At 41.2% G+C, this 43,282-nt stretch carries 35 protein-coding genes and 1 pseudogene; 15 read left to right on the top strand and 21 right to left on the bottom strand.

What is annotated here, in order from left to right; all coding sequences use genetic code 11:
• Positions 1 to 827: 827 nt before the first annotated feature.
• Entirely contained in the window at positions 828 to 2,759 is a 1,932-nt protein-coding gene (locus tag IQ259_RS18525) for a galactose oxidase early set domain-containing protein (RefSeq protein WP_193887422.1), read from the top strand.
• An 82-nt stretch (positions 2,760 to 2,841) separates the two neighbouring features.
• On the top strand, positions 2,842 to 4,281 hold the full coding sequence (locus tag IQ259_RS18530; protein WP_193887424.1) for a Dyp-type peroxidase: 1,440 nt from the start codon (positions 2,842 to 2,844) through the stop codon (positions 4,279 to 4,281).
• A gap of 166 nt (positions 4,282 to 4,447) precedes the next feature.
• On the opposite strand, the gene IQ259_RS18535 is transcribed toward IQ259_RS18530, so the two are convergent.
• From IQ259_RS18535 to IQ259_RS18575, 9 genes are all read right to left on the bottom strand, one after another.
• Positions 4,448 to 5,335, bottom strand: a complete 888-nt coding sequence (locus IQ259_RS18535; protein WP_193887426.1) for an NAD(P)-dependent oxidoreductase — start codon at positions 5,333 to 5,335, stop codon at positions 4,448 to 4,450.
• A gap of 30 nt (positions 5,336 to 5,365) precedes the next feature.
• Complete coding sequence (locus IQ259_RS18540) at positions 5,366 to 5,749, bottom strand: hypothetical protein (protein ID WP_193887428.1); 384 nt, start codon at positions 5,747 to 5,749, stop codon at positions 5,366 to 5,368.
• A gap of 25 nt (positions 5,750 to 5,774) precedes the next feature.
• On the bottom strand, positions 5,775 to 7,052 hold the full coding sequence (locus IQ259_RS18545) for an ABC transporter ATP-binding protein (RefSeq protein WP_193887475.1): 1,278 nt from the start codon (positions 7,050 to 7,052) through the stop codon (positions 5,775 to 5,777).
• 2 nt (positions 7,053 to 7,054) lie between these two features.
• Positions 7,055 to 7,867: an ABC transporter permease gene (locus IQ259_RS18550; RefSeq protein ID WP_193887430.1), complete on the bottom strand. Its 813-nt coding sequence runs from the start codon at positions 7,865 to 7,867 to the stop codon at positions 7,055 to 7,057.
• Positions 7,868 to 8,020: 153 nt separating this feature from the next.
• The gene (locus IQ259_RS18555) at positions 8,021 to 9,085 is read right to left on the bottom strand and encodes a glycosyltransferase family 2 protein (RefSeq protein ID WP_193887432.1); all 1,065 of its coding nucleotides are present in this window, start codon (positions 9,083 to 9,085) and stop codon (positions 8,021 to 8,023) included.
• A gap of 96 nt (positions 9,086 to 9,181) precedes the next feature.
• Positions 9,182 to 10,471, bottom strand: coding sequence for a glycosyltransferase (locus IQ259_RS18560; protein ID WP_193887476.1), 1,290 nt, complete (start codon positions 10,469 to 10,471; stop codon positions 9,182 to 9,184).
• A gap of 759 nt (positions 10,472 to 11,230) precedes the next feature.
• The gene (locus tag IQ259_RS18565; RefSeq protein ID WP_193887434.1) at positions 11,231 to 11,560 is read right to left on the bottom strand and encodes a ribulose bisphosphate carboxylase small subunit; all 330 of its coding nucleotides are present in this window, start codon (positions 11,558 to 11,560) and stop codon (positions 11,231 to 11,233) included.
• Between the two features lie 59 nt (positions 11,561 to 11,619).
• The gene (locus tag IQ259_RS18570) at positions 11,620 to 12,027 is read right to left on the bottom strand and encodes a chaperonin family protein RbcX (RefSeq protein ID WP_193887436.1); all 408 of its coding nucleotides are present in this window, start codon (positions 12,025 to 12,027) and stop codon (positions 11,620 to 11,622) included.
• Positions 12,028 to 12,199: 172 nt separating this feature from the next.
• Positions 12,200 to 13,630: a form I ribulose bisphosphate carboxylase large subunit gene (locus IQ259_RS18575; RefSeq protein ID WP_193887438.1), complete on the bottom strand. Its 1,431-nt coding sequence runs from the start codon at positions 13,628 to 13,630 to the stop codon at positions 12,200 to 12,202.
• A gap of 975 nt (positions 13,631 to 14,605) precedes the next feature.
• Between IQ259_RS18575 and IQ259_RS18580 the strand changes: the two genes are divergently transcribed.
• Positions 14,606 to 15,727: a two-component regulator propeller domain-containing protein gene (locus IQ259_RS18580; RefSeq protein ID WP_193887440.1), complete on the top strand. Its 1,122-nt coding sequence runs from the start codon at positions 14,606 to 14,608 to the stop codon at positions 15,725 to 15,727.
• An 82-nt stretch (positions 15,728 to 15,809) separates the two neighbouring features.
• On the top strand, positions 15,810 to 16,580 hold the full coding sequence (gene panB, locus IQ259_RS18585) for a 3-methyl-2-oxobutanoate hydroxymethyltransferase (protein ID WP_193887442.1): 771 nt from the start codon (positions 15,810 to 15,812) through the stop codon (positions 16,578 to 16,580).
• On the opposite strand, the gene lepB is transcribed toward panB, so the two are convergent.
• Both lepB and IQ259_RS18595 read right to left on the bottom strand, forming a co-directional pair.
• Positions 16,581 to 17,153, bottom strand: a complete 573-nt coding sequence (gene lepB / locus IQ259_RS18590) for a signal peptidase I (RefSeq protein WP_193887444.1) — start codon at positions 17,151 to 17,153, stop codon at positions 16,581 to 16,583. It abuts the gene before it with no gap.
• Positions 17,154 to 17,394: 241 nt separating this feature from the next.
• Positions 17,395 to 17,709 carry a hypothetical protein gene (locus tag IQ259_RS18595; RefSeq protein WP_193887446.1) on the bottom strand — a complete coding sequence of 105 codons (315 nt, stop codon included), beginning with the start codon at positions 17,707 to 17,709 and terminating at the stop codon, positions 17,395 to 17,397.
• Between the two features lie 1,072 nt (positions 17,710 to 18,781).
• On the opposite strand from IQ259_RS18595, the gene IQ259_RS18600 reads away from it, so the two are divergent.
• Positions 18,782 to 19,513: a tetratricopeptide repeat protein gene (locus IQ259_RS18600; RefSeq protein WP_193887447.1), complete on the top strand. Its 732-nt coding sequence runs from the start codon at positions 18,782 to 18,784 to the stop codon at positions 19,511 to 19,513.
• Positions 19,514 to 19,746: 233 nt separating this feature from the next.
• On the opposite strand, the gene IQ259_RS18605 is transcribed toward IQ259_RS18600, so the two are convergent.
• Both IQ259_RS18605 and hemW read right to left on the bottom strand, forming a co-directional pair.
• Entirely contained in the window at positions 19,747 to 21,336 is a 1,590-nt protein-coding gene (locus IQ259_RS18605) for a glycoside hydrolase family 57 protein (protein WP_193887449.1), read from the bottom strand.
• A gap of 245 nt (positions 21,337 to 21,581) precedes the next feature.
• Positions 21,582 to 22,763: a radical SAM family heme chaperone HemW gene (hemW, locus tag IQ259_RS18610; protein ID WP_193887451.1), complete on the bottom strand. Its 1,182-nt coding sequence runs from the start codon at positions 22,761 to 22,763 to the stop codon at positions 21,582 to 21,584.
• Between the two features lie 249 nt (positions 22,764 to 23,012).
• On the opposite strand from hemW, the gene IQ259_RS18615 reads away from it, so the two are divergent.
• Positions 23,013 to 24,089 (top strand): PIN/TRAM domain-containing protein, encoded by a 1,077-nt coding sequence (locus IQ259_RS18615; protein WP_193887478.1) that lies wholly within the window; start codon positions 23,013 to 23,015, stop codon positions 24,087 to 24,089.
• Positions 24,090 to 24,204: 115 nt separating this feature from the next.
• On the opposite strand, the gene IQ259_RS18620 is transcribed toward IQ259_RS18615, so the two are convergent.
• From IQ259_RS18620 to IQ259_RS18635, 5 genes are all read right to left on the bottom strand, one after another.
• Positions 24,205 to 25,872, bottom strand: a complete 1,668-nt coding sequence (locus IQ259_RS18620; protein ID WP_228014627.1) for a P-loop ATPase, Sll1717 family — start codon at positions 25,870 to 25,872, stop codon at positions 24,205 to 24,207.
• Between the two features lie 49 nt (positions 25,873 to 25,921).
• Positions 25,922 to 26,149: a hypothetical protein gene (locus IQ259_RS27245; RefSeq protein WP_228014628.1), complete on the bottom strand. Its 228-nt coding sequence runs from the start codon at positions 26,147 to 26,149 to the stop codon at positions 25,922 to 25,924.
• 245 nt (positions 26,150 to 26,394) lie between these two features.
• Entirely contained in the window at positions 26,395 to 28,032 is a 1,638-nt protein-coding gene (groL, locus tag IQ259_RS18625) for a chaperonin GroEL (RefSeq protein WP_193887453.1), read from the bottom strand.
• Positions 28,033 to 28,092: 60 nt separating this feature from the next.
• Complete coding sequence (gene groES / locus IQ259_RS18630) at positions 28,093 to 28,404, bottom strand: co-chaperone GroES (RefSeq protein ID WP_193887455.1); 312 nt, start codon at positions 28,402 to 28,404, stop codon at positions 28,093 to 28,095.
• Positions 28,405 to 28,874: 470 nt separating this feature from the next.
• Positions 28,875 to 29,108: a hypothetical protein gene (locus IQ259_RS18635; RefSeq protein ID WP_193887457.1), complete on the bottom strand. Its 234-nt coding sequence runs from the start codon at positions 29,106 to 29,108 to the stop codon at positions 28,875 to 28,877.
• A gap of 462 nt (positions 29,109 to 29,570) precedes the next feature.
• Between IQ259_RS18635 and IQ259_RS18640 the strand changes: the two genes are divergently transcribed.
• Positions 29,571 to 30,248: a response regulator transcription factor gene (locus IQ259_RS18640; RefSeq protein WP_193887480.1), complete on the top strand. Its 678-nt coding sequence runs from the start codon at positions 29,571 to 29,573 to the stop codon at positions 30,246 to 30,248.
• A 523-nt stretch (positions 30,249 to 30,771) separates the two neighbouring features.
• Here IQ259_RS18640 and IQ259_RS18645 read toward each other — a convergent pair.
• Positions 30,772 to 31,425 (bottom strand): DUF3386 domain-containing protein, encoded by a 654-nt coding sequence (locus IQ259_RS18645; protein ID WP_193887459.1) that lies wholly within the window; start codon positions 31,423 to 31,425, stop codon positions 30,772 to 30,774.
• Positions 31,426 to 31,538: 113 nt separating this feature from the next.
• Here IQ259_RS18645 and IQ259_RS18650 point away from each other — a divergent pair, with 113 nt between their 5' ends.
• Both IQ259_RS18650 and IQ259_RS18655 read left to right on the top strand, forming a co-directional pair.
• Entirely contained in the window at positions 31,539 to 32,204 is a 666-nt protein-coding gene (locus tag IQ259_RS18650; RefSeq protein WP_193887461.1) for a LuxR C-terminal-related transcriptional regulator, read from the top strand.
• Between the two features lie 76 nt (positions 32,205 to 32,280).
• The gene (locus IQ259_RS18655; protein WP_193887463.1) at positions 32,281 to 32,904 is read left to right on the top strand and encodes a hypothetical protein; all 624 of its coding nucleotides are present in this window, start codon (positions 32,281 to 32,283) and stop codon (positions 32,902 to 32,904) included.
• Between the two features lie 204 nt (positions 32,905 to 33,108).
• Here IQ259_RS18655 and IQ259_RS18660 read toward each other — a convergent pair whose 3' ends face one another.
• Positions 33,109 to 34,851 (bottom strand): iron uptake porin, encoded by a 1,743-nt coding sequence (locus IQ259_RS18660; protein WP_193887465.1) that lies wholly within the window; start codon positions 34,849 to 34,851, stop codon positions 33,109 to 33,111.
• 662 nt (positions 34,852 to 35,513) lie between these two features.
• Between IQ259_RS18660 and IQ259_RS18665 the strand changes: the two genes are divergently transcribed.
• The 3 genes from IQ259_RS18665 (at position 35,514) to grpE (ending at position 39,382) form a co-directional block, all read left to right on the top strand.
• Entirely contained in the window at positions 35,514 to 38,045 is a 2,532-nt protein-coding gene (locus IQ259_RS18665) for a tetratricopeptide repeat protein (RefSeq protein ID WP_228014629.1), read from the top strand.
• Between the two features lie 171 nt (positions 38,046 to 38,216).
• Entirely contained in the window at positions 38,217 to 38,513 is a 297-nt protein-coding gene (locus IQ259_RS18670; protein ID WP_193887467.1) for a J domain-containing protein, read from the top strand.
• A gap of 101 nt (positions 38,514 to 38,614) precedes the next feature.
• Positions 38,615 to 39,382, top strand: a complete 768-nt coding sequence (gene grpE, locus IQ259_RS18675; protein ID WP_193887469.1) for a nucleotide exchange factor GrpE — start codon at positions 38,615 to 38,617, stop codon at positions 39,380 to 39,382.
• 11 nt (positions 39,383 to 39,393) lie between these two features.
• Here grpE and IQ259_RS18680 read toward each other — a convergent pair.
• Positions 39,394 to 39,555: pseudogene (locus tag IQ259_RS18680) on the bottom strand (Uma2 family endonuclease); the annotation flags it as partial.
• A gap of 339 nt (positions 39,556 to 39,894) precedes the next feature.
• Between IQ259_RS18680 and IQ259_RS18685 the strand changes: the two are divergent.
• From IQ259_RS18685 to IQ259_RS18695, 3 genes are all read left to right on the top strand, one after another.
• Positions 39,895 to 41,655, top strand: a complete 1,761-nt coding sequence (locus IQ259_RS18685; protein ID WP_193887471.1) for an Hsp70 family protein — start codon at positions 39,895 to 39,897, stop codon at positions 41,653 to 41,655.
• Between the two features lie 3 nt (positions 41,656 to 41,658).
• Positions 41,659 to 42,069 carry a hypothetical protein gene (locus IQ259_RS18690; RefSeq protein WP_228014630.1) on the top strand — a complete coding sequence of 137 codons (411 nt, stop codon included), beginning with the start codon at positions 41,659 to 41,661 and terminating at the stop codon, positions 42,067 to 42,069.
• A 101-nt stretch (positions 42,070 to 42,170) separates the two neighbouring features.
• On the top strand, positions 42,171 to 43,142 hold the full coding sequence (locus IQ259_RS18695) for a GTP-binding protein (RefSeq protein WP_193887473.1): 972 nt from the start codon (positions 42,171 to 42,173) through the stop codon (positions 43,140 to 43,142).
• Positions 43,143 to 43,282 lie beyond the last annotated feature (140 nt).

Raw genomic sequence — 43,282 nt, forward strand, 5'->3', positions numbered from 1 at the left:
GGGCAGGGGGAAAGGTACAAACCTTGCCCCTTGTGGGCAAAAGCCCCCTTGCTCCTTTTCTCCCTTGGTTGAAGCCCCACCCCTTGTGGGTGGTTTTTCTCCCCTGCTCCCTGCTCCCCTGCTTTTTTCACTGATCGCTGTGCCAAATTAATGTCATTGAGGGTGTAAAGCTTGCACTCTCCAGGCTTAATTTTTCATGTATATGGCATCACCTTCGCAAGCACACCTTCTATGTTTGTAATCATACAACAGTCATCAGCTAGGGCAAAAATTAGAAAATGAACACTCGATTCAACTGAGTCCCAGCAGAATTAAAACCAAAAAGTATTGAAAGATAGAGAATTGGTGTAATTTTCCGTTAATTTTTGTAATTTTTATTCTACTTAGCTTTTCAGTAAATTGCTAATAAGGTATTTTTTGATCATCAAGCAGATATCTAGTTTTGCAGCGTATTATTGCTGTAACAGAATAGCTTGTTCAAGACAGAAAATCTCATGACATTCATTGCCTTGGTTTGTCACCATCGGAAAACTGTGAAGCTTTGCTTTCTAACAGTAACTAAAGTTTTCCCCACTCTGACAGAAGTATCTGAAAGAGAGCGCATTCCTAATGGATGTAAAGAGACCATTCTGTTTTCTTAAAAGATAGATAAATTTATGTAAACTTCCTCTGCGATTGTGGCGATCGCGTGGGTTGCAAGCATTGCATTGTGGATCAAAGCCTAGACACGGCTTTCCAAGAAATATCAAGAGGTGATTCGATGAACATTTCGTAATCTACACCTGTTCTACAACAATGTTTCTTTATTTTTTACAGAGAATAAATCCGTGAAGAAAAGACTAGCAATTCTAGTAGTTCTGCTGTGTTTGGTAGGATTACTCATCAATCCAGGGTTAGCCATAGCTCAAACAGATCCAAATTCAGCGAAAATAAGAGGTCAATGGGAAACAATTCCCTTCCGTATAAATGGGATACAAGCTGTTCATACAGCACTTTTGCCTAATGGCAAGGTACTAATTGTCAATGGCAGCAGTAATCGTAACACTTTAACTACAGATAACAAATTTGTCGATGGAGTCGACGGCAGAAATCCAAAAGTAATCGATAATTCAGCCATCTTTAATCCTGAAGATGGTACATTTAAGCACATTTCTTCACCTCTATCTGTGCAAAATGGGCAAAGCAACGATCCTTTTTGTTCGGGACATATACATCTAGAAAATGGGAATATTCTCTTTATTAGTGGCTCTAATCGCTACTATCCAGGTGAATTATTTGAAGGCTCAAAACAGACCAACGTGTTCGACTGGACAAACGAAACTTGGTTACAAGTTACTCCTCAACTTAAAGAAGGACGTTGGTATCCTAGCCCTATAACTCTAGCTGATGGGAAAATTGTCATTTTCTCAGGTCTAAAATATGGCAAACCTGGTCAGATTACGCCAACAATTGAAATCTACGACCCCGTAGATAACAAATTTCATTACCTTGATCTAACCTATGTAAAAAACAGTCCTTTCAATACCAAGGTTTCCGTCGATACTTACGACACTATCGATGTTTATCCCCGTGTCTTTCCCACTATTGATGGCAAGTTATTAATAACAGGTGATGGTGCCGGTAAATTCCCTCTTGAAGTTCACAAGAGCATCAAGAGCTATTTGATGTCTGTGAACAAAGATAGTGCAGGAAAATTTACCGTTAGTTTTGAACCAGGCCCTGATAGAAAAGCGCTATCAAAGGTTTACGGAACTGGGCTATTAGATCCCAATAACGAAGGAGACGTTTTGCTCATCGGGGGTATATTAGGCACTAATGACATTAACGCTGGTAGACCTTATCTAGGGAAGACTAAAGAGGATCTAGAGAAAGAGGGAATCTCAATTGCTTCCAGCTTAGAACGTTGGGTTGCTCCACAACATACTGATCAACCGAATGGTGAATGGAAAATTGTTGAGAACTTTCTTGATAAGCCTCGTGCAATGAATTTGGCCGTCATTCTGCCTACTAAAGAAATCTTGACCATTAATGGTGGTCAATTTGCAGAATACAACCCGGTCTATGAGCCATTACTGATGACTGCTAATATTATGTCTCCGGGTGGCTATAAAACCACTCCTATGAATCCTGCCAAGTTCCCCAGGTTGTATCATAATGGCGCTCTTTTGTTACCAGATGCTCGTGTTTTAAGCATTGGTGGTAATCCTAGTCGTGCCGCTAGATTAGAAGATGGAACAGTTCGTGTTGATGTGCTACCAGATCCCAAAGAGTATTACAAAATACCAACACTGAGAGACAACGCAGGGAATGTTCAAGAATTCTCTGTAGAAGAGTATTACAAAGATCCTCAACATTACTTTGCAGAAGGTGACACATTACCCTTCGTCCCTGCTGAAATTTGGCAAGCAGAAATATTTAGTCCACCTTATTTGTTCAAGGATGGCCCTCGTCCAGTAATCACAACAACAGAACCCCTAACACTCAAATACGATACATCCAGCACAATTTCCGTCAAGGATGGTACTGCTGGCGGGTCTGTGGTTCTAATCAAGTTAGGTACTGTGACTCATGCTTTTGATTATGGGCAAAGACTGGCAGATTTAGAGATTACACAAGACCTCTCTGGCACTAACTCTTCGATCAGCTTTAAAGCACCGAAAAACGCCAACCTCTACCCACCTGGGTACTACATGCTGTTTTATGTCAATAACGATGGCTTTCCTTCCAAGGCCAAAATAGTGAACCTAAAACAAGCGTAAGCGATCGCTTTTCATCTCTACTGTTGCTGTTATTTCATACGGCAACAGTACTATCCAAACCTAAAAAAAGAAGCTCAATATAATGGCACCACTTACAGAAGAAGAATTGCAAGAAATCCCAGCAGAAGGAATTGACCCTACAAATCCTGGTAAATATGCGACTCTACTGAGCGATTTACAGGGTAATATCCTTAAAGGGCATGGACGAGATCATGCTGTGCATCTATTTTTGCAATTTAAACCCGATCAAACTGATGCACTCAAGCAATGGATTAAAAATTTTGCTCATCATGTGACATCTGCTCAAAAGCAGTCAAACGAGGCTCAACTTTACAGAACAAACAAACTAAAAGGCATTACTACAGAAAGCGATCCATTTGTCAATTTCTTGTTAACGTGTAGAGGTTATGAAGCTTTAGGATTTGAACCATATCAAATACCTGGCAATGAACCTTTTCGCTTTGGCATGAAAAATAATAGTGTCAAAAATTTGTTACGCGATCCCGCCATTGAAGAGTGGGAGCCTGGGTTCCAACACGAAATTCATGCCTTATTACTAATAGCCAATGATAGTTTGGTGGACTTACTACAAACAGTTAACCAAATTACGCGAGAACTTTATCTGTTAGCACAAGTTGTTCATCGAGAAGATGGTTTTGTCCTGAGAAATGAATCCCAAGAAGCTATTGAACACTTTGGCTTTGTTGATGGGGTCAGCCAACCATTGTTTTTGAAGCAAGATGTGAGAAAAGCCGACCTGCGTGATAGCTTTATAAATTGGGATCCGCGAGCGCCTCTGAGTCTCATTTTAGCTCAAGATCCCAACGGTAAATTAGAGGATAGCTACGGCAGTTATTTAGTTTATCGCAAACTCGAACAAGATGTTCCAGCCTTTCTGGGTGCTGAGAAATTTCTGGCAGAAAAGCTAAATATAGATAGGGAATTAGCTGGTGCTTTGATTATGGGTCGCTTTCGGGATGGCACACCAGTGACACTCTCGGATATACCTGCAACAATCACCAATGACTTTAATTATGACTTAGATCAGACGGCAACCAAGTGTCCGTTCCACGCTCACATCCGTAAATCTAACCCTAGAGGAGATACAGGACATGTGCTATCTTCTGGTGTGACTGAAGAACAGGCTCTAGAGACAGAAAGAAATCATCGTATTGCTCGGCGTGGCATCAATTTTGGAGCTTGCGACCATACTAAAGCCGAAAGCACAGGTTCGGGTTTGTTGTTCTTATGTTTTCAAGCTGATATTACCAATCAGTTCAATTTTATACAAGCATCTTGGTCTAATATCAATAACTTTGTTCAGGTCAATGTCGGCCCCGATCCGCTGATTGGTCAAACTGTAGCAGGTGCGGAAAGAAAGCAAAAATGGCCGCTACAATGGGGGGAACCAGAAACAACCGATCAATTTAACTTTCAACTTTGGGTACACCTGAAGGGTGGTGAATACTTCTTTGCTCCTAGCATTAGTTTTCTTAGGGAAATGAGTCCAAATCAAGAGTAATACCATTCAGGATTGGGGAATTTGAATTGTTAAAAAGTTGTTGATCAACACCTTTAGCGCCCCATATCCCGTAATCACGAGTCAAAACCCTTATTTTTACCTAGCGGCAATTTATGAATTGCCGCTACAAGTTAGCGATCACTTCATAGTAGTATTGTGATTGGAGTTATGATTTAACAATCGCTCCCGCTTCTAACTCTAAAGCTTTGATAAATGCAGTGGCATTTTCTTCACCCCATCCTTGATTCACTGCCGTCTTAATTGTTTCTCGCACCATTGCAGCCGCAGGCATTGGTGAGTTCAAATCTTGGGCTAATCGAGCAATCAAATTTACATCTTTGAGCAGATGTTTTAACGCAAAACTCGTTGTGAAGTCTCTATTTACCAATGTTTGTCCTACACCATCAAAAACGGGAGAGCGAAAATCTACCACATGCAGCACATCAAGAACATCTTTCGGATTGAGTCCGGCTTTAGTTGCCAAAACCATCGCTTCTCCTAAAGCTTCAATCTGCGTTGCAACTATAGAGTTGCCAATGAGTTTCATACAAGCTCCTTTACCAGTGTCACCCAAGTAATGTGCTGTGGCGGTGAATGTCTGCAAAATGGGTTTAACTCGCTCAAATACATCTTGCTTGCCACCTACAACAATCCACAATCCTCCACATATCGCTTCATTTTTACTACCAAATACAGGAGCATCGAGAAATTCAACATTTTTTTGGGCATAAGCTGCGGCTTCTTGATGGGATGTGTCAGGATGAACCGTACTAGTATTAATCGCAATTTTCCCTGATTGTACGTTGGATAAAATGCCATCTTGACCAAAGACAACATCTTCAACCGCCTGTTCATTCGATAGGCAGTAAATAATCACATCAGCACTTTGAACAGCTTGTGCTGGCGTTTGTGCTTGTGTTGCACCTTGTTCAACTAAAGGCTTACAGGATTCAGGGCTGCGATTCCAAACCGTGACAGGATAGCCTGCTTTAAGCAAGTTGCTTGCCATGCCACTACCCATGATACCAAGTCCTAAATACGCAATGCGTTCCATGATTTTTTCCTGGATGTTTGTAATTATTTTTTATGGTTGTGCGATCGCTTTAGTAGCATATTTCAGCAATTTGTTTTTGTAATGTCTCATAACATGCCTCAATATTTCTCTCGGAGCTAGTTGCATCGCCCACAACAATGTAGATAAGGCGGCGCTCTTTTGACCTAGTTCAGATGATCTGACAGCATGTTCATACAAGAATTGAGCAAAAGTTTGTGGATGTTGGAGAAGAAGTGATTTATGCTTCTGAATGAGGCGGTCAAAATTCACCTGACGCAGCAAGGTATCTCTTGAAATTCTTGGCTTATGAAACAAGCGTTTCACGATGGTAAAGAAAGATGTGGGTAACGCATAGGGTAATAAATGAGGGCGGTTATAAGTAGGAATAATGATACTGAGTAAAGGGTTGCTCATCTTCAAACGAAAGCAAAATCGAGTTTTAGTTATTGATGACCTTCCAACTTCGGGGTTGATAAAATAAACACCGACTTGTATTTCTGCTTGATCTCACAGTAAATCGAAAAGATTCGATTTTATCAAAAGAGCGCACACCTTGTTTCAGGTATATATTGGCGCTATAAACCCCAGGAACTAAGCCACAATTGGGCATCTGCATTTGAATTTCTACTTTTCCGGGAAAAACTTCCAAGAATTCATTGTCACTGGCTGATGTGATAGTCAACATCCGAGATTCACCTTCGCTCAAGGTTGAAAGTAAAAATCCCAAATTAACATTTTCAATGTGTTTATGAGCTTTGCATTCAACAGCTAAATAAGCAGGTTCACCAGTGGTCAAATTTGGCAGTAAATTTCCTTGTGCATCTTTAAAACATATAGAAAGAATATCTAAACCTAAACTTTCACTTTCTGGTTTTTCTGGTAAGGTCATTAAACCTTCAGCTTTTGCCGTTCCACTCAAGCAAAGGTCTTCTTCATATTTACGGATTACTGTTTCAGTTTCTCCAGCTAAAATCAATTTACCTTTTGATAAATAAAGAGAAGATTCACAGACATTTAATATATTATATTGATTATGAGAAACCAGCACAAACGCTGTACCTTTTTCTCGCAGAGATGCTAGGCGATTGTGGCACTTCATTTTAAATTTGATATCTCCAACAGCCAACACTTCATCAATCAACAAAATATCTGGTTCTATATGTACTGCACAAGCAAATCCCAGTCTAGCGGCCATACCAGAACTATAAGTTTGTACAGGTGAATCAATAGCATCTCCAATTCCTGCAAAATCTATGACATCGGCAAATTTTTCCTCTATTTCTTGAGTTGATAAACCCAAAATTGACATATTGGCGTAGATGTTTTCTCGCCCTGTTAAGATCGGATTAAAACCTGCTCCCAATGCAATTAATGGAGCAAGTCTACCCTTTACTTTTACACTGCCAGTATCAGGTTTAATCAATCCACTAATAATTCGTAGTAGCGTACTTTTTCCTGCACCATTTGAACCTACTAAACCTAACGCTTCTCCTCGCCGCAATTGAAAGTTGACATCTTGCAATGCCCAAAATTCTTTGGAACGCAGAGTATCACTTCTTCTATTTCCGCCTACTAATTCTGTGGCGATATCCTGAACACCATATAATAAAGACTTCTTTAAGTCTCTACAGAATTTTTTAGAAACGTTGTTTACTGAAATAACGACTTCAGTATCTTCAGCGTGAACAGCAATTTTTTGATCTATTAAATTAGTCATCATTAAGAACTGACTCTCTCAACCACAAAAGGCATAGCAAGGCGGAATACAACCCAGGTTAATACTAATCCTACTAAAGTAATTGTACTAACTACCCAAAAACCGTAAGGTTCTGATACTACTCCTGTTGTAGCTAACTCTCGTGTTGTTACTAATAAAGGAGTGACAGGATTCATCTGGACTAAAAAACCAAAAGCTCCAACTTTGGGAACTGGAAAAACTACGGGAGTTAGAAATAACCAAAACCCTGTAATGAGAGTTAATCCTTTAGATACATCTTGATACAGTACTCCTAAAGGAGCTAATAAAACACCGATGAATGTTCCGAGCAAAACTAAATGAATTAATGGCACTGGAGTTAAGATTACTGTCCAACCTACAGGAATGCGAAACCAAATAAATAATGCCACTATTAAAATTAGTTTAACGGCAAAATTAAAAAATACTTCGCCCATTTTGGCTAAAATAAGTGCCTCTCGTGGAAAATTCACTTTAGCCAACATTGGTTTTGCCGTTGTCACTGCTTGCACTGGAGCGTTTAAAGCTTCGACAAATGTTTGCCACAATGCGGTGCTAAACATGACATAGGCGGGATAGGGTATATCTGTAACACCAACATTAATGACTTTAGCGTTACTCGCAAGGGTAAAACTAGTAGCCATGATGATTGGCGGTAAAAAAGCCCAAGCTATTCCTAAAAATGATTGTCTATATTGAGCGCTAATATCCCTTACCATCAGTCGCCAAGCAAGTTCGCGAGAGGCTAGTAAGTCTCGCCACATTTGCTTGAACAAATCTACCGGATGCCTGAGCATACTTTCAGGTGTGTAAATTTTAACCTCAGACGACTGAGATTTTAAACTTTTATTTCGTTTCAAAAATTTCCCACCCTTTGCAGCAAAATTTATCAATATAAATTTAGGTAGGATTTAGATTTCTCAGCCTACCCTGATGAACTCAAAATTGACTCAACTTTGAGATGATGTCGTTAGTACAGGTTTTACAGGCTGTGCCTGGGCCGGATTTTGTTTACCTTGTAGATGTTTACGGGCATAGGAATTAGTTAGGTAATTGTTCAGCACATGATCTAACTTCATTACGAAGTTCTCTAGGCGGTGAATTCTTCTTCCAAAAATACTTTTAATTAAAGGTGAGATGATTGTGTAGTGCCGTCTTCTTCCTAAACTGTTGTATTTCTTTTGAAAGTACTCGTCTTCAGTCAAGTTCCACTTTTCACTTAAACGTCTGAGGCTCGCCATCTCCCATCCATTGCTCCAACGCAGCATATAAAAATGTAGGTCTGACCATTCAACAGGTGGGCCTGGTACATAAGTTACGATAGATTCTGGTTCGATGTAGATGGAACCTCCAGCCTCGCTAACAAGCATACACAAATCAACGTGTTCTTTTGTGTTGAGTAGTGCTTCATCCAACAGACCTAATTGCTCAAATATATCTGTGCGGACAATCATACAGTGGAACTCTGCAAGTCCGGTTTTTTGTCTTTGGAGTTGGGGACGGATATCAGCTAGCTGCCGTCCTTGCTGATAAATTTTTTCTATGATGCGGCGTTTGGTAGTTTCGCCTTTAGTTTCGACTTTTACCCCAGATTCGCCACCTGCACAATGTATTTCTGTGTGCAGTGGCTGGTGCTGACAAATTAAGGGACTAACTATGGTAGCGCCTGTTTGTTCAGCACAATCAACTAAAGCTCTTAGCCAACCAGGAGTGACTTCTACATCGTTATCAATAAAGACAACATATTTAGTATTGACTTGACGCAATCCCAAATTTCTGGCGTGGTTTGGGCAGAGGTAGTGATTTGTACGAATTAGTTCAAATCCTTTTTCCTGTGCTTGCTCTTGTAGGTAGCGCTGGATGTGAGATGGCGAATTACCATCTACATAAATTAGCTGAAAAGGATATTCTGTATACTGGTAAATGCTTTCTAGGGAGTTACGAGTATGGCTAAATCGCTCTCTAGGAGCAACAATAATTGTTACTCGTGGTTCTACGGTTACTGGCGAATTCATGATCTAAATCCTCTGCTAATATCAAACAATTTTAAGTAGTTGCCAAGAATATTTATTGAAGTAACGATTTCGGATGTGTTAGCACTTTACACTTTGTTAACTAACATATTTAGGACTAACTGAATTATTAGAAAATTCTGAAAGTGGTTGTGAATTATTCATCAGTACTTGCTGATAAATTGCCACTAATTCATCATTAAGCATATTCATATCGTAGTGCTGTTCTACATGAACACGACCGGCTCTACCCATTTGTTCCCAAATTTCTGGATGTTCAATGAAATAGCTTAACTTTTCGGTTATGGCATCAGCATCTCGTTCTGCAACTAGAAATCCAGAAATTCCATCTTCTATCAATTCAGGAATACCGCCGTGACGAGTCCCAATTACTGGTAAACCCATTGCCATTGCTTCTTTTAATGTGTTAACAGGAGCATCCTGGTTGCCATCCACAGCAGTTATACTCGGAGCAATAAAAATATGAGTTTGGTTGAGGATTTCAATAATTTCTGGCTGATTTTTCCAACCTAGAAGCTTTACTTTGTCAGCAATATCTAAGTTTTCAATTAACTGCTGTAAGTGTTCTTTTAAAATTCCGTCACCAATGATGTTATATTCGATATTTGCATGTTTTTTTGCTAATTTAGCAATAGCACGAATACCATATTCTATACCTTTTTTTTCTACGAGGCGACCCGTTGTAGCAATCCGAATTTTGCCGTCTGGAGACAATTGCCTTGCTTTAAAAGGAAACTTGTTACAATCTATACCTGAACCGTGTACAACAATTTTATTTTCATCGCAACCTAGTTTAATTGCTCGTTGCCTGAAAAAATTGCAGTTCGTAAGAAAAAAATCTCCTCTAACAAATAATAAATTATAAACATCTTCTCCAGACTCCTGAAGATATTTACTGATATCAAATCCCCGAAATGATGTGACTAATTTTCCTTTGATGGCACCAATGTCTTTATAAAGCATACCATGTAAGCCGAATAACCCAAATTGACAATGAATAATATCGTAGGGTTGAGACTTTAAAAACGGTATTACTTCGTACAATAGTCTTAAAGAAAGCGCTCTTTTACGATACTTGACAAAGTTGAGCGATCGCAATATTACCAAAGGAGCTTTAGGAAAATTTACTAATAAAAGTATCATTCCTAAAAGGAAACGCCAGATATAATTTTCAGGAATTGCAGGTATATAATGAGTTTGCTGCAATAACTGATATTTCTCTACATTCGGATGCACTTTAGAGACATTTTCTGGTTTTTTGGCGTAGATATGAACCTCATGTCCTCGTGCAATCAAACCTGTAATTTGGTTCAAAATGAATGTTTCAGATATAACGGGAAATCTTCCGGCAATAATTGCTATTCTCAACATGTCATTTGACTCCAATTAACTATTTTGTGCTGCTTTCATATTTTTTCAGTGCTTGAATTGAATGCACGATTTTTGAAAGCCTCCCTAAGAATTAAGTTAAATCACTAGCACAAATTTAGATTTTCTAGTAGTACTCTTAAAGTAAATACATCTATATATTCCAGGTTGATTTAAAAATACTAAATCAATTCAGAATCAGTTTTAAATTATTTATCATAATCTGAATAAAATCAGAAATATATCAAGTCACAGAAGCCGTTTGTATAATGAGTTTCCTAAAGTTTTCTTTTTTATTTACTGTTTACCTTGTTTCATGCTACTGCATTACTTATCAAATTTAAATCAAATCAAACATCCTTCTAAGGACATATTTAATATTTTATACAGTGTGCAATTGATTGAAAGACAAAAAATGCTGAAATGACTTCACTGTAAGAGTTTTAAGGTTATTGTATAATCGAAATTCGCTACAATTGGCGAATTATAGCAGGTGACAGGGAACAGGTGACACTTCGGCATGGTTTGACTGCGCTCACCAGCTGCTCAGTGACCGCATGTGACAGGGTTAAAAGTCTTTTAGTGCATGAGTTTTATCATTGGCCGATGTCCTAACTGTCTTGGCTACTGCTATATAAAGTTTTGAGTGCTTTTAAGTACCTACCCAATAAAAAAGAAGAGAGGTAAAGTAATTATCTCTCTTCTTTAAATTGTGTGAACACAGGTATCAGAAGTTTTACCTTTTACCTATGACCTTATTTAGTATCTGTTGGGTTTGTGAACGATGAAGCTGAGGACTTGGCACTGCTTGATGTTGTCGAAACCCACAACACGAATATAGTGAGTAGGATATTGAGAACGGCAAGATTGCACTTCGCTCAATACTTCACGAGTAGATTTAGCGCCGAATAAAGGCAACTTCCACAGTGTCCAGTAAGACTCGGTGGGTTCAGAAGTTTCGTTGAATTCAATTGCTGGAATATAGCCTTGAGACAGAATGTACTGAACTTGTTTTTCGATTTGAACGTCGCTGAGGGGAGGTAAGTAAGAAAGGGTTTCGTAGCGGCGCTCTTTTGGTAGGGTTTGCATAGCTGGTTATAACGGGTTGCTATTTTTTAATTACTTGGAAGTAGGCTTATATGCCTGTTCTAACTGACTAAGTTATCTGAGTCAGTATCGGAAATTGTCTGCTGTTCTGATTCAGGACTGGGGTTTGACAAACTCAGCTGCGTCATCCGTTCTAGATGCTGGCGGCGTTGTTCCATATTGGCTTGCTGAATACCGCTACGAACCATTTCTGGCAAGAAATCGGCAACTTCTTCAGCTATATGTTCTCTGACAGTCATAATCCGCAAGGCTAAATCTGGCTGTTGCCGGAAAAGGTGTTTAATATAAGCTTCTCCGTCCTGAATTTTGCCAGCGGAAAAGTTATGCAGCCAAAGTGCTAATGGTGGATTCGTTTCGCCTAGCTGTGCTAGTACAGTCATTAGCGCCTGATAAGTCAGGTAGCTTTGGAGAGTTTTGGCTGTATCCTTAGCTATTTGCTTGAGATTCATGCTTGACCCAGCCCAAATTTAAGTTAAAAGTTAAAAGTGAGCCACTGCGTTGGACGGGTTTCCCGGCTTTTTCGCCGGAGGCGTTCCCGTAGGATAGCAAGTGGCGAACCCCAAAGGGGTAATAAGTAAAAAGATTTTTTTACCTTTTAACTTTTTACCTTTTACTTGATTATCAGACGGTATCCATTGCCTCAAACTCGAACTTGATTTCTTTCCACAGTTCGCAAGCAGCAGCCAATTCAGGAGACCATTTAGCAGCTTCGCGGATAACGTCGTTACCTTCACGAGCCAAGTTGCGGCCTTCGTTACGAGCTTGGATACAAGCTTCTAAAGCTACGCGGTTAGCGGTTGCACCAGGAGCGTTACCCCAAGGGTGTCCAAGTGTACCACCACCGAATTGTAGTACGGAGTCATCACCGAAGATTTCAACTAGTGCGGGCATGTGCCAAATGTGGATACCACCGGAAGCAACTGCCATTACACCAGGCATAGAAGCCCAATCTTGGGTGAAGTAGATACCGCGGGATCTGTCTTGTTCTACGTAGTTTTCGCGCAACAGGTCAACGAAGCCCATTGTAATGCCGCGTTCACCTTCTAATTTACCAACTACTGTACCGGTGTGGATGTGGTCACCACCAGACATACGTAGTGCTTTAGCCAATACACGGAAGTGGATACCGTGGTTCTTTTGACGGTCGATTACTGCGTGCATCGCGCGGTGGATGTGGAGCAGAACACCGTTGTCACGACACCAACGAGCCAAAGTGGTGTTAGCGGTGAAACCTGCGGTCAGGTAGTCGTGCATAATGATGGGCTGTTTGAGTTCTTTAGCGTACTCAGCCCGCTTCAGCATTTCTTCACAGGTAGGTGCGGTGACGTTTAGGTAGTGACCTTTGATTTCACCGGTTTCTGCTTGAGCTTTGGTGATAGCATCAGCTACAAACAAGAAGCGATCGCGCCATCTTTGGAATGGTGCGGAGTTGATGTTCTCGTCGTCTTTGGTGAAGTCCAAACCACCGCGCAAGCACTCGTATACTGCACGACCGTAGTTCTTAGCAGACAGACCCAATTTGGGTTTGATGGTACAACCCAACAGAGGACGACCGTATTTGTTTAATTTGTCACGCTCAACTTGAATGCCGTGAGGAGGCCCTTGGAATGTCTTGAGGTAAGCTACAGGAATCCGTAAGTCTTCCAAACGTAGCGCCCGCAAAGCTTTGAAACCAAATACGTTACCTACAATCGAGGTAAACATGTTGGTTACAGAACCTTCTTCAAACAGATCCAGAGGATAGGCGATGTAGGCAATGAATTGGTTGTCTTCGCCAGGAACTGGTTCGATGTCATAGCAACGACCCTTGTAGCGATCTAGATCGGTCAACAAATCTGTCCATACAGTCGTCCAAGTACCAGTGGAAGACTCAGCCGCCACAGCCGCACCTGCTTCTTCAAAAGGAACTCCGGGCTGGGGAGTAACGCGGAATGCCGCCAGAATATCTGTATCTTTAGGTGTGTAATCGGGTGTGTAATAAGTTAGTCTGTAATCTTTAACCCCGGCTTGATACCCAGCTTTTGCCTGAGTCTTCGTTTGAGCGTAAGACATATCTATCCTTCCAAGAAGTCACTCTTTATTACTTATCAAATCACGTTCTGTGCAACTTCTTCTCACCATCCTTGTTTCCCCATCATCTCAGGGGAACATAGGAACCATTTTTGTTAAAGGTTGTCTTCGTCAGTGAGTAGCTGTTTTTCTAGAACGAGCGTTGGGTCATAGTCATAGACCGCCTAACCAGCATTCTACATGTCTAGGGGTGCATCACTTAGCGCTTTTAATCTTCCTCACTTGATGAAAATTTTTTTACCCATTCCTTTTACTCGCTCAATCTTCTCCGTCTCTCCAAAATTTCTATATTTTGCAGAAAGTGTGAGATTCTTCTCGTTTACATCGGGCTACTTTAGGAAATGAACTTTTTAGCTGACATTTCCGCATCCGCAATCTTGCTGCGTTCCTAATTTAGGAAATACAGGCTAGGAGAGAATTTTTTGGACACAGATTGAGTCCAGTAGTGAGGGAAGGATAAAAAATTGCACACAACGTAATTTGTAACTTGTCTCACAATATATCAAGAATTCGATAAGTTATTCTTTGAAAGTTTTTAACTTATATATTTAAATTTGTTATTACATAAAGATTTAAACATTTTATTAAGACTAATTTACAAATGTGTTCTCTAACTGTAAAGAAGTGAAGGGGGAGCAGGGAGCTAGAGAGAATCACTAAGTAATCAGACAGAATTAGTTACACAAATTTTTGACTGTAGCCTGCGGTCACTGAGCAGCTGGTGAGCGCAGTCGAACCATGCCGACGTGTGGCCTGTCGCCTGTCTCCTATCTCCACCCATGAATTTAATTGTGTTTGACTACTTATTGACTCACTTAATAATGACCAATAACTCAGTAATTACTAGGAAAAATTTATCAAGACGATTTAAACAATACCAACAAAGGGAACACTGAATTTAACTGCCAGCCAGTTTAGGCAATGGTTACATATACTGTCTTTTGAGGAAATGTCATCGTGGTATTGTTTCGCAAGCGTATTAGTTTTTTGGTTACTTCTATTTTGCTGGGTTTAATTACTTTGCCGAGTATTGGCGTTGTACTGGTAGCACATTCTGTCAAGGCACAAACAAGTAGTGGTGTTCCATCGCGCAAAACTCCAGATATTAATCCATCTGAGTTAGTTCCTTCTTACCCAGCTGCTGCACCACCACCGCAAGTAGACCCTTTACCCAATCAGCGAACTGTAGAAGAAAGGTCGATAGAAACAGATTATCGTGTTAGTAACTTGCTGAAAGATTTTCAAGGCAATCTTTGGGTAGGTTCTTGGCGGGGGCTATCGCGGATTGACCCGAAAACAGGTAAGATACTGGCGCGTGTAAATTTACCAAATGTTGCTATTGGTGCTTTAGCACAAGACAAAGTGGGGCGTTTGTGGGTGGGAACTTATGAAGGACTAATGCGAGTAGACCCTCGGACTAATGAGATTACGGCGCAGAATTTATTTTTGCCATCCAAACGGGTGTTATCGATGTTAGTTGACAAACGGGGCTACCTGTGGGTGGGAACTGATAGCGGTTTAGCTTTAATTAGTCCCGACCAAGGGTTAATTATGACGACAGTGAAAAATTTGCCTGGTGTTAGCGCCAATACCTTGACTTTAGATGCGGAAGGTCAATTGTGGGTCGGGACTCTAGATGGACTGGTGCGGGTAAATACAGCTAATGCTTATATCATGAAGCGGATTGACGGCTTACCTGGTACGACGGTGCAAGCCTTAGCTATTAGTCCAGAAGGTTTAATTTGGGCAGGAATGGCAAATAATTTATTAGTTATTGACCCGAAAACTGATAAAGTACTGCGGTCAGTTACTCCGTTGCGGGGGCGGAATGTGACAGCTGTGCGCTTTGCCCAAGATGGTAGTGTTTGGGTAGGAACTAGCAATGGTTTGTTAAGATTAAACCCAAATACGGGCGCTCTTTTAGATCAAGTTCCAGGACTTCCTTCTAGTCGAGTTCTTGCCCTTGTACCTGATATCGGTAATAAATTATGGATTGGTACTAATGAAGGTTTAGCTTGGTTAATGCCCAAAATGAACGGTGCAAAACCTCATCTTGCTTTTAGTCGCGCTGTGAAATGAGGGAACAGGTGATGGGTGACAGGTTGGAGTAAACAACTTTCACTTATCACCTATACCCTATAAACTTTAACCGGTAACCTCTATGGCAATTACTACCCAGCAATTAATTCAATGGAAACAACAAGGACGTGCGATCGCAGTGTTAACCGCCTGGGATTATGCGATCGCCCAACTTCTCGACGCGGCTGGTGTAGACTTAATTCTGGTTGGAGACTCGATGGCGGCGGTTCTGGGGTATGAAACCACACTCCCAATTACATTAGATGAGATGCTCTACCATGCGAAAGCTGTGCGTCGTGGTGTGAAACGCGCTTTAGTTGTGGTGGATTTACCATTTTTAACCTATCAAGAAAGCATCGCCCAAGCGATGCACTCCGCCGGAAAAATATTGAAGGAAACAGGGGCGCAAGCGGTCAAGTTAGAAGGTGGCTACCCAGCGATGGTAGAAACAATCGCGCGTTTAGTCCAAGCCGGAATTCCGGTTATGGGTCATGTAGGTTTGACACCGCAATCAGTTCATCAACTGGGTTTACGCCAACAGGGAAAAACCGAAGAACAAGCAGAGAGAATTTTAAATGAAGCGATCGCCCTAGAACAAGCGGGTGTATTTGCCATTGTTTTAGAGCATATCCCCGCAGATTTGGCAATGCAGATTACTCAAAAACTTAGCGTTCCCACTATTGGTATTGGTGCTGGGTTGCACTGCGATGGACAAGTGCTAGTTACTTCTGATGTTTTGGGTCTTTCAGCCAAGCAACCACCATTTGCCAAGACTTACACCAATCTGCGGGAGATAATTACTCAAGCTGTCCAGGATTATGCTTTAGAAGTGCGGGAGCGAAAATTTCCTTAATTAAATCCAGCCAATCCGGTTAAGCGGCCAAAAGCGAAATACTGCCCGACCGATGATATTTTGTCTAGGTAAAAATCCCCAGTAACGCGAGTCATTACTATCATTACGGTTGTCTCCCATCATAAAAAACTCGTCTGGTGGGACTTTGACTGCTGAGAATGGCTGGTTTGGCGGTTCCGCAATGTAATCTTCTTGCAAAGGTTGATCGTTGAGATAAACTTTGCCATTGGCAACTTTAATGACTTCTCCAGGTGTACCAATTACCCGCTTAATAAAGGCTTGGTCTTTGGGATAACCCCGTTTTTGCAATTCTTCGGGAGCTTGAAAAACTATAATATCCCCAGTTGTGGGCGGCTGAAAACGGTAAGAAATTTTTTCCACCACCAAGCGATCGCCTTCATATAAAGTCGGAACCATCGACTCAGAGGGTATGTAGCGAGGTTCGGCGACAAAAGTCCTGATTAACACTGCCAAAAATAAAGCGATCGCCACTAAAATCAGATTTTCTCGCCAACTACGCCATGCTTTTGATGACGCAGTAGCTTCTTTTGCGTCAGTTTCCTGAGGAATCATAGAAATTTTTAGCCAGTTCAAAAAGTGGGAAAACTACCTTAATTATCTGAATATTCAAGGTATGCTTACAAGCAAACTGGGTTTTGCTACGACCCATATAAATATTAATATTACGTTTTCAAGTATATTTGCACTCATCTGCATATAGATCGCTTAAATCTGTCTAAAATAAATAAAGAATACCTAGCATACCTTTAACTTCATCATCTACAAACCCAACTTCAGTGATGATTCAGAGAAACTATTGCCACGGTGAAGAAGGTAGTTGAGCGATCGACTGCACAGAACAACCCTCCAAAAAGATAGGAACTCGCCCACAATTAGGGCATTTCATCCCATCATCTTGCTGAGAGTCAATTTTATTCTTTGGTCGAGGTTTGGAATTTTGTGGTGTGAGAAAAACCACATCAATAGATAACGGAGTCAAGCAGTGGCGACATTCACAAATCAATAACTGTCCCGCATCACTCGTTTGATAAACTTTTAGGTGTTGTGTAGGATAAAATTTCTCTGGTTCTTCCGGCAGTGATTGTTGTTCTTCAAAATTTTCAGACATTGCTTTGACCATATTTCCTTCCAGAACATTCAGTTGAATTTTGAGGTAGTGTCGGGTACAGCATTAGCATTCACAAACACTGCTGTGACTTCTTTTTCAGAATGCAACTTGTACACACTTTTAACACGCCACACCAAATACTACAAGCTTAGAACACTGATTCAGTCATTTGGGAAGAAAGTCAGGCGCTTCTAATTAAAAAAGATAACCAATTGCTGTCTGGACAAGGAGCGGGAGGAGAATAAAAAATATCATCTGAAAATAAATTGGCTAATTTATTCCTTGGCAGAAAGTAAAAATCAACTGAGCTTGAAGTAAATAGTGAAATTAATTTGGGTGCTAAATACCAGTTCCCACAATTGTTTTTTTATTCTTTAGCTTAAGTAGAAAGGTGCAAATAAACCGAACTATGTAACGGAAAGTAAAGTAGCTTGAAAACCTCTTCCCTTCTGCCTTCTGCCCTCTGCCTCCTGCCTTGTCATAACGACAATTTTTAACACCGACCTACTTAATATAAGTTCAAATAGCCACAGCCTTTAGAGTATAGGCAAACATTAACGGAATTAAATTTTCCTTGAGCTTTCAGACTTGCTTTTTTTGCATACCTAATCTTCAATCAGCACTTTTTTAATGAAATACTACTAAAAATGGGATAATAAAGTGCGATCGCTTAACTATACTCATACTCGATTTATTGCTACTTCTGGAATAGGCGATTAGAGTATTTATCCACTTTATTATCTATCTCTTCATATTGTAAAATCTGGTCATATATACTACTCCACTACCTAGAGGAGGATTGTATGCAAAAAGCAGATATCTGCTGCAAAATAGATATTTTTAGTGAGAATAATTGCTACTATACTCGGTAGGTACTAACACAGAAGTCAAGAATCAATAACTTTGGGAGAATTAGAAGCAATCACAACTTCCTAATTTGGAAACCTGGGTAAGATATAAAAATTAATCTAGCTGGGCAACTTTTACAGCAAGGTCAACGAACTTTTATTTAGTTAATGACTTGCATCCAAGTTTGGCTGTACAACCTCCTTAAGTCAAATAGAGCCAATTTATGAAGCACAGACTCCTCACTGTTACAGCACTAATCACAATAACATGGTTTACGCCTCCAGGCGAAATCAAGCCCGCAGCAGCGAATCACAACTACAGAGACAATGTGAATCAACTGGCCGCTATCAGTCCTAGTTCCAGCCAAAACAATATTGCACAACAATTGCCACTCATGCTTGTAATTGTTGGTAGTGGAGTATTGGTCTGGCTGGCTGTAATAAATAGCAAGGCAGTTTTTGGCAAACTTTTTTTTCAGAAGACAAATTTAAACCAGACTATCTCAGCAGAACGTCCTATCTCAATGGACGCAAATCTTAAAGAGGAGCCGCTCCTTACTACAGAAAAAACAGATATTGCCCTTACTACAGAAAAAACAGATATTGCAACATATATTAAACAAGCTTATAGTCATTTCAAACAAGGGGATAGTCAAAAAGCGATTGAGGAATTCAATAAAGCGATTGGCATAAATCCTCAGGATGCTTATCTTTACGGTGAAAGAGCTAATTTCCGGCGCAAAAATCTTGGTGACAAGGAAGGAGCAATTGATGACTATAGCAAGGCAATTGGTATCCATCCGCAAAACGCTCTATTCTATCTTTGGCGCAGTCAGACTTATAATGACCTGGGTGAGCAGATAAAAGCCATAGAAGACTACAACACAGCTCTTCGTCTCGCTCCTGAAAATACTATGTATCACTCCTTTCAGAGGACTTCCAACTCCAGAGAATAGTTAATATTAATCATTAGCAAATAAATATCATCAAATAGCGGTACAAATTAGCGATCGCTTCCCTAAGAAAATTTAATTAATTATTAATAGTCAAAAATTTTTACAAACGATGGGTATGGTGTTAACTCCCATTTCTGGTAGTCTTAAATTTGAAACTACTATAGTTCAAATTACTGAGAAAACTATTGCTATATTTTGAGTAGAGACGTTACATTGCAACGTCTCTACAAATCTTACAGAGGACGGTAGACCCGATAGTTAATTTCCGGGAATATATTATCCATTAATTCGACTTTTTCCAGCCAACCGCTGTCAACTTTACCAATTTTGACATCTTCATAGAGTTTATTAAACCGCATGAGGTGCGATCGCGTCCGACGCACAGCATAAGGAACCATTGTTCCTGTCCGCATAATAAATGCCCAGTCAGAAGACTGCGCTAGTAAAACTTCCCGTGCCGCTTGGTTAAGCGCCCGCCATTCCAACTCATCGGCTGGTTCCAGCTTAGAGATTTCAATCATACGTTCTGCTGCTTTGTGCAGATGCGGATAAATCCAAGCATTTGTCTCGTTCAACCAATATTCGTGGAACCCTTTGAAACCCCAACTCGATTGGGAAGGACGGCAAACTTGTTGCGTCGGTTCTGCCCTTAAATAATCGGCTAAGTGAGTCATTGCATAAGTACCTTGGTCATACCACGACTTACGGAACAAGTAATCAATAAACCAAGGGCCTTCATACCACCAATGTCCGAATAACTCTGCATCGTAAGGCGAAACAATAATCGGCGGGCGCTGCATAATTCCGTAAAGATGTTCAGCTTGCCGTTCGCGGTTATACATAAAGTTAGCCGCGTGTTCTGCTGCCTTTTCCCGCGCCCAGTAAGGATCATACAGTGCCTTATCTGCAAGTCCTAAACCACGTCCGGTAATTTTGTGATACTTAATCCCCGTGTTTTTTCGCTGACCATTGGGCATGATGTAGGGTTTGATGTAGTCATATTCTGCTTCCCAGCCCAAATCTTTGTAAAATTCTCGATATTCTGCTGCACCAGGGTAGCCTACCTCAGAAGACCATACTTGCTGTGAAGATTCATGGTCTCTACCAAAAGCTGCAACACCTGTTTCTGTAAAAATCGGGGCATAGCTGCCAAAGCGGGGACGAGGACGGGCGTAGAGAATACCATGCCCATCAGTTAGGAAGTAACGCAACCCTGCATCTGCCAGCATCCGCTCAAGACCTTCATAGTAGGCGCATTCCGGCAACCAAATGCCTTTAGGCGGACGACCGAAGGTTTGTTCATAGTGTTCGCAGGCTACTTGAATTTGCGCCCACACAGCTTGTGGATACATTTTCATCAGTGGCAAATAGCCGTGGGTAGCACCACAAGTAATAATTTCTAAATTATTAGAATCTTGGAACTGCTTAAAAGCAGTCACCAAATCACCGTTATAGCGCTCCCACATCTCACGCGCTTCGTTAAACTCAGTAGCGTAGTGTTCCGCCAGATAACGAACATGCCCGTTGTGGGCATTATGCTCGACTTCTAGTTCTGTAAGTTCCTCTAATTTGGCTAGGTGAGCATCATAGCGTTCTTGCAATAAAGGGTCGCGCAGCATGGACACCAAAGGCGGTGTCATACTCATCGTGATTTTAAAGTCGATGCCGTCTCGCTTTAAGCCTTCAAAGACTTTTAGTAAAGGAATGTATGTTTCGGTGATGGCTTCATAAAGCCATTCTTCCTCTAGCACATAGTCACTTTCTGGGTGACGAACGAAGGGCAGGTGTGCGTGAAGTACAAGCGCGACGTAGCCAATAGCCATAGTAATTTTGGGGTGATACTTGTAAATTTAAGGTCGAGGATTTTGGCAGAAATTAACAATATTTTAAGACCTTCTGGGTATCGTCGTAGCCTGATTGTATTGAGAAAATTGGATTTGGGAGATGAGGCGATAAGGAACATGGCAGAGCAAATCTACTTTCCTCCCGTTTATTGCACTCAGAAATCAACGATCATTCCTCAACCAAGAGATTCCCAGTGTTTCCAAATCAAATCGGATGGCTACGATTAGCCTAATTGATTAAATAAATCAGCCAAAACTACATTAGAAAATAAAAATCCTTCAGGGTCGCTCAATTGCAACCTTTCCTCTACAACCTTTACCCAACTTTTTTCAAAGTACGGTTGCAAACATTGATAAATTTCTGCCATCTTTGCTTCTCCAAACTCTTCCGTTAGCTTGGAAACACTTACACCCTCTGCCAAACGCAACCCCAACATTAACGTTTCTAACAATACTTCTGCTGGTGGAGTTACTTCACAATCAATCACGCAGCCAGCTTGTACCCATTGGTAATATTCCTGCGTTTTTCGTGGACGAGTGTAACGCCTTCCTGCTGTATAACTAGCTGCACCCATACCAAAGCCATAATAAGGGCGGTTTTCCCAATAAACCCGATTATGCTGACACTGATGCCCAGGTCGAGCGTAATTAGAAATTTCATAATGTTCATAATTTGCATCAGTCAATACTTGCTGACCCATCTGGTACATTTTGACTGTAGTTTCATCTGTGGGTAGAGGATTATCACCTGGTTTGTAGTAGCGACCAAAGGCGGTTCCTGGCTCAATCGTCAAATCATATATAGATATGTGCGTCGGGGTGGTGGCTACTGCTTTTTCTAAAGAATCCGACCATTGATCTAAAGACTGATGTGGCAATCCAGAAATCAAATCTATACTAAATTCGGGAATCTCGACTTGGTGAATTAGTTCGACAGCTGCAAAGATATCTTTAACTGAATGCGATCGCCCAGCTAATTTTAACAATTCTGACTGAAAGGCTTGTACACCCAGGCTCAAGCGATTCACACCCAAGCTACGATAGCCTTTTATATGCGCCAAATCGAATGTACCCGGATCTACTTCCATCGAAATTTCTACTTCCGGCACAATCCCAAAACGTTGCTCTAAAGATTCTAATATCTTTGCTAACTGCTCAGTTGATAGCAGCGAAGGCGTTCCACCACCAAAAAAAATTGTCTTCAGAGATTGACCAAAAGCAGGTGTGATAGCAATTTCTTGGCATAGCACTTCCACATATTGGGAGATTGTACGTGATGTTTCACCCCGCAAGCGATCGCCTACCACCGACACAGGGAAGTCACAATAAAAGCACCGCCGCCTGCAAAAAGGAATATGTACATAAGCAGAACTGGCAATGCTGGGAATATCAAGTTTTGAATTCATTTTGAGGAATCATTATTTAACTTAACAAAGAATTACAAATTGCCAAAATAAGTAGTTTGTTTACGGTTTTTTATCGTTTTACAACAAAACAATGAAAAATATTAAAATAAAGCTCTTTAGTTATAATATTTGCAGATATTCCCTGCTTCAAACCTTAGTCTAAGTCAATACTCATTATTGTCTCTTAGCGATGAAATCAAAGATATTTGACTTTATCGGGTAAAACAATTGCAGGAAAACCAAACAACCATGCTTGATGCCATTATTATTCTCTCATTCATCCTGGCAGCAGCAGGCATAGGGTTCTACAGCACCGATCTGCTACCTGATGGCACTCTAGATCGAGTGACTAACCTAGAAGCTTTACGCCTCACAGTTGCTGTCTTTGCCGCTATTATTGGCGGTGCAATTGGGTTGAGTTTCCAGACAACCTATCGCCGCCTAGAGACACAAGTCCGCGAAATGCCACTGGAAGTCATCTTAACTCGTGCCATTGGATTAGTCATTGGATTACTACTGGCAAACTTAATGCTGGCTCCGCTATTTTTGCTACCCATACCACCAGATTTTAGTTTTATTAAACCCTTGGTAGCAGTTGTTGGTAGCATCATTTTAGCAGTTACTGGCATGAATTTGGCAGACACCCACGGGCGAGGATTGTTGCGATTAATTAATCCAAACACTGTGGAAACAATGGTAGCAGAAGGCACATTAAAACCTGCTAATACCAAAGTTTTAGATACCAGCTGCATTATTGATGGTCGCATTGAAACACTCCTAGAAACAGGGTTTTTAGAAGGGCCAATTATCGTGCCACAATTTGTTTTGCAGGAATTGCAGCAAGTAGCTGATGCTAGTAAAGACCAAAAGCGGGTGCGAGGAAGACGCGGTTTAGAAATTCTCAACCGCATTAAAGAAGCTTACCCAGACCGCATCTTAATTAACCCCATTGACTACGAAGATGTTTCGACAGTAGATGCGAAATTAGTCCGCTTTGCCCAAGAAATCAACGCTATATTGCTAACCAACGACTACAATTTGTCGAAAGTAGCCAGCGTGCAGAAAGTACCTGTGTTAAACGTCAACGATTTAGTCAACGCCGTCCGTCCCACCTATTTACCTGGTGACAATCTCGACCTCAAAATTCTCAAAGAAGGGAAAGAACCCAGTCAAGGTATTGGCTACCTCGATGACGGCACAATGGTTGTGGTTGAAGAAGGCAGAAGTTATGTAGGGGGTGAATTACGTGTAGTAGTCACGAGTGCCTTACAAACCTCAGCCGGACGCATGATTTTTGCCAAACCCCAAGCTTCAGCATTAGCGTGAGGGAGATGTCAGGTTCAATCACAATTAAATCATGCACAAGTAGTGCGATCGGTGTAGCAATCCTGCACCGATTATTTTTTTATCCGTACTCAAGAATATAAAATTAAAAATATTTTTATAATCCACCTCTACGATCCATTCCAAAACCATAGGCATAGATATCAGCAACCTTATAGCGTTCCTCTTTTTCACGCCATTCAATAATACCAATCTCGCTTAAAAAAGAAGCAAACTCTTCAAATTCTGCTATATCATGTGCTGACTCTTGCCATATTGTTTGTAATGGCTCTTTCTCCAAAAAAGCTGATACATTTTTGAGAGAATCAAAAAATTTAACTAAATCAGGATATTCCTCTTTAATTTCTTGACAGCGTTTTTCTGATGCTTTTTTCAAGCCAAACTCTAGAGAATTTCCTTGGAGTAAGCGGTCTGTACGGAGTTTAGTTGATGATTTTCCTTTATATGTTAGTTCTTGTTCTTTTGCTCCTTTTAGTAATATACTTAAACTCCGAGGAAAAGTAGTGCCACTCGAATCAGTTAATCTTTCATAAACCCATCGAGATACATTCTTAGCTCTATTTCCGCCTCGACGACGACTTCCCCAAAGTAATTCTAATGCTTTATCGATCGCTTCCTCACTAGCTTGATCAATACTTTCAATAGGAATAGGAGCAACTCTGTCAACTAAATTTTTAAAAGATTCAGATTGTGTTGCTTGACGAAGTGCTAATCGGAGAAAATCAATTCTATTCCACTGTAATATAATATCCCGTCCAGTAAAATGACTTTTATTATCAAAGCTTAAACGATTCCATATATCTTCTCTCAAGAAAACTTTAAACCTAATAGCTGTTAATCGGTCAGCATCACAAGATTGAACTAATTGAAATAATCCAGTGAGTGCCTGTTGTCTTACTCCTCCTACTTCAGGAAAATCTTCATCTAGATCATCGTAAAGAAACCATAGTTTTTGAGAATTATTTTTGGCTTCTTCATTAAGAACATACATGGCATCTTTGACTATGAGCCATAGTTCAGAGTTAGTGGATAAGTTTAACAAAGCTTGAGTAGATTCGGATTGCCATCTTTCTATAGTTAAATTACTAATAATTTTTTTTATTTCACTAAATTTTATACCTTTCTTACCTCTAGGAAAATTCAATAAACTTTCTTGATGACATCTCAAGATTAAATAAGCTCTCCAGAAAGCTTCCCATGTTCCATTATTTTGCTGTAAATACTGATGAATGGTTTGAAATTCAAGACGAGAGGGACGACTTTCCTGAAATCTACCATGTGCTGACAAAAATATAGTATTATCTAACCGTCCATGAGCGAGTTTTTGAGCAACACTTTTGTGTTTTAAAAAAAGCCAATATAAGGCAGTTTTACCTGTTCCTTTTCGTCCTCTAATTAAACAGGTTGTATCGTCTAAGAACCTTTCAAAATCAGTAGTACGTTGAAATAGTAAACTCAAATCTTGTCTCTGATCAGCCGCATTTACTTCAGGAAATTGTAAGCTTTCAATGATTGTCCAGCGTTTCTCTGAATTAGTTAAAATGTTTTTGCGTTCGATTTCATCAGTTTCTTCATCAATTAAGTTGGCAATTTTATTATAGTAATCAAGAAAGGCTGTTACAGGATAACTATCAGCTACAGCAATTGGTGTAAAGTAAGGAATTACTAAAGGTTCTTCTATTGAATTTTGATGATTTTCCAAGTCTGACTCATCTTCATCTGCTTCATAATTTTCATTTGTTCCTGCCTTGATTTTGTTGAGCAATGATTTCCAAATATCAGTTATTTTCGATAAAATAGCTTTATGATTACTGTCAAGAACAGGAGATAAAACCAGGAGATAAATGAGGGACTTGTAATTTAAGTAAGTTATAAATTTGTTCTTTGCGGTGAGGAATAGATAAATTAGTAAAGCGATCGCTCACAATAGTCAAACTTAACAAGCCTGATGTAGAAAAATTTACATCAACCCATTCCCATGAATTTTTTACATACTGATTTTCAATCTGTTGTTTTAGCAAAACCTGCCAATTTTCTTGCATTTTTCACCTCTTTAAAGTTGAGTAGCTTGCTTGAGTAACCAACTTTTAATACTTTCGTATGCGTGGTAATCTTCCATACTTAGTAAACTTAAAGTTGAAGCTCGATCAGTATATTATTAAATAGCAATCCTATTAACGTTATTAATTCGTTATTGTCTTGTTTAAAATACTCGAATATCGACATAAAAAAACAGCCACCTCCACAAGGGAAGCAGCTGTTTTTTTATTTAAGTGACTACAGAGTATTAGTAATCGAAGTCGCCGCCGCCCATACCAGCGCCAGCAGCAGGAGCGCCATCTTTAGGTTCTGGTTTGTCAACTACGATACATTCGGTTGTCAACACCATACCCGCGATGGATGCAGCGTTTTGCAGTGCAGAACGAGTTACTTTCGCAGGATCAACGATACCAGCTGCCAACATATCAACGAATTCGTTGGTAGCAGCGTTGAAACCAACATTGAATTCTTTCTCTTTAACGCGTTCAGCAATGACAGCGCCATTTTGACCTGCGTTTTCAGCAATTCTCTTCAGAGGTGCAGGTAATGCACGAGAGACAATCAAAGCACCAGTCAATTCTTCATCTTTGAGATTGACCTTAGCCCACTCTTCTAGTTGAGGAGCGAGGTGAGCCAGAGTTGTACCACCACCAGGAACGATACCTTCTTCTACCGCTGCTTTGGTAGCGTTGATAGCATCTTCAAGGCGGAGTTTTTTGTCTTTCATTTCGGTTTCGGTGGCTGCGCCAACTTTGACTACAGCTACACCGCCAGCCAATTTAGCCAGACGCTCTTGCAGTTTTTCTTTGTCGTAGGAAGATTCGGTTTCGTCCATTTGACGACGAATTTGTTCGATGCGAGCTTTAACGCCAGCTTCGTTACCTTCAGCAACAATTGTGGTGTTGTCTTTGGTGATGGTGATGCGGCGAGCTTTACCCAAACCATCGAGCTTGGTGTTTTCCAACTTCAAGCCAGCATCTTCAGTGACGAGTTGACCACCTGTGAGGATGGCGATATCTTCTAGCATAGCTTTGCGGCGATCGCCAAATCCAGGCGCTTTCACAGCAGCTACGTTCAGCACACCACGCAAACGGTTAACAACCAAGGTTGCTAAAGCTTCTTTTTCAATATCTTCAGCAATAATCACCAAGGGTTTGCCTTGACGTGCTACTTGCTCAAGAACGGGTACTAAGTCTTGTACCAAAGCAATTTTCTTATCGGTTAGCAGTAAGTAAGGATCATCAAATACTGCTTCCATCCGCTCAGGGTCGGTGGCGAAGTAGGGAGAGATGTAGCCTTTGTCAAAGCGCATCCCTTCGGTGATTTCCAATTCGGTGGTCATGGATTTCCCTTCTTCCAAGGAAATTACACCTTCTTTACCCACCTTGTCCATCGCTTGGGCAATCATCTGACCGACTTCATCATCGTTACCGGCAGAAATTGAACCAACTTGAGCGATCGCTTTAGAATCTTCTACAGGACGAGCGTGTTCAGCAATTTTCTCGACCAAGAAGTTTGTAGCTTTATCAATACCGCGCTTCAGCAGGATGGCGTTAGCACCAGCTGCAACGTTCCGCAAGCCTTCTTTAACGATCGCATGAGCCAATACGGTAGCGGTTGTGGTTCCATCACCCGCAGCATCGTTTGTTTTAGAAGCAGCTTGACGAATCAAAGAAACGCCAGTGTTTTCAACGTGGTCTTCTAATTCAATTTCTTTAGCGATAGTCACACCATCATTCACGATTTGCGGTGCGCCAAATTTCTTCTCTAATACTACGTTACGTCCTTTGGGGCCGAGGGTAACAGCTACAGCCTCAGCTAAGATGTCCATGCCTCGTTCTAAGGCGCGACGTGCATTTTCGTTATAGATAATACGCTTTGCCATAGTTGTCCTTTGTCCTTTGTCCTTTGTTCTACCCGCCATTTGTCTAATGACGAATGACTATTACGCAACTACTGCTAGAATGTCTTTTTCAGAAAGCAGTACATATTCGTCGGTGCCGAGTTTAACGTCAGTGCCGGCGTACTTGGAGTACAGCACTTTGTCACCAACTTTTACTTCTAATTCCTGACGGCTACCGTCATCGTTGCGCTTGCCAGGGCCAAGAGCAACTACTTCCCCTACCTGGGGCTTTTCTTTGGCGGTGTCGGGTAAATATAGACCACCAGCGGTCTTTTCTTCCGAAGCGCTCACTTTTACGAAAACGCGATCGCCCAAAGGTTTAACTGTAGATACGCTTAAAGATACTGCTGCCATACAAATTTCTCCAGAGTTAGCACTCTCAACTCCTGAGTGCTAATTTACCGAAGAGCAGCCTACAATGGCAACAATGTCCTATGTACGGGTTCCCGAACTCTTAAAAGAAAGCAGGAGGCAGTACCTCGGCTTCTCCTGTGGTCGCCGAGCGTTCGCGCAGCGGCGACCGGGGGCAGGAGGCAGAAGGCTAAAAGACATTTCAGACTTCACACTTCAGTAAGCGGAAGTTCACTTAAGTATAAGTACCTAATTATGTTTAATTTTCCGATTGTCTTGCGGAAGTTACGAATATTTCTATATGGTCAACTTTATTTGCAAAGCTTGGAAATTGTTATAGAACAGTAATCAGGGATCTGCTAGAGAGTAACAATACCAAGATCAAAAAACCATCACATCCCGAAAACCGTGAAATATCTGGACGAGAAGAAAACCTTAAGTAATTGTGTAAAAATTTGAGGAATTGCCCAAAATCAGCGACATATTTTTATGTATGCTGACCACATAATTGCTAACTGCGGTTTACAACAAGCTAGTAGAGAATCCTGGGAATACTTAAAATTAGCGACTTCAAGAACTAAGTCTTGATCTACCGCCACTAAAGTTTTCTCTTCTGTATCTTGACAATCCAAGACAATTGCTTGCCAGTTTGTTGTTCTAGACAGATAATGGTTGTCTGCACGGATGATGGTGTCTGGTATCGCCAAGCAAATTTGCAAGTCCTAAAGCGGATCATCCAAACATACTTGATAGGCAGAATGGTGGTGGAAGAATTTGCATTTTTAACCCATCCTTTGCCGGAAAATCCCTTACTTGCTTGTTAACATCTGATAAGGCTTCACGTCCACAGGATATAGTAAAGCAGTAAGCTGATGAAAGTGTGGGTTGTTATAAAGCTAGGGTCATCTGGAGCCAACACTTACTTGTGAATGGAGATGATTATTATTTAATCAGTGTTTTTTCACCCCCCACTTTCAAAGCGATATATAATAGCGCATTATAAATACTACTGCTCTACGTATCCTTACCGGACTTCTGCCAATGAGCTAGTGGTCTTAAACAAAGTGACAACCACTTTTGAGACTTCGAGGAACCAAAGGCAAGTTAAGTGGGAAAAAAGACAAAATCTCAATAATCCACCATATTAAGGATAACCATTCAAGACCTTGATGGACCGAAGCGCGACAAGTGCCACTGCTATGAAAGAGCCCAGCATGAAAGATCACAAACGCCTTTTACTGATTGATGACGACCCTAACCTCATCTTGCTGGTGAAGGATTACTTGGAATTTAGAGGATATGAAGTTGTCACTGCTGAAAATGGACGCGAAGCTCTGGAAATTCTAGAGCATGATGTTCCAGATATGATCATCTGTGACGTGATGATGCCGGAAATGGACGGTTACACTTTTGTAGAACAAGTCCGGCAAAACGAACGAACTGGTTGGATTCCCGTTCTCTTCCTATCAGCCAAGGGACAAAGTGCAGACCGGGTGAAAGGTTTAAATAAAGGTGCTGATGTCTATATGGTCAAGCCCTTTGAACCAGAAGAACTCGTTGCACAAGTAGAATCTTCGCTGAAACAAACTATCCGTTGGAAGGAACACCAAGCCAAAGGAGGAGAAAACGGTTCCCGGATTCAGGTTCCCTTCGATGTGCAATTAACCCCAACTGAACTGAAAGTAGTACAGTTTGTTGCTAGGGGTTTAGCTAACCGAGAAATTGCTGAAGAATTAAATGTCAGCCAGCGTACAGTTGAAAGCCATGTGTCCAATATGTTGGGCAAAACCAATCTCCATAACCGCACCGAACTAGCACGGTGGGCGATTGAAAATCAAATGGCTTAAAAAGCTGTCAGCATTCAGCCGTCAGCTTTTTACTGTTTAACTGACCGCTGATAGCTGATAGCTTAATAACAAGCTTGCTGCTTTGGGGGATAAATTGATAAACATCTCTCTTGAGAGTTTATTGAGGTAGGTTAAGGCGCTTTGAATTGGTAAAGCTGTTTTTTGCAAGTTAAAGCAGAAAATAGCTAAATTTTGATAAATCGTGCCTATCTAAGCAATATCGCACCCCATCGAAAATCCAGTGATCCCAAGACAATTGACTTCAGCAGCCATTACTGCCTAATAGTTATTGAATGCACGGGACAAATGGCATGATTGCATCTACCCTCCTTGGGGTATCTCATGATTTTTATCCTGTGTTGTGAACGATAGTTCTTTGTCAGACGCATCAGTGCTAAGACATAACCAGAGCGCGAAAATGGTGAATTCTGCAACATCCACTGCATCACTCTGCCCAAAGACTAAAAGCGATCGCCCTAACATCATAAGTGCGATCGCTTTTAGTTTAAATTCACAATCCAGCTTAAGCCACAGGTTCCAACAACTTAATATTTGAGAAAATAAATTCTTGAATATTCAGTTGTCCGTTGATTTCGGTGCGAATTTCCCGACGATTGAGAATGAAATACTGACCTACCTTTTCATATTCATCGGTGAATTCACTTCTCCCACCCTTTTGTTCGCCAGTTTTGGGATCATGGTAAACAGAGTCATAGGTGTGAGACAAATATCCTTCTCCAGTATCATGACTGCTGAAGGTATTGATGGTTACGACAACGCCATGAATTTGACGGTGAACGAGACATACTTCATTATTGCGGATTTTGTATTTATCGCCAGCGGCCTTACCACCCATCAAAATCTCAACTGCATCGCTTAAGTCGGTGTCACCATAGCTAAAGGTATTTTCGCCGTGGGTGGCTTCAAAGCTGCGACGGATGCGGTGAATAGCAATTTCCCAAGCTTGACCGTGAATGGCCTTTTTTACTTCCTCATCTTCTACTTCGATTACTTCTGCCTTAAGATCAGCGTTGATAATCACTTTACCTGTAGTAACTTTATCGTCATACTTATAGGTAACATCTGCGGTATAACCGGGGAAATTATTATCCCATGTGTAACGGTTTTCATAAGCAGCCCGGAAAAGTTCCTGAGCAGAGAGTTGTGTAACTGTCATGTGCTTCTCCTAGCGTATCCAGTGATAATAGCGTTTTATTGTTGCTGGTATTAGCATAGAAGTAATTGTTGAGTAGAGCATAGTCCCCAATGGGGTACACTTTGGGTACACTTATGGCTAATTCTCTTCATGCTGTATTTCAGGCGATCGCTAGTGTCCGTAATGAGCAAGAATTACATCTCACTCTTAAGGATAAAATTGGCGACCATTTTTGTGTACAGCATTGGGGTATCTATCTCCTAGATGATCAAACACCAACCGAGATTGATGTTCCTGCTATTCCCGCAGTCTGTTTAGAAGGGAATCCTGTTGGCCGCTACGTCGTTGAGCGTCATGCGCCCGCCCACGAGCAATTGCTATTATCTCCTGGAGACTGGAAACATTTTTGCTCCCGTTCTGACCACGAACACGTTATGACTGGGCCAATTGTTTGTGATGGTCAGTTAATCGGTACATTACACCTAGCACGCGATCGCGGCAAGCCTGCCTTTGATGGCAACGATTTAGCTGACTTGAGTGCTGTATGCTTGCATTTATCAGCCAAACTTGCAACTTTAAGGGCAAAACCTACAACTTCACCTTTAGTTAGTCGGCTAACACCACGAGAGATAGAAATTGCTGAGTTGGTAGCGCAAGGTTTAACTAATGCAGAAATTGGCGAAAGACTCTGGATTACGCAAAACTCTGTGAAGCAAGCCTTAAAGCGGATGTTTCGCAAGCTAGAAGTCTCAGCACGAGCGGAAATGGTGGCGAAGTTACAGGATGTTTTGGTTTCGTAGAGAATAAAGTGAGGGCAAAAATAATTACGAATTACGTTAGCGAGTCCACGAGCGTCATTACGAATTACGAATTAATATGACTCGTCCGCCCATTCTTCAACCCGGTACAAGCTATACCTTTAGCAAATATTTTGAATTGCCTTATGCGCCAGCCGACATTCTTGCAGAATTTGATTTTAAATATGAACGCAAGCGGCTGGACTTACCAAAATATGAAGATAAACTTAATTGTTTAGAATTTTTGAGCGGTTATTTGCAAAGAAATTTAACCTACGTTAACCCAATTAGTGAAACCGCAAGACGAGAAGTGTTAATTGCACCAACACTGTTAGAAATTTGTGCGGAAACTCATACTCAATTAAATATCGAATATCCTATCAATGTTAACGATCAACTCAAAGGTAGCTTTGACTATTACATCAACAGTGATGTGGGTATGTTAGTAGTGGAAGCGAAACAATCTGATTTAGGTCGAGGGTTTACTCAACTAGCAGTTGAATTAATTGCACTTGACCAATGGACAGAATCAGCAACGCCAATTTTATATGGTGCAGTGACAACAGGGGAAGACTGGCGATTTGGCATATTGCACCGCCGCAAAAAGATAATTTCTCAAGATTTGAAACTTTATCGTGTTCCTGAAGAATTGGAAGAATTGCTGCGAGTTTTGGTTGGAATTATTGTTACAAGTTTATCTTGATAAAAAACATTGATCTTTAATAAAAATTCCCTCCAGATGAGGAGGGATTGAATATGTGAGAAATTAACTTTTAAGTAGAAAGGTGCAAATAAACCGAACTATGTAACGGAAAGTAAAGTAGCTTGAAAACCTCTTCCCTTCTGCCCTCTGCCTCCTGCCTTGTCATAACGACAATTTTTAACACCGACCTACTTATCTAAAAAACTAGAACAGGAATGTAGTCCGAATGATGCCAGTGTAGATAGTATCGTTGTTACTGTTATGTTCGGGGTTAAATATCACCAGCAATCCGGGTGTGATGGAGATATTGTTATTTACTTGGTAGCGATACAATGCTTCTATCCGGTAGGATGTATCACTGTCTTCACGGCGAGCAATACCACCAGTTGTGCCAAAGTCATTGTTTGTTACTTTGGGTGGTTGACCGAATATGATACCACCTAAGCTGCCTTTTTTACCCAAGTCAGGAAAAGCGAGAGTAACTGCCCAATTCCAGATATCTGCTTGATCACCACGATTGACGTTAGGTGCAAATGTAGTTTCAGCGATCGCCTGAGTATACCCCACCCAACCAGACAAAACAAATTTCGGGTTCACACGATAGCTGGTTTGGAAACTGTAGTGATTGGCAGAAGTGGCAATTCCACGGGGACTGTTAGGGCTATTTCCAGGGCCAGCGCCAAATGGTTGGTCAGCAAAGGAACCACCATATAATCCTGAAACCGCTACATCGTTATTAGCACCACTAAAGTATGAGTGGGCGTAGGTTAAACCCAAGGAAAGTTGTTTGTTCGGCTGGAACGCTATCTGTGCTAGAGCGCCGTAACTACCATTGAATAGTCCTGTTCCCTCAGTTACTTCATTACCTCTTCTGGCAAGATAGCCGCCAGATAAAGTAATAGCATCGCTGAGTTTGTAGTTAGCACTAACGCCTGAACCAAAACCAGCACCAGAGCCAGTATTACTAGCGCGGTAGATAGGAGAAAAACGTCCAGCGCGGGAAATAGCACCTAAGGGAATTGATGCTAACAAGGGGTTAAAGTTGTTGAAGTTGTCGTAAAATTCTCCCCCAATTGCGTCAACAATCACGTTAAGTTTGTCACCAACGGGGAAGCGATAAAATAATTTACCGAGTATGAACTGGTTATCTGTGCTGCCATCCCAAGAGAGACGGGTCATGCTTGTACCCGAAGCTGCGTTATTAACGGCGGTGTTGTTCGCTTCTAAGCGTGTTAACAGTAGGTCTTTACCGGTGAAGCTAGTAAGCAAGTTGAGACGGACGCGATCGCTAAATATTGTATTATTTGTCAAAGGCGCACCAGTTTCTCCTGCTCTAATTCGGTCAGAGTCTATGGCTCTATTATCGCCATACACACCCCCCAGACTAAAAATTGCTTCTCCGGTGAACTTGGTTGTGGTGGAAAATTGCTGACGTTCTAAGATAGCAGTCCGGTTTTCTAGACTATCAACTCGTCCCCGGATTGCTGCTAGTGTGTCAGCAAAATCTGTTTGCAGTTTCTGTAAAGTTGCTAAGTCTTCCTTCGTCACTAAGTCTGCTGTACTGCTAGAAATCAGTTCATTGACTCGATTTAGGCAAGCATTCAAACCTGCGGCAAACTCATAGCGAGTTAGGGCGCGATTTCCTCGATAAGTGCTATTTGGGTAGCCTGCAATGCAGCCATAGCGCTCAACTAATGATTGCAAAGCCTGGAACGCCCAATCTGTAGGTTGCACATCTGAAAGTTGGGAGACAGATGTTACCTGAGGCTGGAACTCGTTCTGCTGTTCTGGCTCAGAGCCTTCAACCTTGGTATCAAAAGCCGCATTGTCTTGTACTGGAATTTGTGCCGTCGGATTGGCAGATGCAGTTTTGGCTGCGATCGCATTCAAGCCCAGAACTAGAACTATTGGTGTTAACCACAATGAATGACGCAGAATCTTATACATTTCTTTTAGCTGGTAATTTTACCACACACCTTTAGACATAAGACTACTCTAAGTATTAATACTTGATTGAAAAGTATTGCAATATACAAAAATTAGACAATTCTTTTTAGATATGTAAATTTTTTTTAAAATTTTATAGATATTTGTGTATTAACACCTGAGTATATCAGCATAAAGTTACTCAAGCATGAAAAATAATTACAAAAACGCATTTTTTTAATGCAGTTTTAACAAGTATTGGGGTGAAACAAGAAAGCAAAGGGAGCAGGGGGAGCAAACCCCACAACTAAAGTTAGCGAAAAGTAAGCGAAACTCCGGGTTTCCCGGCGCAAAACTTTTCAAGACAGGGGCTTCAAATAAGGACGCTTTTTTTCCTCGCCCAAGGGGCGACGCTGCTGTTATGGGCAATGGGTTCTGATGCACCTAAGTAGGTCGGGGTTAAAAATTGTCGTTATGACAAGGCAGGAGGCAGAGGGCAGAAGGCAGAAGGGAAGAGGTTTTCAAGCTACTTTACTTTCCGTTACATAGTTCGGTTTATTTGCACCTTTCTACTTAGTACCCCTGTGAAGTCAAAATTAAGATTGCTCCAGAAGCTTATAAAATTCATGCCCTTGCCACACTAATATTGAAATTAGCAGAGTAGTTAAAGCCACCCTTTGATCATGGGGGGAAAATCGGAAAACAATCAGGAAGCAACTCCAGTGGCTAAACATCAATCCAAACAGCACTCACAGCAAAACATCTCTAATACCGGGACAGAGGCTACTGAAAACTTCGGGGTGCAGATCCAAGAATTGTTGAAGCAGAAAAAATATCGGCAAGCATTAGAAGAAATCAAAAAAATTCAGCGATCGCATCCTGAGATAGAATTTACTCCCAAAGAATCAGAAATTTGGTTATTGCGGGGACAACAGGAATTTCAAAAACAAGATTTTAAACAAGCAGAAAAATCCTTTGAACGCTCTCTGGAATTAGGTTTAGTGGGTGATGCTCACTACTGGCAAGCTAAATGTCTGTTGGAATTAAATCAATTAGATGCAGCTTTGAAATTACTCCATGATGCTTTTGAAGCAGGTACACTCATCAAAGATTACAGTATCTGTTATCTCAAACTCCTATTGCTCAAAGGAGATATCGCCACAGTTGAACAGTTAATTGACAAACAATCCAAACGCTTTAGTGCTGCCCAACTTCACTGGATACGCGGAGTGCTGGCTCTGAAGCAAGAACAACCAGAAGCAGCTTTGACATCTTTTCAGAAAATTAAACGCCCCATCACACCAGGCGATTTACCAATTGCTTGGATTATTTATAGCCAGCAAATGAATGGTAATTGGAGTGCGGCTGCTAATTTGTTGGGGTTGCAGTCATCTCCAGGCATCTTCAGCAAACCAAAATACTTAGGAAATCCCATTTTAAAAAAATTGGCAACTGCCCAACAAGCCAAAACAGGAATTCCATCCATACAACCCCGGAATCTGGAACGAGAAGATCCAATTATCCAAGATGCGCTATCAGTTTTAGCAATTACACAGCTAATTAATGATGGTAATCATCATGATGCAGCCCATGTCTTGCTACGGATGAAAGGGAGTTCAAGTCGTTTTCCAGAACTAAGTAGTCTACGAATACCTCTATTAACCCTTGCAGGTCAACAAGCACTAACCCAAGGACAAACAGAATGTGCAGAACTATTTTGGCAGCCTTTACTAATAGAAAAACGCTTTAATCCCCAGTTAGCAGTCAATCTGTTACAAGTTTTGGATGCTAATGATTCTGACAAAGAACGCCCACGTGTTGTCACTCAATTTTTGCGGTGGCTGGAGCAGGAAGCAAAACAAAAACCCCAAGAATGGCCAGATACACGCTTAAAACCAACCTTAGCCCATCTCCACTGCTGGATGGCAGATGCTTACATGGCATTAGATCGCGATCGCGCCGCTTTAGGAGCTTTGCAACAAGCCGAACGCATCTGTCCCACATCACCAGAATTACTAGGGCGCAAGGGACTAGTTGCTGCCTCAGAGGAAAATTATCATGAAGCGATCGCACTGCTTACCCAAGCTATTGAAGGTGGATGTCGGTATGAGGAAGTTTACGCTACTCTGTTGGCTTGTTGGCAGGAACTAGGAGACAAACAAGCACATAATGAAGCCCGTCGCCGTTTTGGTAAGCACTTTGGCGACTTTAATGTGGAAACTGAAGTGGAAATACTACCTTGGGTAGATGCTCTATCTACGTTAAGTTATCCCTTCTTTAGTCGTTTAGTGCAAACAGAAGATGAAAAAGACCCAGCTATAGGTGCTTGTCAGATATTCGTAAATGCAGTCCAAAGTCCCCCCAATTCAGGCGGACGAGTTTCGTTGAACCAAAAAGCAGCAACCCAACAGTGGGATACTTTACTGGAAAAAGTATCTGGTGATGAACAAATTCCAGTATTACAGGCGATCGCGCTTTCTATTCATCTATTCGCTAAACGGGAAAAAGGCATCGCCGCTTTAATAAGTCAATATATGCAAAGGTTGTTCAATATCTCAGGAGAACACCCAGAAGCGAGAGTTGCTCATCTAGTTGTCTTAGCTGTTAAAGAAAGTAGTCCCCAAAAACTTGAATATCCTGTGCAATTCTACCTCGACACCATGCCCCAACCAGGCAATGCTTTAGCCAACATTCAATTACAAGCACGTCGTTTTGGCTGGATTACCACATTAATTCCTGCCTTAGAAGAAGCACTACGTCGAGAACCACAAAATCCTTTGTTGCTATTAGCTAGAGCCACTACCTACCCAATTAATCAACCGCAATATGAACAACTAAAACAAGAAGGATTTGAATTAGCTCGTCGCCTCCAAGATGCCAAAGCATTACAAGCATTTCGAGAAGAACAGGCATTTCTTGCTGCTAAAGAAACTCAGCGCATCATGCCAGATCCAGATAAATTTGACAACATGAATATGTCAGATATGAATGATTTATTAGAAGAAATGCTGCGAAAAATGTTTGGCAATAAAGTTCCTCAAGCTGAATTTGAAAAAATGCTGCCAGAAATCAAGAAAATGTTCACCAGTATGCCTGATTTTTCAGATGATGAAGACGAAGAAGAACTAGATTTTGACTTTATCTTTAGAGACGTATCACCTAAATCTAAGAAGAAAAAAGGGAGAACTAGAGGTGGTTTTTCAGAATTGTTCTAAATAAATAGGATTCACAATCAAGGCTAAAGTATGAAATTTCATACTACCCTTCTCCTAACGGAGACGCTACGCGTAGACTTCGGCGTGAGCTCAGTCGAACGCTTGCTTCTCCGTAGGGGTACGGGAAGCCTCACAAAGCGCGTCTACATACTCCATACTTCATACTTTTTTATGATTTCCTACTACGAAAAACTAGGAATTTCCCCAGAAGCTACTCCAGCCCAAATTAAAGCAGCGTATCACGCCAAACTGCGAGAATTTCCGGCTCATACTTACCCCAAAGAGTTTAAAGAAATTCGAGAAGCTTACGAGGCAATTCGCAAAGGAGAAACAACTCAACATGAGGATTTCTTGAAAATGCGTCCTCTGGAGGCAGAACTAAACCCAGAGATATTAAAACAGGTGCAAGAAAAAGCGATCGCTCAATTAGAAGTTAGTCTAGATGATTTAATTCGTGCCACATTTTAATGAAGTATGAAATTTCATCCTCCTGGTTACTGAGTTTCGACTTCGCTCAACTGCTGCGAAGCCGAAGTGTGCCTCCCGCCTTTTAACAAATGACTATTCCAATGAGTAATAACACAGAAGCTTTATTTGCCAAATTTTTAGATTATTTAGACTCTGAACAACCACTTCCTGAATATTTGGGTGAACCACCAGAATCTGCTAATGTTTTTGATCCCTATCAAATGGTGGCAGAATGGACTGCCTTACGTCATGAACTTAAGCAACAAGGCAAATTATTGCGTTCTACTCAAGATACTTTGGCGCAAGCCTTAGAAGTAACTCGCACAGATCAAGAACAGCTGCAAACACGCTTGGAAGCAAGCCAAAAACAGGCATTAGCTACATTTGAGCAACAACAAGAAAAACTATTAAAAGAATTGTTGGGGATTGTGGATGCGTTAGATCAAGCTTGTACTTACTGGCAAGAAGAACTAGAAGTATTATCTGTTACTCCAAACCCAAAACCTGCTGCCCAAAAAAGTTTCTGGGAAAAGTTAGGGGAGTGGTTTGCTGGTAAAGAGTCTCAATCTGCGGTGTCTGAAAAATCATCACAATCAGAATCCTTAAGGGAAATTTTAACCAGCAATCAACAAGGTGTGGAGTTAATTGGGCGATCGCTTTTAGAAATACTCCGCCAAAGACGCGTTATTCCCATCGTTGCAGAGGGTAAATTATTTGACTCCCAGACCATGTATGCTGTGGGACGTGAGACAAAAACAGATGTTACAGAAAATACTGTAATTAAAGAAGTAGTCCGGGGTTATTTATGGGGTGATAAAGTCTTGAGAGAAGCACAAGTGATTGTAGCCACACAAACAACTGGGGATTGAGAAATCAAAAATTAGAATATCGACAAACCAGCTTGAAAAATTTGTGTGGGGGTGAGCTGTAATTTGGGAAAAGTTTGGGAGATAATACCGTCATTGTCTCGAAACTTACTGATTTGATATTCCCCATCAACCAAGTTACATACAGAGATTGTTGGTTGTTTAGGATTGCCAAGATGCTGTGGAAGCATACTTAAATCAGAGAGAACAGTTAGCTGAATCAGTGCAGCAACGTTTGTCCAGTCTTCAACTGATCGACTGTAGTCAGCAAACAGAATGGAAGGGAGTTGTACTGTATTTACCTTTGTGACAGCTAAAGCCTCTGGAAGTTGCGGCGACATAATATCGCTTCAGCAACCAAGAATTCCGAATTATTTGGTCAATATCTTGTAACCTTATATCTAATAGTGAAGCTGTCATGCTGCCAAAATAGAGTCTTTTGTAATTACCCAAGGTTACGCACCTGTGTGTGGATAAGATAGCTAAAAGCAAATAACATTTGCAGATTAAATTTTATGAAAGCAGTTGGGATTGACTTAGGCACAACAAATTCCGAAGTAGCGATCGTCGAAAATGGACAGGTGCGGGTATTACCAGGGAAAGATGGCGACTTGATTTTACCTTCCTGTGTGGGATTTAGCGATACAGGGAAACTGCTGGTGGGACGTGAAGCACTCCGTCAGTATGCAGCAGCACCAGAACGCACTGTGAAATCAATTAAGCGGTGGATGGGAACTGACCACCAAACCACTTTAGGAGATAAAGAATACTTACCTCATGAAGTTTCTGCGATTATTCTCCGCGCCCTGAAACAACGGGCTGAAGATGCTTTGGGTGAAACAATTACTCAAGCTGTGATTACGGTTCCAGCTTACTTTACAGATGCTCAACGACAAGCCACTAAAACTGCTGGCGAAATAGCTGGATTGGAAGTACTGCAAATTATCAACGAACCAACGGCGGCGGCTTTAGCTTATGATTTGCGTTCTGAAGAGACAGAAAAGGTTGTAGTTTATGACTTAGGTGGTGGGACTTTTGACGTGTCTGTTGTGGAAATTACAGGCGAAGTCACAGAAGTACTCGCTAGTCATGGTAACAATCGCTTGGGAGGAGACGATTTTGACAGGCTTTTGCAACTCCATCTCGTAGACTTATTCCGCAAACAGCATGGTGTGGATGTGCCAGATGATGCTTCCACCCAGGCGCGTCTTTTGCGAGCAGCAGAGCAGTTAAAAATTGACTTGAGTTCCCATGCTTTTGCGACAGTCCGAGAAGCCTTTTTAGGTAGTAAAGGCAAAACTGCACTACATCTAGAGACAGAAGTAGCGCGAACAGATTTTGAAAAATTGATTCGCCCACTATTAGAAGAAACCCTAGAAGCCATTGACCGCGCCCTCGCAGATGCGAACTTGCAACCAGAAGAAATTGATCGGATTATTTTAGTTGGTGGTTCCACACGCATTCCTCTAGTGCAACAAATGATTCAAGAGCATTTGGGACAACCTCCCACTGATGGGATTCAACCAGACCTTTGTGTGGCATTAGGAGCGGCTTTACAAGCTGGGGTACTGGTGGGTGAATCTGTAGATGCCATTCTTGTAGATGTGATTCCTCATTCTTTGGGCATTGCTGCGGCTGTACCTACACCAATGGGGATTATGCCTGGGTATTTTAGTGTCATTATTCCTCGCAACAGCGTTGTTCCCGTTTCACGCTCTCATGTTTATTCCACGCTGTTCGACGAGCAAGAAGCAGTGGAAATTGAAGTTTTTCAAGGCGAAAATACGATCGCCGAAGAAAATGTGCCTCTAGGTTCCTTTAGAGTGGAAAATTTACCAGCCAAACCAGCTGGAGGCATTCAAATCGAAGTTCACTTTGACTTTGACCTCAACGGTATTCTCACTGTCACCACCACCGAAAAAGGCAAAGGGCAACAAGGAACACTAGTAGTAAATAATGCCGGGATACAAAAACTTTCGAGCCATGAACTCAAGCAAGCAAGGGCGGATTTAGAGGCATTGTTTGAAAGTGATGAAACAATTGAAATCTCCAGCGAAGAGATCAGCGATGCAGTAGAAATCGCGCCAGAATTAGCAGCACTTTTAGACCGCGCTCAACAAGCACTTTTGACTGTAGATGAAGAACAATTAGAAGAATTACAAGACTTACTAGACCAGATTGAAAATGCGATCGCTGACAATAGTCCAGAAATACCACAGTTACAAGCAGAACTGGAAGATTTTCTGTACTACGCCACCACAAATGAGGAAGAGTAAGACATGGTGAAATGTCCTGTTTGTGGTGCAGTGTGTCGTTCAGGAAAGGGAGTAGAGGAGCAGCGATCGCCTACTTGCAGACGCTGTAAAGCAGATTTATCGGATTTGTTCCGTTTGCATGACCAAGCCATCTGGTATCACAGACAAGCACTATATTTATTGTCACAAAAGCGTTATGCCGAAGCAGCAGCGCACAATAATCAAGCTCTAGCTTTAGATTATAGTAATGCAGACTTCCATGCCTTGGCTGGTAAATTGTCAGCATTGCAAGGAGAATTTCGAGAAGCGATCGCTTCTTGGCAACAAGCTCTCAAGTTTGACTCACAAAATGCTATTGCTAGTAATTGTCTGCAAATGATCAAGGAAATTTATTCGTCACATTCTTTTAAAAATCTTACTCAAGATGGTTGTTAATTTGGTAAAAACTTGTGACATATCCAAATTCAGCACAAAAATACAAAACCGCTTATTATGAGTAAGATTATCATTCAAGTGATATCAGAGGTTTTAATGATATGGTGGCTGATGTAATTCCAGATGCAGTTCCAGTTACTGTTTTAACCGGCTATTTAGGAGCAGGTAAAACAACCTTACTCAATCACATCCTGACTTACGAACATGGTAAAAAAGTTGCTGTGATTGTCAACGAATTTGGGGAAGTAGGCATTGATAATCAATTAGTTATTGATGCAGATGAAGAAATTTTTGAAATGAACAACGGCTGTATTTGTTGTACAGTGCGTGGTGACTTGATTCGCATCATCAGTAATTTGATGAAGCGACGTGATAAGTTTGACCATTTAGTAATTGAAACTACTGGTTTAGCTGATCCTGCACCAGTAATTCAAACATTCTTTGTTGATGAAGATATGCAAGGTAGACTGTCTCTCGATGCAGTCGTGACAGTGGTAGATGCCAAGCATATTTGGCAACACTGGGATGCAGATGAAGCTCAAGAACAGATTGCTTTTGCCGATGTGATTTTACTGAATAAAACTGATTTGGTCACACCAGAAGAATTAGAAGAACTAGAAAAGCGGATTCGGGGAATGAATGCGATCGCAAAAATTCACCGCACCCGCAACTCAGAATTATCAATGGATGCGTTGTTGGGTGTGCAAGCTTTTGACTTGAATCGCGCCTTGGAAATTGATCCGAATTTTTTAGGCGAAGATGCTCATGAACATGATGAAAGTGTTTATTCTGTCGCATTAGTGACAGACAAGGCTTTGGATGGAGAAAAATTACATGCTTGGATGTCTGAGTTATTACGGACTCAAGGCACTGATATTTTTCGGATGAAAGGAATTTTAAATATTGCTGGAGAAGATAATCGCTTTGTGTTTCAAGGAGTGCATATGATATTTGATGGTAGACCAGATAGACCTTGGAAACCTACCGAAACTAGGAAAAACGAATTAGTTTTCATCGGTCGGAATTTAGATGAAGCCAAACTCAAACAAGATTTTTTGGCTTGTCTGGTGTAAATCAAAAAGCAGGGGGGAAGGGAGCAGGGAGCAGGGAGCTTTTGGGATAAGGAGCAGGGAGCAGGGAGCAAGGGGAACTTACAGCAACAATCCCCTTTTCCCCGTTCCCCCTGCACCTTGTCTCCCCTGCCTCTTCATTC

Origin of the sequence: Fortiea sp. LEGE XX443 (genome assembly GCF_015206815.1) — a bacterium.
Lineage (GTDB): Bacteria > Cyanobacteriota > Cyanobacteriia > Cyanobacteriales > Nostocaceae > Nostoc_B.

Bases quoted from the DNA above. Each gene is read 5' to 3' on its own strand.
- IQ259_RS18530 (WP_193887424.1), top strand. From the start codon at position 2,842: ATGGCACCACTTACAGAAGAAGAATTGCAAGAAATCCCAGCAGAAGGA.
- IQ259_RS18535 (WP_193887426.1), bottom strand. From the start codon at position 5,335: ATGGAACGCATTGCGTATTTAGGACTTGGTATCATGGGTAGTGGCATG.
- IQ259_RS18540 (WP_193887428.1), bottom strand. From the start codon at position 5,749: ATGAGCAACCCTTTACTCAGTATCATTATTCCTACTTATAACCGCCCT.
- IQ259_RS18545 (WP_193887475.1), bottom strand. From the start codon at position 7,052: ATGACTAATTTAATAGATCAAAAAATTGCTGTTCACGCTGAAGATACT.
- IQ259_RS18550 (WP_193887430.1), bottom strand. From the start codon at position 7,867: ATGCTCAGGCATCCGGTAGATTTGTTCAAGCAAATGTGGCGAGACTTA.
- IQ259_RS18555 (WP_193887432.1), bottom strand. From the start codon at position 9,085: ATGAATTCGCCAGTAACCGTAGAACCACGAGTAACAATTATTGTTGCT.
- IQ259_RS18565 (WP_193887434.1), bottom strand. From the start codon at position 11,560: ATGCAAACCCTACCAAAAGAGCGCCGCTACGAAACCCTTTCTTACTTA.
- IQ259_RS18570 (WP_193887436.1), bottom strand. From the start codon at position 12,027: ATGAATCTCAAGCAAATAGCTAAGGATACAGCCAAAACTCTCCAAAGC.
- IQ259_RS18575 (WP_193887438.1), bottom strand. From the start codon at position 13,630: ATGTCTTACGCTCAAACGAAGACTCAGGCAAAAGCTGGGTATCAAGCC.
- panB (WP_193887442.1), top strand. From the start codon at position 15,810: ATGGCAATTACTACCCAGCAATTAATTCAATGGAAACAACAAGGACGT.
- lepB (WP_193887444.1), bottom strand. From the start codon at position 17,153: ATGATTCCTCAGGAAACTGACGCAAAAGAAGCTACTGCGTCATCAAAA.
- IQ259_RS18595 (WP_193887446.1), bottom strand. From the start codon at position 17,709: ATGTCTGAAAATTTTGAAGAACAACAATCACTGCCGGAAGAACCAGAG.
- IQ259_RS18600 (WP_193887447.1), top strand. From the start codon at position 18,782: ATGAAGCACAGACTCCTCACTGTTACAGCACTAATCACAATAACATGG.
- IQ259_RS18605 (WP_193887449.1), bottom strand. From the start codon at position 21,336: ATGGCTATTGGCTACGTCGCGCTTGTACTTCACGCACACCTGCCCTTC.
- hemW (WP_193887451.1), bottom strand. From the start codon at position 22,763: ATGAATTCAAAACTTGATATTCCCAGCATTGCCAGTTCTGCTTATGTA.
- IQ259_RS18615 (WP_193887478.1), top strand. From the start codon at position 23,013: ATGCTTGATGCCATTATTATTCTCTCATTCATCCTGGCAGCAGCAGGC.
- IQ259_RS27245 (WP_228014628.1), bottom strand. From the start codon at position 26,149: ATGCAAGAAAATTGGCAGGTTTTGCTAAAACAACAGATTGAAAATCAG.
- groL (WP_193887453.1), bottom strand. From the start codon at position 28,032: ATGGCAAAGCGTATTATCTATAACGAAAATGCACGTCGCGCCTTAGAA.
- groES (WP_193887455.1), bottom strand. From the start codon at position 28,404: ATGGCAGCAGTATCTTTAAGCGTATCTACAGTTAAACCTTTGGGCGAT.
- IQ259_RS18640 (WP_193887480.1), top strand. From the start codon at position 29,571: ATGGACCGAAGCGCGACAAGTGCCACTGCTATGAAAGAGCCCAGCATG.
- IQ259_RS18645 (WP_193887459.1), bottom strand. From the start codon at position 31,425: ATGACAGTTACACAACTCTCTGCTCAGGAACTTTTCCGGGCTGCTTAT.
- IQ259_RS18650 (WP_193887461.1), top strand. From the start codon at position 31,539: ATGGCTAATTCTCTTCATGCTGTATTTCAGGCGATCGCTAGTGTCCGT.
- IQ259_RS18655 (WP_193887463.1), top strand. From the start codon at position 32,281: ATGACTCGTCCGCCCATTCTTCAACCCGGTACAAGCTATACCTTTAGC.
- IQ259_RS18660 (WP_193887465.1), bottom strand. From the start codon at position 34,851: ATGTATAAGATTCTGCGTCATTCATTGTGGTTAACACCAATAGTTCTA.
- IQ259_RS18665 (WP_228014629.1), top strand. From the start codon at position 35,514: ATGGGGGGAAAATCGGAAAACAATCAGGAAGCAACTCCAGTGGCTAAA.
- IQ259_RS18670 (WP_193887467.1), top strand. From the start codon at position 38,217: ATGATTTCCTACTACGAAAAACTAGGAATTTCCCCAGAAGCTACTCCA.
- grpE (WP_193887469.1), top strand. From the start codon at position 38,615: ATGAGTAATAACACAGAAGCTTTATTTGCCAAATTTTTAGATTATTTA.
- IQ259_RS18685 (WP_193887471.1), top strand. From the start codon at position 39,895: ATGAAAGCAGTTGGGATTGACTTAGGCACAACAAATTCCGAAGTAGCG.
- IQ259_RS18690 (WP_228014630.1), top strand. From the start codon at position 41,659: ATGGTGAAATGTCCTGTTTGTGGTGCAGTGTGTCGTTCAGGAAAGGGA.
- IQ259_RS18695 (WP_193887473.1), top strand. From the start codon at position 42,171: ATGGTGGCTGATGTAATTCCAGATGCAGTTCCAGTTACTGTTTTAACC.